Origin of the sequence: Massilia sp. UBA6681, from assembly GCF_002454935.1 — a bacterium.
Classification (GTDB): Bacteria; Pseudomonadota; Gammaproteobacteria; order Burkholderiales; family Burkholderiaceae_D; genus Telluria; species Telluria varians.
Genome location: NZ_DKJX01000072.1, coordinates 52955 through 102806 on the forward strand (window position 1 = coordinate 52955; position 49852 = coordinate 102806).

The window sequence follows — 49852 nt, forward strand, 5'->3', positions numbered from 1 at the left end:
TGGAAGATCCGCGCAAGCTCATCCCTCAGCAAATCAGGGAACTGCTTGACCGTATTGAGCCACCGGAGCCGCCAAGCGCCGCGGAGCTTGCGAGCGCACTAGATCGCGCAATCGCAGCCATCGAGCGTAGCGATTTACCAGCCGGCGTCGCGGACGTTCTGGCGCGCGCCCGCGCAACCGGAGTGCTCAAATGACCTTCCGCATCAAAGTCAACCAGCCTTCCGGCCCGCGCTATTACTACGCGATCGGCAGCGAAGCACTCGACACCCTGCTGACCGCGCTGTATTCGGCAGGCCCGATCACCCTTGTCCTGACGGTGATGCGATGAGCGAGCACGAAATCCGAGCCCTCAAGGTCAAGGTCGCAGCCGTGCTGTTCTACGTCGCGGCCACCGTGAGCGCAATCCTGACCGGGCTGCCGGGATGATCCGCCGCACCGCCACCGCAGTAGTCGCAGTCCTGACCCTCTTGATCCTCATGGCGAGTGTTGAGGATGTGAGTAGCAGGCCAACCATTCAACAGGAGCAGTAAATGAGCAACGCACTGACCTTGATCACCGGCGAAATCAACGCCATCAAGGACGACTTCATGACCTTGCTGTCGGACCGCTCGATCAAGTTCGAGCAGGAGGCCGGCTTCGCTGTCCAGATCCTCGGCGCCAATGACTTCGCCCTGAGCATTGCCACGCAAAACCGTGCTTCGGTGATCAACGCGGTCAAGAACATCGCGGCGATCGGCATCAGCCTGAACCCAGCGAAGAAGCAGGCCTACCTGGTGCCGCGCCGCGTCGGCCAGCAGCAGGCGATCTGCCTCGACATCAGCTACATGGGCCTGATGGATCTGGCGATGTCGACCGGCTCGATCAAGTGGGCTCAGGCTGAACTGGTGCGCGCCAACGATGCGTTCTCCCGCGGCCGCTTCGACGAACCGCCGATCCACACCTTCAACCCGTTTTCGAAGGACCGGGGCGACATCATCGGCGTGTACGTGGTGGTCAAGACTGCCGACGGCGACTACCTGACGCACACGATGGAGATCGGCGAGGTCTACGATATCCGCGATCGCTCGGAAGCTTGGAAGTCGTACCAGGCCAAGAAGATCAAGTCCTGCCCCTGGGTGACGGATGCCGGCGAGATGATCAAGAAGACGTGCGTGAAGCAGGCCTACAAGTACTGGCCTAAGACCGAGCGCCTGGAGACTGCGATCCACCACCTGAACACGGACGGCGGCGAGGGCCTGGTCGACATCAACGCGCGTCCGGAAGGTTTGATCGACGTCGCTCCTGTGATCGCTGCGGCGCTGCGCACCACGACGGACGAGGCGGCGCTTACGTTCTGGCGCGAGCACAACGGCGCATTCGCCAAGCAGCCGGCCGACCACAAGAAGCTCAAGGACGCGATCGCCGGCCACCGCGCGCGGATGGCGGCCGAGAAGCAAGTCGCGGACGAGGCGCGAACGATCGACATGCCCGGCGCCGACGCTCAGCCGAGCGATGACGACACCGATTACGCGCGCTCGATGGGGAGCCAGCCATGAGTGGCAACCGTATCGCGGCTGGCCAGGTCTTCGGGATGCTGACGGTCATTGAGCGGAGCGGTAGCTCGCCTGATGGGCACGCGAAGTGGCTGTGCCGCTGCGCTTGCGGCGCATCGACGGTCAAGGCGACAAACAACTTGCGGACCTCACGTTGCATCCAGTCATGCGGATGCGAGGGCAAGCGACTGCAGGCGCAAAGCCACGAGACGCATGGTATGCGCAACTCTCGGGAGTATCAGTCTTGGCGTGCGGCGAAAGAGCGGTGCCACAACCCAGCAAGCAAAGACTATCCCCGATACGGAGGAAAGGGCATCTCCATGTGCGATGAGTGGCGAAATTCGTTTGAGGCCTTCCACGCACACATGGGCAGCCGTCCTGCGGATACGACCCTCGACCGCTACCCCGATCAGTCTGGAAATTACGAGCCCGGTAACTGCCGATGGGCTACCACGATCGAGCAGAACCGGAATCGCAGGAGTTCAGTGACAGTTGAATGGCGAGGCGCGCCTACAGGCTTGGCAGTCGTCGCGAAAGAGCTTGGCATCACGTATGGCGCAGCGTTCATGCGTTACAAAAGGGGGAAGCTTCATGAAATTCATTGAGTGTGCGCAGGGGACGCCAGAATGGCACTCCAGTAGAAGCGGCAAGATCACCGCCAGCTGCTTCGCTGAGGCGATCAGCGTGTGCATGCGCAAGTCCGGCGCCCGGGATGTCGGCGACCCAACCGCGGCGGCCGAGCGCTACGCCGCCGACCTGGCGATCGAGCGCGTGAGCGGCATGCCGCACGGCGAGCCGCCGAAGGCATGGGTGCTCGAGCGCGGCCACCAGATGGAAGCCGCGGCGCGCATGCACTACGAGGCGCGCACCGGCTCGTTCGTGACCGAGGCTGGCATCTGCGTCACCGATGATGGCCTGTTCGGCTACTCGACCGACGGCTTGGTCGACGACGACGGCCTCATTGAGATCAAGTCGCCGATCGACAGCGCGAAGATCCTGCACATCCTGGCGACCGGCGACACGTCCGAGTACGACCACCAGATGCAGGGTGGCATGTGGATCACCGGCCGCAAGTGGTGCGACTTCATCATGTACGTGCCGGACCTGGCCGCCGTGGGGAAAGACCTCTACGTGCAGCGGGTGCTGCGCGACGACGGCTTCATTGACGAGATGGTCGAGCGCCTGGCGAAGTTCGACGCCCTGGTCGCTGCCAACGTGGCGATCCTGCAGGCTGGCGCGCCGCTGCGGGAGGCGGCATGAAGCGCACCTTCATTCTCGCCCACGATGCCGCACGCCAGAACGCGATCCGCTACATCGCCGAGGCGCCGGCCGGCTACTGCGTCACTGTCGCCGAGCCAACCCGCACCCTCGAGCAGAACGCCCTCATGTGGCCGCTGCTGCAGAAGCTGGCCGACCAGGTCGTGTGGTACGGCGTGAAGCTGTCCGCCGACGACTGGAAGGACTTGCTCACCGCATCCCTGCGCAAGCAGCGCTCGGCGCCGGGCCTTGACGGTGGTTTCGTCGTGTTCGGCGAACGCACGAGGACGTACAGCAAGGCCGAGTTTTCGGAGTTGATCGAGCTGATTTATGCCTTCGGCGCGCAGCAAGGCGTCGAGTTCGGCAAGGTCGCAGGAGTGCTGGTATGACCCGCGCCAAGCCAGAAGCAGCTGCGAAGCGCGAACGATGGGAGAGGGAGCGCGCCGCTGCAGTCGCCAAGATCCTCGACATGCTGTCCCGTGAGCATTGCACCGCGCCGGAGTTGGCCAAGGCAACAAAGACCGAGCCGAACACGCTCAACGGCTACCTGCGCTACATGCAGAAGACGCTGCGCAAGGTGCGCATTGCGACTCCGCCGGGCATCCGGCCGGCGCTGTGGGAGTTGGGCGCCGACCCTAGCCTGCCGAGCGAAGACGAAGTGCTGGACCGGCTGATCGCGCCGAAGCGCGGCATTCACAAGGCAGTACAGATTGGCATCCCTCGAGACCCGCTTGTGGCCGCCCTGTTCGGCCCCGCAAACCAAGAACACAAGGAGGCAGCATGACCCAAGATCGCCGCATCACCGACAAGCTCCCTGGCCACCCGCTGCAGTGGGACGACAACGCCGGCGCCGCTCGTGCCGCATCTCCTTCCGCTGCACCAGCAGCAGGACAGGCAGGGCTGGCGAAGCCTTCCGTGCTCGACTTGCCGGGCGCAATCATGAACATTCGCTGCCGCCGCGCTGATGACACGTTCCTGAACGAAGCTAGCCGCCTCCTGTACAAGGAAGGCCACCGCGACGCACGGCACGACGCCGCCGACCTCGTTCTTAAACGCGCCGACGAATTGGCCACTCTCGCTGCTCCAGTAGCAGCAGACACCGAGCAGGCGAGCAAAGACGCGGAAGACTTGATCGCCGCCGCCACGCAGCTTCGCGAGGTGCCGCACTGGGCCGCGCAAGCCTCTGTCTCGTTGCTCGCAGAAATCGCAGGGCGGATGCTCAAAGCCGCCCCTCTCGCCACCCCAGCAGATGCAGGGGTAGGACTGACGAATGACGAGATCATGGACATTGCCGAGCCTTTTCACGACATCAATGGCGTGAAGTTCGATGAGGTATCGTTTGCTCGCGCGCTTCTCGCCCGTCACGTTTCAGGACAGCCACTGATCGGCAAGCTGATGGATCAGATTTCCCAGCTCCCGCACCTCTTCCCTGACGGATGTCAGGAACCGGGCGCGTTATTGCGACAGTCGGATGTGCAGCGCGTGCTGGTCAATGCATCCAAGGCTGCCGCCTGCCTGCCTGCTCCTGCCGTACAAACGAAGGCGCCCGATTTCCGTAACGTGACGAAGGTGGAGCGCTACAGCGATCAAAGCGTGCGCTTGGTCTTCACTTCCTGTCGAGCCGCAAGCGAGTTCGAAGCCAGAGCAATCGTCAGCCAATCTCCCGCACCAGTGACGGCTGAACCAGCTCCGACCGTCAAGCCGTGGACGGAGCGCATGGGCGTGAGCATCAACGATATGGTTTGGCCGCACGAAGCATGGCCCCATGTGAAAGCCGAAGTGCTGGAATTGCGCGCCGCTGTCGCCAAAGTCGCCCACTCTGCACCAGCAGACCGCGATGCGATCCGCGATCATGCGTTGGAAGATGCGGCGGGCGTAGTGCTCAAGCTCACCGCCGTGCCGCGCGACGTGCTCGGGCCAGCAACTGCGCAGATGAAAGCGCTGGCCGCGAATGGCGAAAAGTTGGCCGACCGAATCCGCGCCCTCAAGAGCATGGAACGTGCCGCTGACGCGAAAGGAGGTGCGGCATGATCGAGCGCGCCAATCCTGCACAAGCCCGCAAGTCCCTTGAACTTGCAAACGTCTTCGTCAAGTCGGGCGTGCGATTCGTCCCAATGCCCTGCGCCGATGATGCCGAATACGACGCGCTGGTTGACCAGTGCATTGCCAAGCTCAACGACATCGAGCGTGCCGCTGACGCGGCGGAAACCCGCGATGCGAAAGGTGGTGCAGCATGAGCCAGCAGAGCATTGCCGACCTATTCGTAGAGACGCTGGGGAAGGTTCAGCGGATGAGCGACGGCATCGGGCTGGAGCATCCGGAGCGCCACGCCATCCGAGAGATGAAGCAGGCCGCCGAGCAAGTGCTGGCGGATGCGTGCCGAGTAGCGCAGCGCATTGTTTGGGCTGCGGGATCGACGCGCGAAGCCGTCGCCAAAGCTGCCGCGACGCCAGCATCACAGCCCAGCACCGACACCGCATCGGGCCGCGCGCAGCGCACGAACAACAACAAAGAGGACTGAGACATGGACAACAAAGAACTGGACAAGAGCCGCGCCGAGTTTGAGGCGTGGGCAACAGCGCAAAATTGGGTGATCGACCGGGACAGCTTCGGAGACTACGTGTACAGCACCGCACGCGACGGATGGGAAGCATACCGCGCTGCTCTTGCTCGCGCTGGTAGCGCTGCACCTACTGCGGCAGAAGGGCCGAGTAAGCAACATGAGCTGACGGTGTGGTACGGTCCGATGCCTGAGTCGAATGGCAAGAGCAATTTCACCGCGATTCTGATGCGAAAGCACGGCGACAAGTGGGACAACATGACGGACGGCATCACCATCGACCGTTCCGAATACCCTGACCGCGTGCGCTACGAAGCCGATCGCGTGCGCTACTTGCTTGGCGAACTAGCAGAGCGGCCTTTCATTCTCGACTATGACGCCGACAAGCACAGCGGTTACGCAGCCATGTCTGCCGCCCAAGCCCAGCCGAAAGACACCACGAAAGGACAGGAATGAGCGCCAAACTGAACCTGTTGCCGTGCCCGTTCTCCAAGGGCAGTGCAACACTTCTGAGCAACCGCATCGCTTGTGACTGCTGCTTGTGCGATATGGCTCGGCACAATGGCGCAAGTGATGCGGAACTCGCTGCTGCATGGAACCGCCGCGCATCCTCTCCCGCTGCTGTTCCAGAAGGCGCGCTGCCACCGCTGCCGAAGTTCATGCGCTCGCACATCGAACGCGCGATCAACGAGGCTGAGAACCCTAAGGGTATGAGTCTGCACGACGGGATGGCGCGGCTGAATGTGGGCTACCTGCGCCGCCTGCTTATTCTGGCTGACGCCACCCACGCCCGTGCTGCTGTAGAAGCGGATCGAGCGCAGCGCCCCGAGAATTTAGACCACTTGATCGCGCTAAAGCATATCAAGTCGATGGCAGCAGCGGGGCATTCGCACGATGCAATCTATGATCAAGCATGCTCTGCCATTGAAGCGGATCGAGCGCAACAAGGCGAGCCGGTGGCGAGTATTGAAGAAGACTTGCGCTTCCAGTGCCAACTTTACCACTACGTCGCGGCGCGCATGAAGCTGTGGCAGGGTACGGCCACCGAAGCCGAGGCAACCGATGCATTTCGCGAACTGATCGCCCACATCGACAGCAAAATCGGATCGCGCCGCGCTGCACCAGTACCCGATCCGACTGCGGGAGAGGTGGAGAAAGCCGGGGAGATTGCGCGCATCAAGGATCAGCGTGACCGTCTGTTGGCGTTCATTCAGAATGCAGGCGTTTCGTCGGGCGTGTGCTGCTGCGGAGACAGCATGGAGCGGCACGGCAACCCAATGGATAGCGGTCATAACCCGGTAGACATGTGGGATCACGGTGTAGCCTGCTGGACTGAAGAGATAGCGGAGTCGGATAACACTGCTGCGGGGAAATCATGAGCGCGAGGCTTTTACTTGGCGACAGCGCCTACATGCTCCAGACGCTGGACGCGGATAGCATCGACCTGACCGTGACCAGCCCGCCTTACGACAACCTGCGCACCTACAACGGCTTCACGTTCGATTTTGAAGCGATTGCGCGCGAACTGTACCGCGTGACGAAACCGGGCGGCGTGGTCGTTTGGGTCGTGGGCGACGAGACCATCGACGGATGCGAAACGGGGACCAGCTTCCGGCAGGCGCTCAAGTTCATGGAATGCGGGTTCAACCTCGCGGACACGATGATCTACCAGAAGACGGACCTTGCATTCCCGCGCCACGGCCACCGCAAATACCCTGCGGCGTTTGAATACATGTTCGTCTTGAGTAAGGGAAAGGTGAAAACCTTCAACCTGCTGCGCGACCGCAGGAACAAGCGCGCGGGCGACGTCATGAGCGGCACGGTGCGGAACGAGGACGGGACGACGAAGCCGAGCCTTGCAAATGGAAAGGTCGTGGCCGCATTCGGCGCGCGCTCCAACGTGTGGGGCTACTCCACCGGCAAGGGCAAGTCGTCAACCGACGAAATCGCCTTCAAGCACCCGGCGATATTCCCCGAGGCGCTGGCGCGCGACCATATCCTCAGCTGGTCGAACCCCGGCGACACCGTGCTCGACCCGTTCCTCGGCAGCGGCACGACCGGCAAGGTGGCGCGGCAACTGGCGCGGCGCTTCGTTGGCATCGAAATCAGTGCCGAGTATCTGGAAATCGCCAGCGCACGCATCAACGACGATTTGTTTTCAGACCTCGGGGCCGCTCCTGCTCACCCAGGAGAAGGAGAGAGGCCATGCAACTGAACGGCTGCCACAACAAGCCGCGCCCGGTCGCCGGCGCCGTCACGCACCAGGCGCAGGCCGGCTGGAGCGAGACATTCCGTGATGGCTTCGGCGCACCGCAGCGAGTGCCAGTCTATGTCGACGTCCGGCACGTGATGACGACGGAATGCCACTACACCAGGACAACGCCGGATCCGCGATGCGCGGGGTGCGTGCATGAAAGGAAGGAGGAGTAGATGCTGAGGTACGTGACCATCCCGAAGTTCGCAGAACTGTCGGGCTATAGCGAGGACGCCATCCGGACCAAAATCAGGGACGGGATCTGGCCAGAAGGCAAAATATGGAAGAAGGCGCCCGACAACCGGGTCCTAATTGATGTGGAGGGGTACAGAGAATGGGTCGAGACGGGCGGGGTGTTAAAGCTGCATCGGAAAGCAGCATCGAAATTAGCTTCATGTATCGCGGGGTCCGTTGCCGGGAAAGGGTCCCACTTAAGCCCACAGCCTCTAACCTGAAGCGGGCCGAGCAGCATCGCGCGGCGATCCTACACGCGATCTCGGCTGGCACGTTCGACTATGCGGCGACGTTCCCTGAGTCAAAGCGCGCACAGGAGCTCGCCGCGGCCGAGGCGGCGCCAGCTGACCTGGTGAGCGTGGGCGACTTCCTCGATAAGTGGCTCGATCGCCAGAAGCAACAGTTAAAGGCGAGCAGCTACGAGGGATACCGCAAGATCGTGGTCGGACAGCTGGATCCGTGGTTCGGCAAAATGAAGCTGTCCGAGCTTAAGCGCAAGCACGTTCGCGACAAACTGACTGAGTACGAGGCGGGCAACAAAACCCTGGCGAATATTCAGAGCGTGCTACGGGCAGCGCTTACGGAGGCGGTCGACGACGAGTTACTCGAGGCAAACCCGCTGGCCGGCTACACCTACCGGCGCGCCGAGGCGCCGAAGGAGGGCGACGACATCGACCCTTTTGACCGGGTGGAGCAGTCTGCCATTCTGGCCGCGTTGGAAGGGCAGGGGCGAAATCTGGTGCAGTTCGCCTTCTGGACCGGCTTGCGCACATCGGAACTAGTCGCCCTGGACTGGACAGACATCGACTTCACCCGCGGCGTGGTGCGCGTGTCGCGCGCGCTGACCCAGCGAGCCACGGCGCCGGAAGGGACGAAGACGAACGCCGGGAGGCGAGAGGTTAAGTTGTTGCAGGCTGCGCTCGAGGCACTCCAAGCGCAAAAAGCACACACTTACCTCGCCGGAGAGGAAGTATTCCAGAACCCGCAGACCCTGGCGCGCTGGGCTGGCGATCAGCCGATCCGGAAGACGATGTGGCAATATGCACTGAAGAGGGCGGGAGTTCGGTACCGCTACCCGTACCAGACTCGGCATACGTACGCGAGTATGATGCTTTCCTCTGGAGAACATCCGATGTGGGTCGCGCGCCAGATGGGGCACCGCGACTGGTCGATGATCATTCGCAGATACGGCCGCTGGATGCCTGATGCGGACAGCCAGGCCGGCAGCCGGGCGGAAGAGGTCTACGGAATAAAAAAGGGCGCCGCGAAGGTGTCCGAAGCGCCCTAATTAGGCTGTCAATAAGTTGGCATTACCGAGCTAAAATAGCCCCATCTAACCCAAAACAATGACAGCCCGAAGAATCTAAGTCCTTGATTCTACAGTGTATGGTGGTGGAGGCGGCGGGAATCGAACCCGCGTCCGCAAGCACTCTACAGACAGTTCTACATACTTAGCACTATCAATTAATTTAACCTGGACAACGGGGATGTGCACCCTTTGGACAAGCGAGTCACCTATTATTTAACAGTCGACCAAGTGACCCGGCCTACTGCGAGCCCCTGTAAATGAGTCCACGAGTCTTGCGACACACCCCAGGGGCGAGGTGTTGTGGACCTAGCAGCAATTAAGCTGCGAGTGCGTACGAGTTATCGTTTGCAGTTATTGATTTCTGGATGTATTTACGAGGTAACCAGTCCTCGGTATGCCCTGCGCTGCTTTGCAACCCACGTCGAAACCAGGTCGCCCCCAACGAAAGAAGCTTCATTGTACTCCAATTCGTCACTACGTGCAGTCTGGTAGCTTAGACCTCGCTTAACGTCAAGTAGGCCAAAAAATATCTGCATACCATGACGAAAGTGCAATAACATCGCTCGTTACGCCGTCTGCTGCTTCACGTTTCGACAAGGAAATGGAAATGGTCTGTATCGTCTGTGGCAACACCCAAATGGCTGGCCTCCTGTCATGGCATGCGACCTGCCCGGTATGCCACTACGAGAGTGCTGCCCTGTCCGTCGCCATCGACATGCCTACCGACGTCGAGATCAACGAAGCCGAGCGTGAAGCGGCGCTCAAGGCCATTCGACTGGAGAATTTCCGTGCGATTGTCCAGTACGCCAGGCGGCATGTCCGGCAAGCCAAGTGCAGCCTGCTCGACGTGGGCAGTGCCCACGGCTGGTTCCTGGAGGCGGCGCGCGAGCATTTCGACGTGCTCGGCGTCGAGCCCGATGCGGCGGTCGGTGCGCGCGCCGCCGCTCGCGGCCTGCCGGTGCGTGCCGGGTTCTTTCCGGACGTGTTGAAGGACAGCGAGCGCTTCGACGTCATCGTGTTCAACGACGTCATCGAGCATATTCCGGATATCCGCAGCGCCCTGGACGCCTGCCAGCAGCACCTGAACAAGGAAGGCATCCTGATCCTCAACCTGCCCAGCAGCCGCGGCTTCTTCTACCGCTTCTCGAAACTCGCCGTCCGCCTGGGATGGCGCATGCCATTCGAGCGGCTGTGGCAGAAAGACATGCCGTCGCCCCACGTGCATTACTTCAGTCCCGTCAACCTCGGCAGGCTGGTGGCGGGACAGGGCTTCGAGCTGGTCGATTGCGCCGAACTGCCGGCCCTGCGCGCCAGGGGGTTACGCGAACGCCTGAGCTATGCCGGCAAGGTGTCCCCAGTGTCGCTCTGGCTGCAGTACATTGCGGTCATGTGCGCGATTCCCCTGCTGCGCATCTTCCCGAGCGACATCATCGTCTGCATCTTCCGAAAAAAAGCCGCAGGCTGAATGCCTGCGGCTTTTTCTCAACGGAGAGGGCTGCTTAGCGGTTGCGGTTGGCGATCTCGTTACCGAGCATGCCGCCGCCGATGATGCCGGCCACGGTAGCCAGCTTCTTGCCGTTGCCGCCGCCGATCTGGTTGCCGATCAGGCCGCCGATCACGGCGCCGGTGCCGATGCCGACGTAGTTCGGCTGGGCTGGGGCGGGCGCCTGCTGCGGGTAGTAGCGCGGCTCGCTCGGCTTGGCGTGGACCACACGGGTCTTCTCGACCACCTTCACTACCGGCTTTTCACGAATCACTTCCTTGACCACCACACGCTCCGGCGCCGGGGCAGGCTGGGCGACCGGCTGTGCGTAAGCGATCGGTTGGGCTGCAGCGACCGGCATGGCCATCTGCGGCGCGGGGCCGGCTGCCAGCTGGGTTGCGAGCTGCGGGGTCACCGGGGTGGCCGACAGCGGCGCGGCGGCGACCTGACCCTGGACCGCGGCGGCCGGCACCATCACGACCTGGCCTTGTGCGGTGGTCACCGGGACCATGCCGGGCTGCTGCAGCGGCGCCTGGACGCCGTAGGGCGAAGCAGCTGCCAGCTGGTTTGCGGGCACGTCGGGTGCGCTGTTCGAATTCGGCAGCAGGCCGGTGATCGCGGCGGCGCCGGTCAGGCTGACAATCACGACCGACACGGCGGCAGCGGCCATCAGGGGATGAATGCGGTTGAGGCGGGTGGTTTCCATGTTCTGCTCCGTTAAACGTTGTGTTGTCGTATGGGAGTAGATTACCGGTGAGCCCGGCACAGAACTAGACAGAAGCCTGTATCAATCGTAAAGACTTGTAAGCGAGCCGGAGGGCTCGCTCTGGGAGATCAGGCCGCCGACGTGGCCGCGCGTGCGGTTTCCACCACGGTGCGCAGGGTCTGCAGCAGGTCGGTCGGGGTGTCGAGCAGGTAGTCGGCGCCCCAGGTAGAAGGTTCGATGGCGCCGCAATAGCCCCAGTTGCAAGCCACCGTGACCATGCCAGCGGCGTGGCCGGCCTCGACGTCGCGCTTGTCGTCGCCGACGTACCAGCAGTGCTCCGGATCCACGCCGAGGCGGCGGGCGCCTTCGAGCAGCGGGGCAGGGTGGGGCTTCGGGAAGCCGGTGGTGTCGCCCGACACCACGCAGCCGGCGTGCGACAGGCCGATCTGCGGAAGCAGGGGATCGGTGAAGCGTGCCGGCTTGTTGGTGACGATGCCCCAGGCCATGCCGGCCTGCTCGATCCCGACCAGCAGTTCGGTCACGCCGCCGAACAGCGAGCTGTGCACGGCCATGGTTTCCTGGTAGCGGTCGAACCATTGCATGCGCAGTTCCTCGTAACCCTCGTCGCCCGGCGCCAGGCCGAAGGCGGCGCCGATCATGCCGCGCGCGCCGGCGGACGCGGTGGGACGCAGCACCGAGTACGGGGTCGGCGGCAGGCCGCGTTCGGTGCGCAGCCAGTTGACGGCGGCCGCGAGGTCGGGCGCGGTGTCGGCGAGCGTGCCATCGAGGTCGAACAGAATGGCACGCGGTGCCGGCAGGACGGTCGGGAGAGTCATGTAAAAATCAGGGCGAGGTTCAGAGCGGCTTGCTGCACGCCACCATGTAATTCACATCGGTGTCGTTGTTGAGCGAGTAGATCTTGGTGAGCGGATTGTAGGTCAGGCCTTTCAGGCCGTCGACCTGCAGGCCCGCCAGCCGTGCGTACTGCGACAGTTCGGCCGGCGTGATGAACTTGGCGTAGTCGTGGGTGCCGCGCGGCAGCATGCGCAGAATGTATTCCGCGCCGATGACGGCGAACAGGTAGGACTTCGGGTTGCGGTTGAGCGTCGAGAAGAACACGTGGCCGCCCGGTTTCACCAGGGTAGCCGCGGCTTGCACGATCGAGGCCGGGTCCGGCACGTGCTCGAGCATTTCCATGCAGGTGACCACGTCGAACTGGCCGGCTTCCTCGGCCGCCATTTCCTCTGCGGAGATGTGCTTGTAGCGCACTTCCACGCCCGATTCCAGGCTGTGCAGATCGGCGACCTTCAGGGCCTTCTTCGACAGGTCGATGCCGGTCACCTTGGCGCCCTTGCGCGCCATGGCTTCGGACAGCACGCCGCCGCCGCAGCCGATGTCGATCACCTTCTTGCCCAGCAGCGGGGCGCGGGCATTGATCCACTCGAGGCGCAGCGGATTGATTTCGTGCAGCGGACGGAATTCGGACGTCGGGTCCCACCAGCGGTGGGCCAGTTCGCTGAATTTCTGGATTTCTAAGGGGTCTGCGTTCGTGTTCATACTCGGGATAATACTGGAAATGGTGAAGCTCACGGGGTGCCGCACGGAAAATATGTACGGGCGGTTTTCACGCCGCTGCCACGTGTTTGCCAAAAACGAAAAAAAACCCCGCCAGGGCGGGGTCTTCCTGAAGCAATCGCCAGGGATTACTTGTTGACGGTACGGGTGCCGACGACTTCGATTTCCACGCGGCGGTTCTTGGCGCGTCCAGCCGAGGTCTTGTTGTCGGCTTCAGGCTGGCTCTCGCCCTTGCCTTCGGTGTAGATGCGGTTCTCTTCCACGCCCTTGCCCTTCAGGTAGGCCTTGACGGCTTCGGCGCGGCGGATCGACAGCTTCTGGTTGTAGGCATCGGTGCCGATCGAGTCGGTGTGGCCGACGGCGATGATGACTTCCAGGTTCATGTCGCCCAGCTTCGAGACCAGCTCGTCGAGCGATGCCTTGCCGGCCGGCTTCAGAACGGCCTTGTCGAAGTCGAAGAAGGCGTCAGCCGAGTAGGACACTTTTTCCGAGGTCGGGACCGGAACCGGCGCCGGCGTCGGTGCCGGGGCAGGTGCCTCGACCACTGGCGGCGGCGGTGGCGGCGGCGGAGCGACGCACTTGCCGTTTTCCAGCTTCTCCGGCGGCACGCACAACGGCGCGTCGCAGCCCGGGACCGCGTCTGCCGGGGTCCAGTAACCGGTGCGCCAGCACAGGCCGAAAGGATTGCGGGCGATCACGCCGCGGCTGTCCTGCACATAGGCGCTATACGGGGTGCGCGCCTGGATGTCCGTGGTCAGCGGCGCATACGGCGCATCGCTTTGGGCGTAAACATTGCCCGCGATCGCAGCCGAAGCAGCGAGCATGAGGGTTGCCAGTTTATTCATGTTCTTTTTCCTTTCGGGGATAAATGCCTTGCGAAACTCAGCGGGGCGTTATGGTCAAGATACTAACACGTCCGGGGAAGGGGCCAGTTTCGCATTATGAAACAATCAATTAATTTCCTGTCCATTTTGCCACATGCACCAAAAACGCACGACTGCACCTAAATCAAACCCGATGCATATTTTTATCAACGTTGTTTGGGCGCAACATTTGGTCAAGCGTGCCGGGCCGGCCTCGACAATCGTTGAATTGTCATGGCGGGAAAACGGAATTGTGCTGACGCCAACCCTCGCATGGTAGAATCATCCGTTGCAGTCAATAACCATTAGCCTGAAAGCAGTCGACCCGCCCAATGGATCAATTCGCAAAAGAAACAGTTCCCATTTCCCTAGAAGAAGAAATGCGCAAGAGCTACCTCGATTACGCGATGAGCGTGATCGTGGGCCGTGCTCTGCCGGACGTGCGCGACGGCCTCAAGCCGGTGCACCGCCGCGTGCTGTACTCCATGCACGAGAGTAATTACGCGCACAACCGTCCGTACGTGAAATGCGCGCGCGTGGTCGGCGACACCATGGGTAAGTACCACCCGCACGGCGACGCGTCGATCTATGACACGCTGGTGCGCATGGCGCAGGACTTCTCGCTGCGCTACACCCTGGTCGACGGCCAGGGCAACTTCGGCTCGATCGACGGCGACTCCGCCGCGGCAATGCGTTACACCGAGTGCCGCCTCGACAAGATCGCCAGCGAACTGCTGGCCGACATCGACAAGGACACCGTCGACTACCAGCCGAACTACGACGGCAAGGAAAAAGAGCCGACCGTCCTGCCGACCAAGATCCCGAACCTGCTCATCAACGGTTCCTCGGGCATCGCGGTGGGCATGGCTACCAACATCCCGCCGCACAACCTGTCGGAAGTCATCAACGGCGCCCAGCACCTGCTGAAGAACCCGGACTGCAGCATCGACGAGCTGATCGAGCTGATCCCGGCGCCGGACTTCCCGACCGCCGGCATCATCTACGGCGTCTCGGGCGTGCGCGACGGTTATCGCACCGGCCGCGGCCGCGTGGTGATGCGCGCCAAGACCCACTTCGAGGAATACGGCAAGGACGGCGGCCGCGTCGCGATCATCATCGACGAGCTGCCCTACCAGGTAAATAAGAAATCGCTGCTCGAGCGCATCGCCGAGAACGTGCGCGACAAGAAGCTGGAAGGCATCAGCGACATCCGCGACGAGTCCGACAAGTCGGGCATGCGCGTGGTCATCGAGCTGAAGCGCGGCGAAGTGCCGGAAGTGGTGCTGAACAACCTGTACAAGCAGACCCAGCTGCAGGATACCTTCGGCATGAACATGGTGGCGCTGGTCAACGGCCAGCCGAAGCTGCTGAACCTCAAGCAGATGCTCGAGTGCTTCCTGTCGCACCGCCGCGAAGTGGTCACCCGCCGCACCGTGTTCGAACTGCGCAAGGCGCGCGAGCGCGGCCACATGCTGGAAGGCCTGGCCGTGGCGCTGGCGAACATCGACGACTTCATCGCCATCATCAAGGCCGCGCCGACGCCGCCGATCGCGAAGGTCGAGCTGATGGGCAAGGCCTGGGATTCGTCCCTGGTGCGCGAAATGCTGACCCGCACCGATCTCGGCGCGTCCGGCGGCATCGAGGCCTTCCGTCCGGAGCACCTGCCGAAGCACTACGGCATGCAGCAGGACGGCCTGTACAAGCTGTCCGACGAGCAGGCCCAGGAAATCCTGCAGATGCGCCTGCAGCGCCTGACCGGCCTGGAGCAGGACAAGATCGTCAACGAGTACAAGGAAGTGATGGCCCACATCGCCGACCTGCTCGACATCCTGGCCAAGCCGGAGCGCGTCACCACCATCATCAGCGACGAGATGGTGCAGATCAAGAGCGACTACGCCGACAACGGCAAGGACACACGCCGCTCGGTCATCGAACACAATGCCAGCGACCTGGAAACCGAAGACCTGATCACCCCGCAGGACATGGTGGTCACGCTCTCGCACACCGGCTACATGAAGTCGCAGCCGATCGGCGAATACCGCGCCCAGAAACGTGGCGGCCGCGGCAAGCAGGCGATGGCGACCAAGGACGAGGACTGGATCGACCAGCTGTTCATCGCCAACACCCACGACTACATGCTGTGCTTCTCGAACCGCGGCCGGATGTACTGGCTGAAGGTGTGGGAAGTGCCGCAGGGCTCGCGCAACTCGCGCGGCAAGCCGATCGTCAACATGTTCCCGCTGCAGGACGGCGAGAAGATCACCGTGATCCTGCCGCTGTCGGGCGAGAACCGGACCTTCCCGGAAGACCACTACGTGTTCATGGCGACCTCGCTGGGCACCGTCAAGAAGACCCCGCTGAAGGACTTCAGCAACCCGCGCAAGGCCGGCATCATCGCGGTCGACCTCGACGACGGCGACGTGCTGGTGGGCGCGGCGCTCACCGACGGCCAGCACGACGTGATGCTGTTCTCGGACGGCGGCAAGGCGGTGCGCTTCGACGAGAACGACGTGCGTCCGATGGGCCGTACCGCGCGCGGCGTGCGCGGCATGAACCTGGAAGAGGGCCAGAACGTGATCGCCCTGCTGGTGGCCGAGAACGAGCAGCAGTCGGTGCTCACGGCTACCGAGAACGGCTATGGCAAGCGTACCCCGATCACCGAGTACACCCGCCATGGCCGCGGCACCAAGGGCATGATCGCGATCCAGCAGTCCGAGCGTAACGGCAAGGTGGTGGCGGCGACCCTGGTCGACGCCAACGACGAGATCATGCTGATCACGACCGGCGGCGTCCTGATCCGCACCCGCGTGGCCGAGATCCGCGAGATGGGCCGTGCCACCCAGGGTGTGACCCTGATCGCGGTCGAAGACGGCACCAAGCTGTCCGGCCTGCAGCGCGTCGTCGAAACCGACCTCGAAGAGGTCGAGCTCGAACAGGCGCCGCAATAAGCCGAAGGGCCGCGTCGACGCGGCCCTTTTTTTCGCGCCGGGCTGGCCGGCGCAGCAACCCGAGACACCTACAACAATGAAAAAATTCGTCCTTGCCCTGTCCGCTGCCGCCACGTTCGCGGCCTTTCCTTCGTTCGCGCTGGCTGCGCCAGGCGTCGATCCGCAGGCGACCAGCGCCGTCAAGGCGATGTTCAATGCCATGGAGATGCGCAAGAACATGAACGCCATGTACGCGCAGATGCAGCAGGCCATGCCGGCCATGATGCGCCAGCAGCTGGGCGGCATGATCCAGGCCGACCCCAAGCTCGACGCGCAGCAGAAGCAGGAGGCCATGGCCAAGGTCGAACAGTCGCTTCCGCACATGACCCAGTCGCTGGCGAAGATCTTCAACGATCCGGCCCTGGTCGACGCGATGATCGACGAAATGGTGCCGCTGTACGCCAACAACTACACGGTCGCCGAGATCAAGCAACTGACCGCGTTCTACCAGAGCCCGGTGGGGCGCAAGATGATGACGCTCACGCCGAAGCTGGCGACCGAGGGCATGGCAGCCGCGCAGCGCGTGATGATGCCGCGCGTCGCCCAGCTGATGCAGGACATGGCCCAGGACGTACAGAAACCGTAAGCGCATAGAAAGGACCGCCGGATGGAGCAACACACGCAGGTATTCAATTTTTCGGCCGGCCCGGCCGTCCTCCCGAAGGAAGTGCTGCAGCAGGCCGCGAGCGAGATGCTCGACTGGCACGGCAGCGGCATGTCGGTGATGGAGATGAGCCACCGCGGTCCGGAATTCATCTCCATCTACCAGCAGGCGGAAAGCGACCTGCGCGAGCTGCTGGCGGTGCCGGCCAACTATCGTGTCCTGTTTATGCAGGGCGGAGGGCTGGCCATGAACGCCATCATCCCGCTCAACATGGTCGGCTGCTGCCCGCAGCCGGCGACGATCGATTTCATCCATACCGGCTCCTGGTCGGGCAAGTCGATCAAGGAAGCCAAGCGCTACGCCCACGTCAACATCGCTGCCTCGAGCGAGGCAAGCGGCTTCACCGGCGTGCCGCCGCAGGATACCTGGAACCTCACCTCGCACGCGGCCTACCTGCACATCTGCACCAACGAGACCATCGACGGCGTCGAATTCAACTTCGTGCCCGAATCGTTGCCGAAGGTGCCGATCGTGGCCGACATGTCCTCGCACATCCTGTCGCGGCAAATCGACGTGTCGAAGTACGGCGTGATCTTCGCCGGCGCCCAGAAGAACATCGGCCCGGCCGGCCTGACCCTGGTGATCGTGCGCGACGACCTGCTGGACGACGCCCTGCCGATCTGCCCCTCGGCCTTCCACTGGCGCACCGTGGCCGAGCACGACTCCATGTTCAACACGCCGCCGACCTACGCGATCTACATCGCGGGCCTGGTGTTCGCCCACCTGAAGCAGCAGGGTGGCGTCGCGGCGATGGAACAGCGTAATATTGAGAAAGCGCGCCTGCTGTACGAGGCGCTGGACGCCGACGACTTCTACCAGAACCGCGTCGCGCCCGAATACCGCTCGCGCATGAACGTACCCTTCTACCTGCGCGACGAATCCCTGAACGACAAATTCCTGGCCGGCGCGAAGGCGCGCGGGCTGCTGCAACTGAAGGGCCACAAGTCCGTCGGCGGCATGCGGGCATCGATCTACAACGCGATGCCGCTCGAGGGTGTGCAGGCCCTCGTCGATTATTTGAACGAATTCGCGGGGCGGTAACACGCGACCGCCGCATGGCAATCCACGGACGCATGCGCCCGTGGATTGCCATGCGGATTGAAATAACGAGCTTACGATGAATGACAAACTCCTCCCCCTGCGCGAGCAGATCGACGCGATCGACGCGCAAATCCTGGAACTCCTGAGCCGGCGCGGCAAGATCGCCCAGCAAGTCGGCCACGTGAAGGCCGAAACCAACGCCCCGGTATTCCGTCCCGAACGCGAAGCCCAGGTGCTGCGCGGCGTGGCCGAGCGCAATCCCGGCCCGCTGAAGGACCGCGACGTCCAGACCATCTTCCGCGAGATCATGTCGTCCTGCCGCGCGCTGGAAAAGCGCGTGACGGTGGCCTACCTCGGCCCTTCGGGCACCTTCAGCGAGCAGGCCGTGTACCAGCAGTTCGGCAGCGCCATCGAGACGCTGCCCTGCGTGTCGATCGACGAGGTGTTCCGCGCCACCGAGGCCGGCACCGCCGACTTCGGCGTGGTGCCGGTCGAGAACTCGTCCGAGGGCGCGATCAACCGTACCCTCGACCTGATGCTGGCCACCACCACCGTCATCAGCGGCGAGATCTCGATCCCGGTCCACCACAGCCTGATGACCAGGACCGGCTCCATGGACGGCGTCACCGTCGTGTGCGCCCATTCGCAGGCGCTGGCCCAGTGCCAGGTGTGGCTCAACCTGCACCATCCCGGCATCGAGCGCCGCGCCGTGGCCTCCAACGCGGAAGCAGCGATCCTGGCCAGCCAGGACCCGAGCGTGGCGGCGATCGCCAGCGAGATGGCAGGCGAGCAGTACCAGCTCGGCGTGGTGCAGGCCCACATCCAGGACGATCCGCACAACCGCACCCGTTTCGCCGTCATCGGCAGCCTGGAAACCGGCCCGTCCGGCCGCGACCATACGGCCATCGTGCTGGCCGTGCCGAACAAGGCGGGCGCCGTCTACAACTTGCTGGCCCCGCTCGCCAAGCACGGCGTGTCGATGACGCGTTTTGAATCGCGCCCGGCGCGCATCGGCACTTGGGAGTACTACTTCTATGTCGACATCGAGGGCCACGTGCGCGACGCCGCCGTCGCCCGCGCCCTCGACGAGCTGAAGGACAACGCAGCCTTTTTCAAGGTGCTCGGCTCCTATCCGCAGAGTCTTTAATTTCCATTTTTATTCGAGAATCCCATGTCGCAATTCGGTCCAGATTACGTCCGCGCCATCGCCCCTTACCAGGCCGGCAAACCCATCGCTGAAGTCGCCCGCGAGTTCGGCCTCGACGAAGCCAAGATCGTCAAGCTCGCCTCCAACGAGAACCCTTTCGGCATCCCGGAATCGAGCCGCGCCGCGATGGCGCAGGCTGCCGCCGACCTCGGCCGCTACCCGGACGCCAACGGCTTCGAACTGAAGGCTGCCTTGTCCGCACGCTACGACGTCCCGGCCGACTGGATCACCCTGGGCAACGGCAGCAACGACATCCTGGAGATCGCCGCGCACGCCTTCGTGCAGAAGGGCGAGTCCGTGGTGTATGCGCAGTACTCGTTTGCCGTGTACGCGCTGGCCACGCAGGGCGTGGGCGGCCGCGCCATCGTGGTCGCGGCCAAGGACTACGGTCACGACCTGGATGCGATGGCGGCCGCCATCGAGCCTGATACCCGCCTGGTCTTTGTGGCCAACCCGAACAACCCGACCGGCACCTTCATCCCGGCAGCCGAGATCGAAGCCTTCCTGCAGAAAGTGCCGAGTAATGTGGTCGTGGTGCTGGACGAGGCCTACAACGAATACCTGGCGCCCGAGCACCAGTTCGAATCGAGCCAGTGGGTGCGCAAGTACCCGAACCTGATCGTCTCGCGCACCTTCTCCAAGGCCTACGGCCTGGCCGGCCTGCGCGTCGGTTTCGCCATCGCCCAGCCTGCGGTGACCGACCTGATGAACCGCATCCGCCAGCCCTTCAACGTCAATTCGCTGGCGCAGGCCGCCGCGATCGCCGCGCTGAACGACAAGGAATTCCTGGAGAAGGGGGCGCGCAACAATGCGGAAGGTTACAAGCAGTTGACCGCCGCTTTCGATGAACTCGGCCTGCAATATGTGCCCTCGTTCGGCAACTTCGTGCTGGTGAAGGTGGGCATTGATGACCAGGCCGGCGCCCGCGTCAACCTGGCGCTGCTCAAGCAGGGCGTGATCGTGCGCCCGGTCGGCAACTACGGCCTGCCCCAGTGGCTGCGCATCTCGATCGGCCTGCCGGAAGAGAATGCCGCCTTCGTCGCAGCGCTAAAGAAAGTTCTCGGCTGATGATCGACCGGCTCGTCGTCGTCGGCGTCGGCCTGATCGGCGGTTCCTTCGCGCTGGCGCTCAAGCAGGCCGGCGTGGTACGCAGCGTGGCCGGACTGGGCCGTGAGCCGGCAGCGATGGCGCGCGCGCTCGAACTGGGCATCGTCGACGAGGTCTGCGAGACCCCGCAGCAGGCGATGCGCGGCGCCGACCTGGTGCTGCTGGCCGCGCCGGTCGGGCAGACCGGGGCGATCCTCGCCTCGCTGCTGCCGTATCTGGAGCCGCACACCGTCGTCACCGATGCCGGCAGCACCAAGTGCGACGTGGTCGCCAGCGCACGTGCGGCGCTGGGCGAGCGCATCAGGCAGTTCGTGCCCGGCCACCCGATCGCGGGCAGCGAGTCCAACGGTCCGGATGCGGCGCGCGCGGAGCTCTACCGCGGCAAGAAGACCGTGCTTACGCCGCTGCCGGAAAACGCACCAGGCGATGTCGAGCGCGTGGCCGGCGCCTGGCGCCACTGCGGCTCGCTCATCCATACCCTGAGCCCGCAGGATCACGACCGCGTGTTCGCCGCCGTCAGCCATTTGCCGCACCTGCTGGCCTATGCGCTGGTGGACGACATCGCCGCCAAGCCGCACGCCAGCCTGCTGTTCCAATACGCCGCCAGTGGCTTTCGCGACTTCACGCGGATCGCCGGCTCCTCGCCCGAGATGTGGCGCGACATCAGCCTGGCCAACCGCGAGGCCTTGCTCACCGAGCTCGATGCATATCTGGCACAATTGACTTCATTGCGGGCGACGCTCGCCGCCGCCGACGGACGCGGCCTCGAAACCGTCTTCGCCAACGCGCAGCGCGCGCGGCGCGAATGGATCGAGGCGATCGAGGCCGGCTCGCCGCCGCCCCCGCAGAACCAGGACATAGAATGACGCAGTCTAAACACTACCCGCAGCACATCGACCTCGAACCCGTGATCCACGTGGCTGGAAGCGTGCGCCTGCCGGGTTCCAAGAGCATCTCGAACCGCACCCTGCTGCTGGCGGCGCTGTCCGAGGGCACCACCACCATCCACGACCTGCTGGCCTCGGACGACACCATGGTGATGCTGGGCGCGCTGCGCTCGCTGGGCATCCAGTGGGACGAAGTCGACGAGCGCACCGTGGTCGTGCACGGCCAGGCCGGCGTGCTGCCGGTCCACGAGGCCGACCTCTTCATGGGCAATGCCGGCACCGCGATCCGTCCGCTGACGGCCGCGCTGGCCGTGATCGGCGGCGACTACACCCTGCACGGCGTCTCGCGCATGCACGAGCGCCCGATCGGCGACCTGGTCGATGCGCTGAACGAGGTCGGCGCCCAGATCGAGTACACGGGCGAGCAGGGCTTCCCGCCGCTGCGCATCAAGCGCGGCCGCATCGCGGCCAACCGCATGGCGGTGCGCGGCAACGTGTCGAGCCAGTTCCTGACCGCGCTCCTGATGGCCGCGCCCCTGATGGCGACCAACCATGCGGTGTCGATCGACGTGATCGGCGAGCTGATCTCCAAGCCCTACATCGAGATCACCCTGAACCTGATGCGCCGCTTCGGCGTGACGGTCGAGCAGAACGGCTGGGCCTCGTTCACCGTGCACCCCGGTCAGCGCTACCAGTCGCCCGGCAGCATCCACGTCGAGGGCGATGCTTCCTCGGCCTCCTACTTCCTGGCGGCCGGCGCCATCGCCGGCGGCCCGGTGCGGGTCGAAGGCGTGGGCGAGAACAGCATCCAGGGCGACGTGCGCTTCGCCGACGCGCTCGAGCGCATGGGCGCCATCATCACGCGCGGCGAAAACTGGATCGAAGCCCGTTCGAACGGCGTGTTGAAAGCGATCGACGCCGACTTCAACCACATCCCGGATGCCGCCATGACCATCGCCGTGGCCGCGCTGTACGCCGACGGCCCGAGCACGCTGCGCAACATCGCCAGCTGGCGCGTGAAGGAGACCGACCGCCTGGCCGCGATGGCGACCGAGTTGCGCAAGGTGGGAGCAAGGGTGGAGGAGGGGCCGGACTACATCCGCATCACCCCGCCGGAGCAGCTCAAGCCGGCCACCATCGACACCTACGACGACCACCGGATGGCGATGTGCTTCTCGCTGGCCTCGCTCGACGGCAAGGCGCGGCGCGGCAACGCGATGCGCATCAACGACCCGAAATGCGTGGCCAAGACCTTCCCGGAATACTTCGAGGCCTTTGCCGGCATTGCGAAGAACGAGCTGTTTTGAACACGGCGTCGCGGGGGAAACAGTAGAATGCCGACTGGACCGTTTTACCCCCGCGACCATCACATGCCAAATAATCCCATTCCCGTCATCGCCATCGACGGCCCGACCGCTTCCGGCAAGGGCACCGTTGCCGCCAAGGTCGCCGAGCGCCTGGGCTTCCACCTGCTCGACTCGGGCGCCCTGTACCGCCTGACGGCGCTGCAGGCGATCCGCCGCGGCCTCGAGCTGCGCGACGAGCACGGCATCGCCAAGCTGGCCGAACACCTGCCGGCGCGCTTCGTCGGCGGTGATATCTTCCTGAACAACGAGAACGTCACCGGCGCGATCCGGGCGGAAGAGGTTGGCAACATGGCATCGAAGATCGCCGCGCTGCCGACCGTGCGCCAGGCCCTGTATGGCCTGCAATTGGGCTTTCGCGAGACGCCCGGCCTGGTGGCCGACGGGCGTGACATGGGCACGGTGATCTTTCCCGGCGCGAAATTAAAAGTGTTCTTGACCGCAAGCGTCGAGGCACGTGCGCAACGCCGGTATAAGCAATTGATTGACAAAGGATTTTCTGCTAATATGGACGATCTGCTGAAGGATTTGAAGGAACGAGACGAGCGCGACACCAAGCGCGCCATCGCTCCCCTGGTCCCGGCAGAGGATGCCTACCAGCTCGATACCTCGAACATGTCGGCTGCGGAAGCGGTCGAACAGGTGTTGGCGTGGTATGCGCATAAGTAGTCTTGAAATGGTGGTCTGAGGGGAGTTGTTAGCTCCAAGACCGTCATTCCGGCGAAGGCCGGAATCCAAGTTCGATGAGTCGCCGTTGGCTCGAGTCATCGCCGCAGCGACTGCGTTAGGAAACTTGGGTCCCGGCCTTCGCCGGGACGACGTATCAAGGCGGGTGGCCAGAATGGGGCCCGCGACGGTACGGCGTCCTTGTAGGGTGCCTGCGGCGGCAATTCCGCCATCGCAGGTGTGTGTCAACCTAACCCCAGTTCAGTCCGCACCATCGCCGGCCTGCTGGGCTAACTCGAGTAATAACCTTTATGTCTACTGCAACCAATCAAGATACCGGCATGGAAAGCTTCGCCGCCCTTTTCGAAGAATCGCTGTCGCGTCAAGACATGCGTTCGGGCGAAGTCATCTCGGCTGAAGTCGTGCGCCTGGATCACAATTTCGTGATCGTCAACGCCGGCCTGAAGTCGGAAGCCTTCATTCCGGTCGAAGAATTCAAGAATGACCAGGGCGAACTGGAAGTCCAGATCGGCGACTTCGTTTCCGTGGCCATCGAATCGCTGGAGAACGGTTTCGGCGATACCATCCTGTCGCGCGACAAGGCCAAGCGCCTGGCATCGTGGCTGGCTCTGGAAAAAGCAATGGAGTCGGGCGAGATCGTCACCGGCACCGTCAACGGTAAAGTCAAGGGCGGCCTGACCGTCCTGACCAACGGCATCCGCGCATTCCTGCCGGGTTCGCTGGTCGACACCCGTCCGGTCAAGGACACCACCCCGTTCGAAGGCAAGACCCTGGAATTCAAGGTCATCAAGCTGGACCGCAAGCGTAACAACGTGGTCCTGTCGCGTCGCGCCGTCATCGAAGCATCGATGGGCGAAGAGCGCGCCAAGCTGATGGAAACCCTGAAAGAAGGCACCGTGGTCACCGGCGTCGTCAAGAACATCACCGACTACGGTGCGTTCGTCGACCTGGGCGGCATCGACGGCCTGCTGCACATCACCGACCTGGCATGGCGTCGCGTGCGTCACCCGTCGGAAGTGCTGTCGGTTGGCCAGGAAATCACCGCCAAGGTCCTCAAGTACGACCAGGAAAAGAACCGCGTCTCGCTGGGCGTCAAGCAGCTGGGCGACGATCCGTGGACCGGTCTGTCGCGTCGCTACCCGCAGGGCACCCGTCTGTTCGGCAAGGTCACCAACCTGACCGACTACGGCGCGTTCGTGGAAGTCGAGCAGGGCATCGAAGGCCTGGTGCACGTCTCGGAAATGGACTGGACCAACAAGAACGTGGCTCCGAACAAGGTTGTCCAGCTGGGCGACGAAGTCGAAGTCATGGTCCTGGAAATCGACGAAGAGCGTCGTCGTATCTCGCTGGGCATGAAGCAGTGCAAGGCGAATCCGTGGGACGACTTCGGCATGACCCACAAGAAGGGCGACAAGGTCAAGGGTTCGATCAAGTCGATCACCGACTTCGGCGTGTTCATCGGCCTGCCGGGCAACATCGACGGCCTGGTGCACCTGTCGGACCTGTCCTGGACCGAAGCCGGCGAAGAAGCCGTGCGCAAGTTCAAGAAGGGCGACGAGCTGGAAGCAGTCGTGCTGGCAATCGACGTCGAGCGCGAGCGTGTCTCGCTGGGCGTCAAGCAGCTGGAAGGCGACCCGTTCAACAACTTCGCTTCGCTGAACGACAAGGGCACCCTGGTCACCGGCACCGTGAAATCGGTTGAGCCGAAAGGCGCCGTGATCGCGCTGAACGACGAAGTCGAAGGCTACCTGCGCGCTTCGGAAATCTCGCGTGACCGCGTGGAAGACGCCGGCACCCACCTGAAAGTGGGCGACAAGGTCGAAGCCCTGGTCATCAACATCGATCGCAAGGCTCGCAGCATCCAGCTGTCGATCAAGGCGAAAGACAACGTCGAGACCCAGGAAGCAATGAGCAAGCTGGCAGCCGACAACAGCGCCGCTTCGGGCACCACCAGCCTGGGCGCACTGCTGAAGGCCAAGTTCGACAACAAAGGTTAATTCCTTTCCGAGGCGACCAGATGACCAAGTCCGAGCTGATCAACCGCCTGGCTGAGCGCTATTCTCAGCTGGTGGCGAAAGATGCGGAGTTTGCCGTCAAGACCATCCTCGATGCGATGACCAACGCCCTGGCGACCGGGCAACGCATCGAAATCCGTGGTTTCGGCAGCTTTGCGCTGAACAGCCGACCCCCGCGCATCGGCCGCAACCCGAAGTCCGGCGACAAGGTGATGGTGCCCGAAAAACGGGTGCCCCACTTCAAGCCGGGCAAGCAGTTGCGCGAGCGGGTGGACGCGATGGTCGGGCAACCGATCATCGAGGATTGAGTCTCCCTGAAGTCGTCTGCTGGCTGGCAGACAAAAACGGCGTCCTTCGGGATGCCGTTTTTTTTCGTGCCTTGCCGGCCGCTTGCCGGGGCAGCGCCAGCTCGGCTTTTGAAATATCATGTCGGATATGCGACACTTCGCCTTTGTGCATTCACCCAGCGGGCACTGCTGATGAAATTTGTCTCCACCATTGTTGGCGTCATCCTGTTCGTCCTGTTCTTCGGCTTCGCCCTGAAGAACACGCAGGAAGTCGACCTGCATTTCTTCCTCAACTATGAACTGCGCGGCCCCCTCGTGCTGATGCTGCTGGCCTTCTTCGTTGCCGGCGCCGCCCTCGGCATCCTGGCGCTGACCCCGACCGTGTTCCGCCAGCGCCGCCAGACCTCGCAGCACAAGAACACCATCCAGGCCCTGCAGAGCGCCGCCGGCACCGGCACCGCCCAGCCGACCCCGGATGCCGTGAACCCGGCGCAGAAGCTGGCCCAATAAGCCGGCTCAAACCGCCAACACAGAACAAGAACACATGGAATTCGAACTCTGGATGCTGCTCGGCATCCCATTCTTCTTCGGCCTCGGCTGGATCGCCGCCCGCGTCGACATCAGTTCGCTGGTTTTCGAATCGCGCACCCTGCCGCGCGGCTACTTCAAGGGCCTGAACCACCTGCTCAACGACCAGCCGGACAAGGCCATCGATTCCTTCATCGAGATCGTCAAGCTCGATCCCGAATCGGCGGACATGCACTTTGCCCTCGGCAACCTGTTCCGCCGCCGCGGCGAGACCGAACGCGCCATCCGCGTCCACCAGAACCTGCTGGCGCGTCCCGACCTCCCGGGCGAGCAGAAGGCCCACGCCCAGTACGAACTCGGCATGGACTACCTGAAGGCCGGCCTGCTCGACCGTGCCGAGGAAACCTTCAACCTGCTGGTGGGCACCGCCTTCGAGGTGCAGGCGCGGCGCGCGCTGCTCGAGATCTACCAGCGCGAAAAGGAATGGCGCCGCGCGATCGACGTCGCCAACGGCCTGCAGGAGTCCGGCGCCGGCGCGCGCCAGAAGGAAATCGCGCAGTTCTACTGCGAGCTGGCCCAGGATGCCCTGGTGCACCTGCAGCCGAGCGACGCCATGCAGCTGCTCGACAAGGCCTTGCTGGCCGACCGCTCCAGCGTGCGCGCCACCATCCTGATCGGCGACGCCCAGCTGGCCCAGGGCGATACCGAGGCGGCCCTGCTTACCTGGCGCCGCGTCGAGCAGCAGAGCGTGCCGCACGTGGCCCTGGTGGCCCAACGCCTGATGGATGGCTACCGCAAAGTAGGTAGACCACAGGAAGGCGTCAATCTGCTGCGTTCCTACCTCGCCGAAGCATCGTCGATCGACCTGATCGAGGTGGTGTTCAAGGCCGTGATCGAACTCGACGGCGTGGAAGCGGCCAAACAGCTGGTGGTCGAGGAGCTGCGCCGCAACCCGACCCTGCTGGGCCTGGATAAACTGCTCGAGGCACACCTGATGGACGCCCGCACCGAAGTGTGGGAAGAGCTGTCGATGGTCAAGAACCTGGTGCAGCGCTACACCCAGAAGCTGGCGCGCTACCAGTGCAGCCACTGCGGCTTCAAGGCGCGCCAGTTCTATTGGCAGTGCCCGGGCTGCAGCCGCTGGGAAACCTATCCGCCGCGCCGCACCGAAGAACTCAATGTGATGAACTGACGCAGCCTTATCTATGACGCATCCGATCCCGAGCCGCCTGCTGGCGGCAGACAGCTTCCGCCGCGAGGCGGCCCCCGAACTCTCCAGCGTGCGCCTGCTCGTGGTGGGCGACGTCATGCTCGACCGCTACTGGTTCGGCGACGTCTCGCGCATCTCGCCGGAAGCGCCGGTGCCGGTGGTGCGCATCGAGCGCCGCGAGGAGCGCCTGGGCGGCGCCGCCAACGTGGCGCGCAATGCCGCCGCGCTGGGCGCGCATACGGGCCTGCTGGGCATTACCGGCAAGGACGAGGCAGGAGAAGAAGTCGAGAAGCTGCTGCGTGAAGCATCGATCCATAGTTACATGAAGCGCGACGACGCCATCTCGACCATCATCAAGCTGCGCGTCATCGGCCGCCAACAGCAGATGGTGCGCATCGACTTCGAGGACGCGCCGACCGAGACCGTGCTGCGTGACAAGCTCGACCAGTTCCGCGCGCTGCTGCCCGACTACGACGTGGTGATCCTGTCCGACTACAACAAGGGCGCGCTGGTGAACGTGGCCGACATGGTGCGCGAGGCGCGCACGGCCGGCAAGATCGTGCTGGTCGACCCGAAGGGCGACGATTTCACCCCTTACCGCGGCGCGACCATCCTGACCCCGAACCGATCGGAACTGCAGCGCGTGGTGGGCGCCTGGAAGACCGAAGAACAATTGACCGAGAAGGCGCAGCGCCTGCGCGCCGAACTGGGCCTGACGGCATTGCTGGTGACCCGTTCCGAAGAAGGCATGAGTCTGTACAGCGAGAACGAGGTGCTGCACGTGCACGCCGACGCACGCGAGGTGTTCGACGTCTCGGGCGCGGGCGACACCGTCATCGCGACGCTCGCCGCGATGCTGGGTGCGGGTGCGCAGCTGGACGAAGCCCTGGCCACCGCCAACCGCGCCGGCGGCATCGTGGTCGGCAAGCTGGGTACGGCGACCGTCACCCGCGAGGAACTCTTCCCGGGTTGAGTTCGCTCAAGGCCGGGCCGTCAACGGCGGCCCCGCAACTCCGTTAGTGCGTGGATGGATGGCGCCGCCGTCCATCGTACGAGAACCTACGGAGAACATTCAATGATCAAGAAACTGGTATTCGCTGTTGCCGCGCTGGTCGCTTCGACCGGTATCGCCTTCGCCCAGGTCGACGTCAACAAGGCCGATGCGGCCGCGCTGGACGGCATCAAGGGCGTGGGTCCGAGCATGTCGAAGATGATCCTCGACGAGCGCGCCAAGGGCGAGTTCAAGGACTGGGCGGACTTCCAACAGCGCGTCAAGGGCGTGGGCGACAAGAAGGCCATGAAGCTGTCCGAGGCCGGGCTGACCGTGAACGGCAAGCAGATGGAAGCCGGCGCCGCCAAGCCGGCCAAGGCCGAGAAGACCTCGGCCAAGGCAGCCGGCAAGGACAAGCCGGCCGAGCAGAAGGCAGCAATGTAAGAAAGAAACCCGCGGCGACGCGGGTTTTTTTATCGCAGCCGGGGACGCCCGCTTACTGGCGGATGCGAATGTCGATGTTCACCTGCGGGTCGCGGCGCTCATGGCGGCGGTAGTCCGGGTAATAATTCGAGCTGGCCGGATAGTAGTGTTGCCGCACGACCGGACGGCCATAGTAGCGCTCATCGTAGCGGCGGTCGACATAGTGGCGCTCCGGGCGTTTGCACTTGCGTTTTTCCTTGTACTCACCCTTCTTCCACTTTTGCTCGACCTTGCAGTGTCCGTCCCAATACACCTGCTTGTATTCGCGGCCATGACGGCCTTTGCCGTTTTCATGTTTCCACGAGTCTGCCAGGGCGGCGGACGATACCGATGCAAGTGCAAGCAACAACAGTGACATGGCCGGTTTCTTCATGATGGAACTCCTTATCTGTATGTTTCCATACTAGACGAGCCCGGCCGGTATTCCATTACGACTGTGTTATCGGATGTTACAAGGCCGATGGCCAGGCTCAGGAGGGCGGACAGCGCAGGATCTTTTCCATCGGCTTTCCTCTAGCCAGCTCGTCGACCAGTTTGTCGAGGAAGCGGATCTTGCGCATCAGCGGGCCCTCGACCGTTTCGACGCGCACGCCGCAGACCAATCCTGTGATCAGGGAACTGTGCGGATTGAGGGTAGGTGCTTCAGCAAAGAAAGCTTCGACACGCTTCTGCTGTTCGATCTGACGCTGCAGGGCGGCCGCATCGTAGCCGGTCAGCCAGCAAATCAGCTGGTCCACTTCTTTCCTGGTCCGGTTCTTCCTTGCCGCCTTCTGGACGTACATCGGATACAGCTTGGCGAAGGGTGTCGCGAAAATACGATGTTCAGGCATGGTGCTGTGTCCCACACGGGATTGACCCGCATCTTTACAACAAAATAAATGACGAATTTGAGCATGAAAAGCACGCTCATGCTATAGTTGTTGCACTTAGGAAATTACTGTTGTTTTATTGTTAGTTTTTCGATCGCGACACTGAGATTCACCATGAAAAAGAAGTCCCTCACCATTGGTACCCGCCTGGCTGTCGGCTACGGCGCCGTGTTCTTCCTGATGATCGTCCTGACCGCGCTGGCCATCAGCCGCGTCGGCAACATCGACAGCATCCTCAACCACATCAACGACGTCAATAACGTGAAGCAGCGCTACGCGATCAACTTCCGCGGCAGCGTGCATGACCGCGCGATCGCCCTGCGCGACGTGGTGCTGGCAGCCGACCCGGCCGCCGCCGCCGCGCCCGTCAAGCTCATCCAGGTGCTGGACGAGAACTATACGCGTTCGGCCGAACCGATGGACAGGCTGTTCCGGGAGCTGAACGATATCCTGCCGGCCGAGAAGGCGGCCTTGGCATCGATCAAGGAGCAGGAGCGCCGCACCAGGCCGCTGATCGAGCGCGTGATCGCGCTGCACGCGGCCGGCCAGGCGCAGGAAGCCGCCGCGCTGCTGTCGCAGGGGGCGGCGCCCGCCTTCGTGGATTGGCTGGCCAGCATCAATGCCTTCATCGACATGCAGGAGAAGCAGAACAAGCTGGAAGCGGCTGGCGCCCGCAAGATGGCATCGGGCTTCTTTGGCTGGATGACCCTGCTGTGCCTGGGCGCGATCGCCGTCGGCGCGACGGGCGCCTGGATCATCACGCGCGGCCTGCTGCGCCAGCTCGGCGGCCAGCCGGACTACGCGGCATCGATCGTCAGGGCCATCGCCGCCGGTGACCTGGGCGTGAAGATCGAGACCGCCCCGGGCGACAGCAGAAGCCTGCTGTTCGCCATGAAGGGCATGCGCGACAGCCTGGTCGCCATCGTCGGTCAGGTGCGGCACGGCACCCTGAACATGGCCAGCGTCTCGACCGAGATCGCGGACGGCAACCGCGACCTGTCGCACCGCACCGAACGCCAGGCCGACACACTGGAAGCGACCACCGCTTCGGTCGAGCAGCTCACCGCCACCGTGCGCCAGAACGCCGACAACGCACGCCAGGCCAATGCGCTGGCGGAATCGGCCTCCGAAGTCGCCCTGCGCGGCGGCATGGTGGTGTCCCAGGTGGTCGAGACCATGGCCTCGATCAACGATTCGTCGAAGCGGATCGTCGACATCATCGGCGTCATCGACGGCATCGCCTTCCAGACCAATATCCTGGCGCTGAACGCCGCCGTGGAAGCGGCGCGTGCCGGGGAGCAGGGTCGCGGCTTTGCCGTGGTGGCGACCGAAGTGCGCAACCTGGCGCAGCGCTCGGCGAGCGCCGCCAGGGAGATCAAGGCTCTCATCGGCAGCTCGGTCGAGCGGGTCGACGCGGGTGCGCGCCTGGTGGACGAAGCGGGCAGCACGATGAACGACATCGTGGCCTCGGTGCGCCGCGTGACCGACATCATGGCCGAGATCAGCCGCGCCAGCGCCGAGCAGAGCGCCGGCATCGGCCAGGTCAACGAAGCCATCGGCCAGATGGACGAGGCTACCCGCCAGAACGCGGCGCTGGTGCAGCAGGCGACGGCGGCCGCGGCGGCGCTGGAAGAAGAGGCGGAGCGGCTGGCGCAGGTGGTGAGCGTGTTCCGCCTGGAGGCGGCCAACGACGGCGCGCTCGCGGTGCCTGCGCGGCTGGCTATGGCCGGGCGTTGATCGGAATGTGGACGGGATCTGACTAGCGCGCGTGTCAGATGTATTGACTGACACCAATCAATCCGCATGAGAAGATGTGCACGTGATTTGCACTTCATAAACCAGAAAGCTACTCATGCCTCACGCCCGCATCTCTTCCTCCCTGCTGGCCGCACTGCTCGCCCTTGGCGCCGGTGCAGCAAGCGCCGCACCGGCCAGCCCGGCAGCGCCTGACTTCAAGCGCCAGCAGCCCCAGATCAACAAGATCCTCGCCGAGATCTCGCCCAAGCGCATGGAAGGCTATGTCGCCAAGCTGGTGAGCTTCGGCACCCGCCATACGATGTCGGAAACGGAATCCGACACCCGCGGCATCGGCGCCGCCCGCCGCTGGATCAAGGCGGAACTCGAGCGCTGCGGCGCCGGCACGCCGCTGCAGGTGTCGTTCGACAGCCACATCGCGCCGGTGTCGGCACGGATCTCGCGCCCGACCGAGATCGTCAACGTGGTCGCCACGCTGCCGGGCACCGAGGAAGCTTCGAAGGACCGCATCTACGTGGTCAGCGGCCACTACGATTCGCGCGTCAGCGACGTGATGAACTACACCGCCGACGCCCCGGGCGCCAACGACGACGCCTCCGGCACCGCGGCCACCATGGAACTGGCCTGCGTGATGGCCAAGCACAAGTTCGACGCCACCATCGTCTTCATGGCGGTGGCCGCCGAGGAGCAGGGCCTGCTGGGCGCGCGCCACTGGGCCACCCAGGCGCGCCAGAAGAACCTGAACATCGCCGGCATGTACACCAACGACATCATCGGCAGCTCGCGCGCCGACAATGGCAAGGTGGACAACAAGCAGGTGCGCCTGTTCTCGCAGAGCATCCCGGCCACCAAGGAAATGAGCGAGACCGTGCGCCAGCTGGTCGCCAACGGCGGCGACAGCGATTCGCTCTCGCGCCAGCTGGGCCGCCACACCAAGGAGATGGGCGAGCGCTACGTGAAGGGCTTCAAGGTGTCGTTGATCCACCGCGCCGACCGCTACCTGCGCGGCGGCGACCACATGCCTTTCCTGGAGCAGGGCTACGCGGCGCTGCGCTTCACCGAACCGGCCGAGGACTTCGCGCACCAGCACCAGGACCTGCGTACCGAAAACGGCAAGGTCTACGGCGACCTGATCGAGTTTAATGATTACGATTACATCGCCAAGGTGACCAAGGTGAACGCCGCGGCGCTGGCCTCGCTGGCGCTGGCACCAGGCGCGCCGCAGAACGTCAAGCTGCGCACCGACAAGCTGACCAACGATTCGACCCTGGTGTGGCAGGCGAATGCCGAACCGGACCTGGCGGGCTACCGCATCGTCTGGCGCGACACCACCGCCAGCGAGTGGCAGGGTTCGAAGTGGGTCGGCAACGTGCTTGAAGCGACCATCGACCTGTCGAAGGACAACGTGTTCTTCGGCGTGCAGGCAGTCGACAAGGACGGCAACGTGAGCGTCGCCACCTATCCGCTGCCGCAGCGCTGATTTTCCGTAGGGTGGGCGGCGCATATGTTCGCGTCAGATCATGATGTGCAGTGGAGCCGCACCATCCTACGTTCGCGGCTGCTCCAAACGCCACCTTGCCGTCCGGATTAAAATAGCGGTTTAGGAAATCGCGAGAGAGCAAGGAATGGCTTACAAGACCATCGAAGACACGATCGGCAACACCCCGCTGGTGCAGCTGGTGCGCCTGCCCGGCGCGGACGCGGCTGCCCGCAACAACATCATCCTCGGCAAGCTCGAAGGCAACAACCCGGCCGGCTCCGTGAAGGACCGCGCCGCCATGTCGATGCTGCGCGGCGCAGAGGAGCGCGGCCAGATCAAGCCGGGCGATACCCTGATCGAAGCGACCAGCGGCAACACCGGCATCGCGCTGGCCATGGCCGCCGCCATCCGCGGCTACAAGATGGTGCTCCTGATGCCGGACAACCTGTCGATCGAGCGCCGCCAGAGCATGGCGGCCTATGGCGCCAGGATCATCCTCACGCCGAAGTCGGGCGGCATGGAATACGCGCGCGACATGGCCGAGCAGATGCAGAAGAACGGCGAGGGCATCATCCTCGACCAGTTCGGCAACCAGGACAATCCGCGCGCCCATTACGACACCACCGGCCCGGAAATCTGGCGCGACACCGAAGGCCGCGTCACCCATTTCGTCAGCGCCATGGGCACTACCGGCACCATCATGGGCGTGTCGCGCTACCTGAAGGAACAGAACCAGGCGGTGCGCATCATCGGCGCCCAGCCGGAAGAAGGTTCGTCGATCCCGGGCATCCGCAAGTGGCCGGAAGCCTACCTGCCGAAGATCTACGACAAGGCGCGCATCGACCAGGTCGAGTCGGTGAGCCAGGCCGCGGCCGAGCAGATGGCGCGCCGGCTGGCGGCGGAAGAGGGCATCTTCTGCGGCATTTCGGCGGCGGGCGCCTGCGAAGTGGCGCTGCGCATCTCCCAGACGGTGGAAAACGCGACCATCGTGTTCGTCGTCTGCGACCGGGGCGACCGCTACCTGTCGACGGGCGTGTTCCCGGCCTGAACCCGGCTGCCCATCAATGCGAAAAAGCCATCCTGACGGATGGCTTTTTATTTTCAGCAACTTCTTGCACGTTCGGATGGCTCGCCCGCAGCGCTTCTGCGTTCGCTTCGTCCGGCAAGGCCTGCGCCGGCGTCGCGGCAGGCAGGGCCTGCCGCGACGCCGTAGCGCGCTTACGCCTCTTTCGGAGCGGCGCCTTCTTTCGGCTTGAACTGCTTGTCGCTGATGCGGAACTTGGCGCGGCGGTCGCCCATGAGGTAGCGCAGGTCGCGGATCGACAGGTCGCTCACTTCATGCATGCGGATCAGCAGCGAAGCGCCGACCGGCAGGCGGTGGTGGCGGATCTTCGAGATCACCGGCGGTGCAACTTCCAGCGCGCGCGACAGCGCCGCATCGTTCTTCAGGCGCAGGTTTTCGATCAGGGTGTCGAGCAGGCGGTTCGGGTTGTACTGCAGGAGCTCATCGGACTCCGAATCGCTATTCATATCAATGCCGACTTGGTTTGTCATGATTCAATATCCTATTTTGGGTTGGACGGAGCCCCATGCGGCGCTCGGCTCCAGGCTACGGTATTTCGTAATTTTCTATTCAATTGTACAACTAATTTCTAATCTGATACTCAGTAGCAATAACGATCAGATCGATTTATTCAGTATCGTTGTCTCACCGCAACAATAGCCGCAATGCAATTCTCTCACAAACTCACCGAAATAATAATTGTTTTTTGATTAATCCCCAGTGTATAGCCAACGGGTGTTTGATGCCGCACGGTATGAAAAGTACTGACAGAGTGCTAAGAAAAGCGGGAGTATGACAAGTGGAGGGGTGTTTCTGCAGAGAATCTGCGGAAAAGGAACGCATACCCCCGGGGAGTATAGGGGCAGGAGGGAAGTTCAGACGGGCAGAAAAGGCGGGAAGCCGGTTACAAATCGATACAAAGTTTCCCGCCCGGCAATGCTCAGCCGCCGCGCGAGGCGCGGACGGCACGGCCAAGTTCGATCACCGACATGGCATAGAAATAACTACGGTTGTACTTGGTAATGGCAAAGAAGTTATCGTCGGCCACCCAGTATTCGGTTGCCTCGGCGCCGTTCTGCAGGTCGACCAGGCCGTACAGGCGCTCGGCGGACAGAGTCGTCGCCGTGGTGACGCCGGCGGCGCGCAATTCTTCGGGACGCAGGGTGGCCTTCAGGCCGCGTTCGAGCAGCGGCTCCCAGGCATGGTTCGGCGACACGTCGGCCGGGGTTACCGGGCTGTTGCGGTGTTCCGGGTTCCAGCCATGCTGGATCAGGAAATTGGCCACACTGCCGATCGCATCGTCCGACGACTGGCGCAGGTCGATCTGGCCGTCCTTGTTGAAGTCCACGCCGTACTTCAGGATATTGCCCGGCATGAACTGCGGCATGCCGACCGCGCCGGCAAACGAGCCCAGCAGCGAGAAGGGTTCCACCTTGTGCTCGCGCGCGAAGACCAGGGTATTCGCCAGCTCACTGCGAAAGAACGCCATGCGCGCGGCGCGGTTCGGCGTTTCAGGGTAGGCAAAAGCGAGCGTCGCCAGGGTGTCGAGCACGCGGAACTTGCCGGTGTCGCGGCCATATATGGTCTCGACGCCGATGATGCCGACGATGATCTCGGCCGGCACGCCGTAGGCCGCTTCGGCGCGCGCCAGGGTCTCGGCATTCTCGTTCCAGAAGCGCACTCCGGCGGCAATGCGGATCGGCTCGATGAAACGGTCGCGGTAGGCCTGCCAGTTCTTCGGCTTGCCCGGCGGGGCGGGCTTGACCAGCTGTACCGCCGAATCGATGAAGCGCGCCTGGCCGAACAGCGATTCGAGGTAGGCGCGCTCGAAGCCGTGCTGGGTTGCCATCTCGTCCATGAACTCGCGCACCGCCTGCCATTCCAGGAAGTTGTGGTGCTCGCCGTCGTAGTCGATCATGGCGGCGGCCGGAGCGGCCTTCAGCACCTTGCTCGAACGGGCCGAGACGCGCTTGCCTGCCTTGTCTTTCTTGCTCTTGGCCTTGGCGGCTTTTGCTTTGGCAGCCTTGGCGGCCTTGGTCTGGACTTGCGGATCCTTCGCGCCGGCTTGCGCCTGCCCGGTCGGGGCAAAGGCGATTGCCAGCGCGGCAAACAGGGGAACGATCGATTTCATCTGACTTGCGACAGTAATCTCTTCAAGGTAGCGGCCAGCTGGCGGTCAGGCGCGGGCTGGGGCGGCGCATAGCGCCAGGCGCTATAGCGGCGCAAGAATTCGGCGGCGGCGTGCAGTGATGGCGGCGCCAGCTGCTGCGAGGCCGCGATCCGGGCCGCGTAGGCGGTGGGCCCTTCGTCCGCTGCACGTGCCAGGCCCAGGTGGGCGAGGCGCTTGCATAGGGAGGAGTATACCGCCTCGACCGGATTGTGTTCCCTGCGGAGGTACAAAATTCTTCCCAAGAGCAACACTCCAGCCCCCAGCATGATCAAGCCGGCAACACGCCAGCCGGCCAGGCTCTCGCCCACGCTTTGCAGTAGGCCGCGCTGGCGCTCCGGGGTGTAGTTCAGCACCCACTGGTTCCAGCCGTTGTTGACGGCGCCCAGCGCGTTGCGCAGGCGACCCAGCAGCGAATCGCCGTTGGCGCCGAACATCGACAGCCCGCGCAGCGCGTCGATACCGAAGGGCGGCGGCGGGGTGACCGCGGCCGCCAGGTTGCGCCGCACCCGTTCCGGCGCCACGGCGGCGGTCGGGTCCACCCGCACCCAGCCGCGCCCGCGCAGCCAGACCTCGGCCCAGGCGTGGGCATCGGACTGGCGCACCGTCACGTAGCCGTCGATCGGATTGAGTTCGCCGCCCTGGTAGCCGGTGACCACGCGCGCCGGGATGCCGGCCGCGCGCATCAGGAACACGAAGGCGCCGGAATAATGTTCGCAAAAGCCGGCGCGGGTCCCGTACAGGAACTCGTCGACCGAATGGCGGCCCAGCAGCGGCGGCTCAAGCGTGTAGCTGTAGGGCTGCTCGCGGAAGCGCTGCAGCACCTGCTCGATGCGGCGCGCCGGCTCCGCTTCCTTGCGCAATGCGATGCCCGCGGCCAGCGCCTTCGGGTTGTAGCCGTAGGGGAGCAGCAGCCACTGGTTGGGGTCGTCGAGCGTATCGCGTCCATCCAGCGCATAGTCCGGGTAGGAGATCATCGGATAGCGCACCCGCCCGGCCAGCGGACGGTCGGTGCTCAGTTCGAGCTGGTGCGAGACCTGGGTCTGGTAGCCCGGCACTTCCGGCATGTGGCCGGCCATCTCGAGCGAGAAAAGCCAGCGCGTGTCGGACGGCTCCAGCGTCACTTCGTAGCGCTGCGCCCCGCCGCGCACCCGCAGCGAGGTGCCGGAGCGGGTGGCGATCGAGCCGCCCCGGGTCCAGGCGGTGCCGTCGAATGCGTCCAGCACCAGGCCGCGCCAGTACAGCTGGGCCTTGGGCGGCACCGCGCCTTCGAAGCGCACCCGGAAGGCCGGTTCGTCCGACATCGCCAGGTTCGACATCTGCCCCGGCGCCATCCGTTCGGACAGGCCCGACTTGGCGCTGCCGTTGCCGCTGCCGCCGGGCATGCTCCACAGCGGGCCGCCCAGGCGCGGGAACACGAAGAACAGCAGCACCGCGATCGGCGCCGCGAACAGCAGCATCTTGGCCCCCATCGCCAGCCGCGTTCCCAGCTTCGGCACGCTGCCGGTGAACTGGAACGAGAGCTGGGTGGTGAGCAGGGCCAGCACCGCCGCCACCATCAAGACTGCGGTGCCGATGCCCTGGGCGTAGAAGAAGTTGGTCAGCACCAGGAAGAAGCACAGGAAGATCACGACGTACAGGTCGCGGCGCGCGTGCATCTCGAGCATCTTGAAGGCGACCAGCAGCACCAGCATGGCCACGCCGGCGTCGCGCCCGAGCAGGGTCTTGTAGCTGAACTGGATGCCGGCCATTGCGCCGACGGCGATGGGCAGGAGCACCATGGCCGAGGGCATGCGCTTGCCGCGCAGCGTGATCGCGCCGCGCCAGGCCAGCGTGGCGGCGCACAGCAGCGACACCCACAGCGGCAGGTGCGCCGCATGCGGCGCCAGCACCAGGAGGGCGCTGCCGAGCAGCAGCAGGGTATCGGCCTTGTCGCGTGGCAGGGCAGCCAGGGCCTTCATGGCGCCTCCTGGCTGCCGTACAGCGCCAGCGCACGCAGGCAGGCCGCCTGGTGGGCGGCGCCGTTGCCGGCGTCGTAGTGGATGGCGCCGAGCCGGAAGGCGTAGGGCAGGGCGCGCTGTTCGGCGTCCAGCACCCAGCGCGTCATGCGCGACAGGCGCAGTTCGAGGTCGAGCTGGGGCGGCAGCTGCGCGAAGTCGAGCAGCAGCTCGTCGCCCACGCCGCCTTCGAAGTGCTTGGTGACGAGCTGGCCGCCGAGCGCCGGATCGAGCCGGGCGATCTGGCGCCAGGCCAGCTGGCGCGGCGAGTCGCCGGCCTGGTAGCTGCGCACGCCGGCGAAGTCGTCGTTGCCGCCGGCGCGGCCGCTGCCGACCGCGTTGCCGCTCACCGGCAGCGGCGGCGCGCCTTCTTCCGGGCGCGGATAGACCAGGGCGCGGGCGGCGGGACGCCAGTAGCTCCAGGCGCGGAACAGGCCGAGCGGGAAGCGCGTGGACAGCACCACGCGCGCCGGCTGCAGCCAGCCGCGCGCGCCCGTCGGCACGCCCAGCATCACGCTGGCGCTGCCGTGGGCGGCGATGTCGGTGACGTGGCGCGCTTCGCCCTTTTTGGAGGCATCGGAAAAATCGATCCAGACGCCGTAGCGCGCCAGCCCCGTGCGGTTGGCGACGTGCAGTTCGAACCGGGCTTCCTGGCCGGCGAAGACGGCGGGCACGCGGCCCTGCTGCAGGGCCAGGTGGGCCAGGTTACGGTAGGTGAAGACCATGTCCACCAGGGCGCAGGACAAGGCCAGGAAGGTCAGCGCGAAGCCCAGGCCGAGGGTGTAGTTGATCGAGCCGATCAGGAGCACCAGCAGCAGGACGGCGAAGCCGATGCCGGCGCGGGTCGGCAGGATGAACACGCGGCGCTGGCTCAGCACCACCTCGCCGGCATCCAGCGTACCGCGGCGCGGCAGCCATTTGCCGGTGGTGCGCCGCATCCAGCCGCGCAGGCCTCCTGCTGCGACTTCCATCTACACCGGAACCGATTTCTGCAGCTGCAGCACGAGGTCGCGGCTGGCCAGCGCCTGGCCGTGCGCCGACCGCAAAGGGCGCAGGCGGTGTGCGCAGACCGGCACCAGCACGGCCTGGATGTCTTCGGGGATCACGTGGTCGCGTCCTTCGAGCGCGGCCCAGGCGCGGCCGGCCTGCAGCAGGGCGATGGCGGCGCGCGGCGACAGGCCCTCGGCGAACAGGCCGTTCTGGCGCGACGCCTGGGCCAGCGCCTGCACATAGGTGACCAGCGCCGGCGAGGCATGGATCTCCTTCAGGGCGCGCTGGGCCTGGGCCAGCTGCTCCGGCTGCATCGCCGGCTGCAAGGCGCGCAGCATGGCGCGCCGGTCTTCGCCCATGAGCAGGGCGCGCTCGGCGGCGGCGTCCGGATAGCCCAGCGAAAGGCACATCAGGAAGCGGTCGAGCTGGGATTCGGGCAGCGGGAAGGTGCCGACCTGGTTGGCCGGGTTCTGGGTGGCGATCACGAAGAAGGGCTCGGGCAGGGCGCGGGTGACGCCGTCGGCGCTGACCTGGCGCTCTTCCATGGCTTCGAGCAGGCCGGACTGGGTCTTGGGCGTGGCGCGATTGATCTCGTCGGCCAGCAGCACCTGGGTGAAGATCGGACCGGGGTGGAACACGAAGTCGTTCTTCTCGCGCTCGTACACGGAGATGCCGGCCACGTCGGCGGGCAGCAGGTCGCTGGTGAACTGGACGCGGTTGAATTTCAGGCCGAGCGAGATCGCCAGCGCATGCGCCAGCGTGGTCTTGCCGACGCCGGGCAGGTCTTCGAGCAGCAGGTGGCCGCCGGCCAGCAGGCAGGTCAGGGCCAGGCGTACCTGCTGGTCCTTGCCGACCACGACCTGGCCGACCTGGCGCGCCGCCGAGTGTAATTGATTGAACATGCTTGGGTTCCGGTGATCTGCTTGGAAGTGCGGAGCAGGACGCTTGCATGGTAGATTAGCGCCATTGGCAACCTTCATACTCCGTCGGCAACAAGCCTTTGGGTCGATTCTATGCGAAACCGGCCGCAAAGGTGCGCTATGGATGAGCATCCCCACGATGAGCACAGCAATCTACAGCCACCCCGACTGCCTGCGGCACGACATGGGCGACTGGCACCCCGAAGCGCCGGCGCGGCTGCAGGCGATCGACGACCAGCTGATCCTGGCGCGCCTGGACGGACTGATCGAGCAGCGCAGCGCGCCGCTGGCCGACCTCAAGGACGTCCTGCGCAACCACACGCCGGGCGCGGTGGCGCTGGTGCGCGACAACGTGCCGGCCGAGGGCGACCACTATCCGCTCGACGGCGACACCATCCTGTGCCACCACAGCTACCAGGCGGCGCTGCGCGCGGCCGGCGCCGCGGTGGCCGCGACCGATGCCGTGATCGCGGGCGAAGTGGACAATGCCTTCTGCTCGGTGCGCCCGCCGGGGCACCATGCGACGCCGAGCGAGCCGATGGGGTTTTGCTTCTTCAATAACGTCGCCATCGCGGCGCGCCATGCGATGGAGGTGCACGGGCTGGAGCGCGTGGCCATCGTCGACTTCGACGTCCACCACGGCAACGGCACCGTCGAGGCCTTCCGCAAGGACCCGCGGGTGCTGATGGTGAGCCTGTTCCAGCACCCGTTCTATCCCTACTGCGACCCGGAACCGATCACGGCCACCAGCGTCAACATCCCGGTACCGGCGCTCAGCGACGGCGACACGGTGCGCAAGCTGGTGCAGGACTACTGGCTGCCGGCGCTGCACGCGCACCAGCCACAGATGATCTTCGTGTCGGCCGGCTTCGACGGTCACCGCGAGGACGACATGGGCGGCATCGGCCTGGTCGAGGCCGACTATGCCTGGATCACGCGCCAGGTGATGGCCATTGCGAAGCAGTACGCGCAGGGGCGCATCGTCAGCTGCCTCGAGGGCGGCTATGCGCTGTCGGCACTGGGACGCAGCGTAGTAGCCCATCTTAAAGTGCTCGCCGAGCTCGATTGACTGCGGACTCGGCGCGGAACGTCCTTCGCGGTCCGCACATCTAATCCTCCATGACTTCGCCACCCAAGCGCGAAGCAAACGACAAGGAGAAGAAGATGAGACCGATCCGTACCTCGTGCGCGCTGTTCCTGTTCTGCACATCAGGGCTGGCAGCCGCCGCTAACTACACGCTCTGGATCAACGGCCGCGCCGGCGGCGCCGTGGGCGCCATCGGCAACTACAACGACTTCAGCTACTGGGGCCCGGCGACCACCCCGGCCGGCGTCAACAAGAAGGCCGTCAACTGGGACGGCCGCAGCAGCATCGCTTCGCAGAGCGGCACGGTACGCAACGCGCTCGACTGCTTCTGCACCGGCAGCAACTGGTGCTACATCGTCACCTACAGCGCCGGCGACCTGATGATGGGCTACACGCTGGCCAACTACGGCGGCACGCCGCGCTACAAGAAGAACGCCAGCCCGAACGCGAGCGGGGTATGCGGCAACAGCGACGGCGGCACCCAAGCCGGCTGGAACATCCGCTGGGTACGCGCCGCGGCCGGTGCGGCCGGCGGATCCGAGCTGTCCGACGCCGGTTCCTGGACCACCTCGGAGCCGCTGGTGCAGGACCTCAAGACCGCCACCGCGCGCGCCATGTACAACCACAACGACACGCGCAACATCTGGTTCTACATGTACGCGGGCGCCAGGGGCACGCTCTATTCGGGCCTGCTGCCGGGCCAGGACGACGAGGTCATCGCCTACCACAGCAGCGGCGGCGTGGCCGGCAGTTCCGGCCGCTCCCTGTGCAATCCGGGCGACTGGTTCTGCAACGACCTCACGCTCGGCACCGCCAACAACCAGGGCGGCAGCGCCAAGTGGAGCCATCACTCGGTGCTGTTCCGCGACGACGGCGAGGACTACAACCACTACATGGACGGCAACTGGGGCGGCGTGGTGAGCGTCGTGCGCAACGCCGTGGTGAACACGGCGCAGTAGCGCTTGTGCTGTTCGACTAACCGGGCGCAATGCGCTAGCATTGGCTTATTCGTGAAACAATTCATATAGCGGTGTCGACGCGCATTTGATCTGAACCGGCTCGCCGCCGGCGCCCTTGTGGCGGTAAAGGCGCTACCCGTGGCGAGTTCGGCGGTGACGTTGAACACTGTCGCCAGATTTCACTTGGCGGGAGGCGGGAAAGTAATGCCTGTCAGTGACGAATACGGTCAGCAGGACGGTTCGGGGCAGGAAGAGGACGCTGCGGATGTGCGCTCGTTCTTGAAAGCAGAAGACAGTGAGACAAATCAGCATGAATGTGCGCCATGTCTGCTGTCGGGGTTGGAATGGGTCTCCGCTACGAGCCAATGCCCATCGAATCAACGGTCGGACCGACGGCGGAGCGGCCGCCAACTACAACGTTTGAAGTGGAGTCCAGTTCGGTGGTCTTCCGTGACGACAGCGAAGCCTACAACCACTACGCCAACGGCAACTGGGGCGGCATCGTGGGCGTCGTGCGCAGCGCCGTGGTGAACAGTGCCCTCTAGACCGACAAAACGGCTGATCGGGCTGGGCGTGGCGGCTGCCGTCGCGCTCGCCCTCTGGTTCGGGCGCGGCGAGGAGGAAGCGGCGTCGCAGGCCGCCGCCAGCCCGCCGCCGCCCTCCGGTCGCCAGTTCTTCAGCCCGGTGCCGGAAAGCGGCCTGGTGGTCCCCAGCGAGCGCGCCGAGCGGCGCCGCCAGCTGGTCGAGCACGTCCAGCTGACCGACCACACCTATTGCAGCTACCTGGAGGGCAGCCAGTACCCGACGGACTCGCGCCCGGCCGCGCAGAACCCGGACCAGCTGCACCCGAACCAGCCCGTCACCGAGATGCACCCGATGCGCCACGAGGGCGGCGGCAACAGCGCCGGCGTGTTCCTGCAGACCTCGCAGTCGCGCGTCTACCTGGCGGCCGGCGAAGCAGCCGCCTTTTCGCTGCGTGCCGTGGATGCGCAGGGCGCCACCGTGCCGATCGTGATCACGCGTGCGCTGGCCCAGGGCATGACTTACGGCGGCAGCCGTCCGACGCCCCAGGTGGCGCTGTCCTTCGTCGACGACGGCAGCGGCGCCGACCCGGTGGCCGGAGACAATGCCTACGCGGGCGTCCTGGCCCCCGGCCAGACCGGCCTGGCGGGCTTCCACGGCACCATTCGCACCGAGGTGCGCTACACCGCGGGCGGGCGCAATGGCTTTGCCCTGTTCGACGTGATCTACACGCCGGTGCTGCCGGCCACCTGGACCGGCCAGGTGCGCGAAGCGGTCGAGAACGGTTCGCTCAGCTTCTGCCTCGGCCTGGACGTGCGCCAGCCGGGCCGCTACATCGTCTCGGGCCGCGTCGACGATGCGCGCGGCAATCCCTTCGCCCTGGCAAGCTTCAACGAGGTGCTCGGCGTGGGCGCGCGCGAAGTCAAGCTGACCGTGTTCGGCAAGCTGATGACGGACGAGCGGCCGGCGCTGCCCCTGCGCTTGCGCGACGTCGACGGCTACCTGCTGCGCGAGAACGTCGACCCCGACCGCCTCTTGCTGCCGCGCCTGGAAGGGCAGGTGTTCGCCAGCCGCACCCAGACCATGAAGGGCGTGTCGGACGCCGAGTGGCAAAGCGAGGAGCGCTCGCGCTACCTGCTTGAGTATGCGAAGGACCGCAACGCGGCGCGGGAACAGCTGGCCGCCTTCGATCCGACAGCGCCGCTGCCGCCAAGTAGCTGTGTCCCGGCGCGCTGAGGATGTGCGACACTGGCGGGCCTGTACCCATCTGCCCGAGAGCCACGACCATGCTGTACGACCCCGCGCGCCACGAACCGCTGCAGCCGCATCCCTGGAACGAGGAGAAGGCGCGGGCCGCGATCGGCCACATCGTGGCGCGGGCCGAGACGGCGTATCGGGAGGGGCGCTACTGGCCGGTCCATCCGCTGGACCGCGAAGGAGAGGAGCCCGATCCGATCGAGACGCCCCTGTACCACGGCGCCGCCGGAGTGATCTGGGCGCTGCACTACCTGCAGGACTGCGGCGCGGCGCGGCTCGGGCGCGACTACCTGGACGGCTGGCAGGCGCTGCTGGCCGCCAACCGCGGGTGGCTGGCGGCGAACGCCCCCGGCGAACAGGCGTCCTGGCTGATGGGCGATACGCCGATCCTGATGATGGCCCTGGGGCGCGATCCAGGACTGCCGGACGAGCTGGCGCGGCTGCTGGACGCCAACCGCCGGCATCCGGCGCGCGAACTGATGTGGGGCGCCCCCGGGACTCTGCTTGCCGCGCTGTTCCTGCATGCGCATACCAGCGAAGAACGCTGGGCCGAGCTGTTCCGGCAGACCGCGGACGGCTTGTGGACCCAGCTCCTGTGGTCGGACGAGCGCCAGTGCGCCTACTGGACCCAGGAGCTGTATGGGCGTACCAGCAGCTACCTGGATGCGGTGCATGGCTTCGTCGCGACCGCCGGCCCGCTGCTCAAGGGGCGCCACCTGCTTGGCGCCGCCTGGCAGGGGTGGCGCGACTGCATTGCCGCTACCATTCGCCGCACCGCGGTATGCGAAGCAGGGCAAGTCAACTGGCACCCGCAGCTGAGCGGCACGGAGCGGGAAAACGCCAAGAAGCTGCTGCAGTTCTGCCACGGTGCGCCCGGCTTCGTGATCAGCCTGGCCGGCTTTCCTGGTGACGAACTCGACGATCTCCTGCTTGCCGCCGGCGAGACCACCTGGGCCGCCGGTCCTTTGAACAAGGGCGCGAACCTGTGCCATGGCACTGCGGGGAACGGCTACGCCTTTCTCGTCCTCTACCAGCGCACGGGGGATTCGGTCTGGCTCGAACGGGCGCGCGCCTTTGCCATGCACGCCCTGCTGCAGTACGAGCGCGATGCGCGCGAGTACGGGCAGTTGCGGTATTCGCTGTGGACGGGCGACCTCGGCCTGGCGATCTACCTGTGGGACTGCATCGAGGCCAGGGCGCGTTTCCCGACGCTGGACGTGTTCTTCCGCCCGGCGTCGGCTTAACCCATCAGCAGGGGGAAGCGGTCGACGAAGCAGGCGGCGCCGACCATGCCGCACAGGATGCCGAAAGCGAACCAGCGTCCCAGCGATTTTTTCGGTGGAAGCTCGATCGCGGCCCAGCGCGGTGGCGAAGACTTTGGCACATGACGCATGATGGTCTCCAGAATGCGGCCCAGTGGGCGGAAACTGGAGTGTGCGCCGGACCCCGGCAATTGCATTGCTAGGGATCAATGGATTGTTCAGTCAGGTGTGCTGTTTTTTCACAGACCGGCCGCCAGCGTAAAATAGCGTCCTGACTGAAGATTTGGAAAGTAGAGCATGTCGATACAATGGTTCCCGGGGCACATGAATGCGGCCAAGAAGGAAGCCGCCGAGCAGATGGAGAACACCGACCTGGTGATCGAAGTCCTCGACGCCCGCCTGCCCGAGGCGAGCTGCAACCCGCTGGTGGAGGAACTGCGCAAGTTCCGTCAGCGTCCTTGCCTCAAGATCTTGAACAAGATCGACCTGGCCGACCCGGCGGCCACGGCGGCCTGGAAGGCCTATTACGATGCCCAGGAGGGCGTGACCGCCTATCCGATGACGACCAAGCGTCCGGCCGACGTCGCCCGCATCCCGGAGATCTGCCAGTCGCTGGCGCCGCACCGCGGCGTACCGACCAAGCCGCTGCGCATCATGATCATGGGGATCCCGAACGTCGGCAAGTCGACCCTGATGAACGCGCTGCTCAAGAAGCGGGTGGCCAAGGTGGGCGACGAGCCGGCCGTCACCAAGACCCAGCAGAAGCTCTACCTCGGCAAGCACATCGTGCTGGTCGATACCCCGGGCATGCTGTGGCCGAAGATCGCGCTGGCGAGCGACGGCCTGATGCTGGCCGCAAGCCATGCGGTCGGCTCGAACGCGCTGATCGAGGAGGAGGTCGCGGAGTTCCTGGCCAACCTGCTGCTCGAGCGCTACCCGCAGCTGCTCACGGCCCGGTACGGCTTCAAGACCGAGGGGCTGGACGGCATCGCGGTGATCGAGGGCGTGGCCCAGCGCCGCGGTTTCCGCATGCGCGGCGGCGAGTTCGACTACGAAAAGGCGGCGCACGTGCTGCTGCACGACTACCGCACCGGGGCGCTGGGACGCATCAGCCTCGAGACGCCGGAAACCCGCGCCGCGGCGCTGGCGCGCCATGCCGAGGAGATGGCGGAGAAGGCCCGCATCGCCGAGGAAAAAGCGGCGCTGAAGGCGGAAGAGGCGATGCGCGGCAAGCGCGGGACCTGATCGCTTCTCAGCGTGCGCCGGCGCCCCTGGCCAGTTCCATCAGCCCGAACAGGCGCGCGCAGCGCATCCAGGCCAGCGCCAGCACCGCCAGCTGGGCCAGCAGCAGCCCGCCGAGGAAGCTGCCCGCGCCCAGCGCCGGGACATTCAGGCGCGCCACCGCCAGCGCGCCGGCCAGGAGCAGCCCAAGCGCCGTGATCGCGGCATACACGCCGACGACGGCAAACGGACGTCGCACGATCAGGCCCAGCCCGTCGCACCAGGCCAGCACCGCCGAGCTGCGGCGGCGGTCCAGCGCCAGCACCGCGCGGCCGGCGTCGATCGTCGCATGGGCCAGCAGCACCAGCAGGGCGGCGATCAGCGAGGCCGTCAGGGCTGCATTGCTTGCGCTGGACTCGAGCACGGCGCCGGGCTGCTCGGCGACCGAGGCTCCCATGCCACCCAGGAAAACCGCCGCGCCGAGCGGCACGATGGCCCACAGCAGCATGCGCAGCAGGCGCCCGTACTCGCGCACGCCGCCGGCGGCCAGTGCCGCGAAGGCGAGCGGCGCCGGGGCGCGCGCGGCGCTGATGGCCGCGCCCGTCAGGAAGGGCGACAGCAGCAGCGTCATCGCGAGGGCCACGATGCCGCCCGCACTCACGGCCGAGGCGTGCTGGCTGTGCAGGCCGATCAGGTCCGCAATCGCCACCCCGTCGAGGCGCTGGGCCAGGGCCGTGGCGTGCACCGAGCGGTCGAAGGCGGCGCCCAGCATGGTCCAGAAGGGCAGGGCGGCAACCAGCGTCGGCAGCAGCAGGGCCAGCAGCCAGAGCAGCAGGAGGCGCCATTGCAGGGCAGGGCGCAGGGCGGCGCCGAGTGCACGCAAGCCGGCATGGCCGCGTGACGCGGAAGTGTGCGGCGCCTGCGCGGGCGCCAGGGAAGCGGTCGTGGTCGTCATACGGTGGCGATGAAGGACAGGATGAGTTGGAAGAAGGCCGCCGCGTCGCTCGTCCAGCGGGTCGATGCGCTGCGCTTGGGGGCGATCGTGCGGCTGTCGTCGAGCTTGTTCACGTCGAGGTAGTGGCTGCGGCGCGGGTCGAGCTCGGCCGACACGGCGCGCGCCGGCCTGACCCAGGTGAATGTGCGCCATTTCTCGTCCGGTGAGGTGGCGTTCCAGGCCACGGTCTCGCTGCTGCCGTCGGCGAAGCGCACCACCAGGGTCTGCGGCACGCTGGCGCCGTCGCGGCGCACGGTCACCCGGGTACGCCAGGGGAAGGGGCCGCCCTGCCTGGCGTTCGGATTGGCCTTGCTCCAGTCGGCGCGCAGCCTGGCGATGCGCTCGTCCACCACCGCCTGGCTGTCTTCGACGCGCTTGCCGTCCACCACGCGGGTGCCGGCCAGCGGCAGTTCCTCTTCGCTCGACAGCCTGGCTACCTTGTCGTCGATCCGCGCGGCCGCATAGACCTGCTGCGCAAAGACCTCTTCGACTGCGGCGCGCTCGCCGCTGCCGTCCGCCAGCGCCTCGCGCAGGTCGGCGATGCTCGGGTGGCGGAACTTCCAGCGCCGGTAGTATTCCTTGAAGCCGCGCTCCATGGCCTCGCTGCCGATGCGCTGCTCCAGGTCGCGCATCACTGTGGCGCTGCGGGTGTAGACCGGATCGATGCCCTGCAGGCGCTGCCAGGCGTTCTGGCCGGGCGCATCCAGCGGCCGCTCACGCGGGGCGAACAGGCGCATGGCGTCGAAGCCCTCGAATCCCGGATCGAAGCCGATCCGCTTCAGGAAGCCGGGGGCGGGATGGACCTGCTGTCCGCGGTCGCGCATCGCGCGGTTTTCCCAGTAGGCGGTCAGGCCTTCGTCGAGCATCGGCTCCTCGAACTCGTTGCTGGCCAGGATGCCCTGGAAGAAGTTGTGGCCGAGTTCGTGGATCGTCACGGCGTCCAGTTCATATTCCTGCAGCGACTTGGGCGGCACCGCGGCATGGCCGGACGCGGTGATGAAGGTCGGGTACTCCATGCCGCCGGCTTCCTGCGCGTTGTAGGGCGGGATCACGACGGTCAGCGTGCGGTAGGGGTAGGGGCCGAGCTTGCGCGAGAAATAGGCCAGCGAATCCTTGGCCGCCTTCATGACCGGCCTGGCGCTGGCCTCGTATTCCTGCGGGTACAACACCTGCACGGTCACGATCGGGCTGCCGGGGCCGGTCCAGGTCTCCACCAGCGGCGGGGCGCTGCGCTTGTCCGCGGTCCAGGCGAAGTCGTGCACGTCGTGTTGCACGTAGCGGTGCGTCAGCAAGCCGTTCTTCTCGACGGGCGCACCCTGCAGCGCGCCGGTCGCGCCCACCGTATAGCCCTTCGGCACGGTCAGGCTCACGTCGTAGCTGCCGAAATCGGCGTAGAACTCGGACTCCATGTGGAATTCGTGCGCATTCCAGCGTGGCGCGGTGGCGCCGCGCTCGCCCGGCAGTTCGAGCACCGCGATCTTCGGGAACCACTGGGCCACCAGGTGGAAGCTGCCGTAGTAGCCGGTGCGCGCGATCACGCGCGGCAGCTGGGTGGTAAAGGCCATGTCGAGCGTGGTCGAGGCGCCGGGGGCGACTGCATCGGGCAGGTCGAGGCGCGCCACCGTGTGGTCGGTGGCCGGGCCGCCGTCCGGCTGGACGAAGCGCCATGGCACGGCCGCGCCGCCTTGAGTCACGCTGCGCAGCGCGATGTGGCCCCATTCGCCGTCGCCGATTTCGGCGCCGCTGCGAAAGCGTTCGCCGCGCTGGCGCTGCTCGGTGAAAAAGCTGCTGCCTTCGCCTTCGAAGGCGTTCATGTAGAGGTGAATGTAGACGCTGCGCACCGGTACCGCGCTGCGGTTGCGCCAGGTGAGCTGCTGCTGGCCGGCGATCGCGTGCTTGTCCGGGTCGAGCGTGGCGCTGATGCGGTAGCTGGCCACGCGCTCGGACAGGGTCGCGTGGTCGCCGCTGCGGATGCCGCCCCAGGCATCCGTGCTGCTCGGCGCCGTGACGGCGGCGGCGTTCGGCGCGGCCAGCGCGATGCCGTCGAGCGAAGGCGTGGCCGCGGGCGGGGGCGCGGC

51 protein-coding genes and 1 other RNA gene (1 of these 52 only partly in view) are annotated in these 49852 nt (G+C 65.0%); 37 read left to right on the top strand and 15 right to left on the bottom strand.

The annotated features are described in order from the left end of the window. The 14 genes from B2R83_RS12120 to B2R83_RS12185 all read left to right on the top strand — a co-directional run. Nucleotides 1-194 carry the final stretch of a hypothetical protein gene (locus B2R83_RS12120; protein WP_292041521.1) on the top strand. The gene continues 256 nt to the left of window position 1, outside the view, so 194 of the gene's 450 nt are visible here — the last part of the coding sequence; its start codon lies off the left edge, out of view; it ends in the stop codon at nucleotides 192-194. Next, the gene (locus tag B2R83_RS12125) at nucleotides 191-328 is read left to right on the top strand and encodes a hypothetical protein (protein ID WP_292041523.1); all 138 of its coding nucleotides are present in this window, start codon (nucleotides 191-193) and stop codon (nucleotides 326-328) included. Before B2R83_RS12120 ends, B2R83_RS12125 begins: the two co-directional genes overlap by 4 nt. Before the next feature lie 202 nt (nucleotides 329-530). Next, complete coding sequence (locus B2R83_RS12130) at nucleotides 531-1535, top strand: recombinase RecT (protein WP_292041525.1); 1005 nt, start codon at nucleotides 531-533, stop codon at nucleotides 1533-1535. 588 nt (nucleotides 1536-2123) lie between these two features. After that, nucleotides 2124-2792 carry a lambda exonuclease family protein gene (locus B2R83_RS12135; RefSeq protein ID WP_292041528.1) on the top strand — a complete coding sequence of 223 codons (669 nt, stop codon included), beginning with the start codon at nucleotides 2124-2126 and terminating at the stop codon, nucleotides 2790-2792. Continuing rightward, nucleotides 2789-3178, top strand: coding sequence for a recombination protein NinB (locus B2R83_RS12140; RefSeq protein WP_292041531.1), 390 nt, complete (start codon nucleotides 2789-2791; stop codon nucleotides 3176-3178). Before B2R83_RS12135 ends, B2R83_RS12140 begins: the two co-directional genes overlap by 4 nt. Beyond that, entirely contained in the window at nucleotides 3175-3573 is a 399-nt protein-coding gene (locus tag B2R83_RS12145; protein ID WP_292041533.1) for a hypothetical protein, read from the top strand. The genes B2R83_RS12140 and B2R83_RS12145 overlap by 4 nt, the downstream gene beginning before the upstream one ends. Continuing rightward, complete coding sequence (locus tag B2R83_RS12150; protein WP_292041536.1) at nucleotides 3570-4820, top strand: hypothetical protein; 1251 nt, start codon at nucleotides 3570-3572, stop codon at nucleotides 4818-4820. Before B2R83_RS12145 ends, B2R83_RS12150 begins: the two co-directional genes overlap by 4 nt. Next, on the top strand, nucleotides 4817-5026 hold the full coding sequence (locus B2R83_RS12155; RefSeq protein ID WP_292041538.1) for a DUF1382 family protein: 210 nt from the start codon (nucleotides 4817-4819) through the stop codon (nucleotides 5024-5026). Before B2R83_RS12150 ends, B2R83_RS12155 begins: the two co-directional genes overlap by 4 nt. Beyond that, nucleotides 5023-5310, top strand: a complete 288-nt coding sequence (locus tag B2R83_RS12160; protein WP_292041540.1) for a hypothetical protein — start codon at nucleotides 5023-5025, stop codon at nucleotides 5308-5310. Before B2R83_RS12155 ends, B2R83_RS12160 begins: the two co-directional genes overlap by 4 nt. Before the next feature lie 3 nt (nucleotides 5311-5313). Beyond that, nucleotides 5314-5805 carry a hypothetical protein gene (locus B2R83_RS12165; RefSeq protein ID WP_292041543.1) on the top strand — a complete coding sequence of 164 codons (492 nt, stop codon included), beginning with the start codon at nucleotides 5314-5316 and terminating at the stop codon, nucleotides 5803-5805. Beyond that, nucleotides 5802-6728 carry a hypothetical protein gene (locus B2R83_RS12170; protein ID WP_292041545.1) on the top strand — a complete coding sequence of 309 codons (927 nt, stop codon included), beginning with the start codon at nucleotides 5802-5804 and terminating at the stop codon, nucleotides 6726-6728. Before B2R83_RS12165 ends, B2R83_RS12170 begins: the two co-directional genes overlap by 4 nt. Then, the gene (locus B2R83_RS12175) at nucleotides 6725-7564 is read left to right on the top strand and encodes a DNA-methyltransferase (RefSeq protein WP_292041548.1); all 840 of its coding nucleotides are present in this window, start codon (nucleotides 6725-6727) and stop codon (nucleotides 7562-7564) included. Before B2R83_RS12170 ends, B2R83_RS12175 begins: the two co-directional genes overlap by 4 nt. Next, nucleotides 7555-7779 carry a hypothetical protein gene (locus B2R83_RS12180; protein ID WP_292041549.1) on the top strand — a complete coding sequence of 75 codons (225 nt, stop codon included), beginning with the start codon at nucleotides 7555-7557 and terminating at the stop codon, nucleotides 7777-7779. The genes B2R83_RS12175 and B2R83_RS12180 overlap by 10 nt, the downstream gene beginning before the upstream one ends. A gap of 218 nt (nucleotides 7780-7997) precedes the next feature. Continuing rightward, the gene (locus B2R83_RS12185; protein ID WP_414674406.1) at nucleotides 7998-9125 is read left to right on the top strand and encodes a tyrosine-type recombinase/integrase; all 1128 of its coding nucleotides are present in this window, start codon (nucleotides 7998-8000) and stop codon (nucleotides 9123-9125) included. Between the two features lie 102 nt (nucleotides 9126-9227). Here the strand turns inward: B2R83_RS12185 and ssrA are convergent. Beyond that, nucleotides 9228-9586: a transfer-messenger RNA gene (gene ssrA / locus B2R83_RS12190) on the bottom strand. A 197-nt stretch (nucleotides 9587-9783) separates the two neighbouring features. Here ssrA and B2R83_RS12195 point away from each other — a divergent pair. Further along, the gene (locus B2R83_RS12195; protein WP_292041553.1) at nucleotides 9784-10611 is read left to right on the top strand and encodes a class I SAM-dependent methyltransferase; all 828 of its coding nucleotides are present in this window, start codon (nucleotides 9784-9786) and stop codon (nucleotides 10609-10611) included. A gap of 34 nt (nucleotides 10612-10645) precedes the next feature. Here B2R83_RS12195 and B2R83_RS12200 read toward each other — a convergent pair whose 3' ends face one another. The 4 genes from B2R83_RS12200 to ompA form a co-directional block, all read right to left on the bottom strand. Then, entirely contained in the window at nucleotides 10646-11335 is a 690-nt protein-coding gene (locus B2R83_RS12200) for a glycine zipper 2TM domain-containing protein (RefSeq protein ID WP_292041556.1), read from the bottom strand. A gap of 128 nt (nucleotides 11336-11463) precedes the next feature. Further along, a complete protein-coding gene (locus B2R83_RS12205) occupies nucleotides 11464-12171 on the bottom strand; it encodes an HAD family hydrolase (RefSeq protein WP_292041558.1) in 708 nt (235 codons plus the stop codon). Nucleotides 12172-12190: 19 nt separating this feature from the next. Continuing rightward, nucleotides 12191-12892 (bottom strand): bifunctional 2-polyprenyl-6-hydroxyphenol methylase/3-demethylubiquinol 3-O-methyltransferase UbiG, encoded by a 702-nt coding sequence (ubiG, locus tag B2R83_RS12210; RefSeq protein WP_209588182.1) that lies wholly within the window; start codon nucleotides 12890-12892, stop codon nucleotides 12191-12193. Between the two features lie 146 nt (nucleotides 12893-13038). Beyond that, on the bottom strand, nucleotides 13039-13755 hold the full coding sequence (ompA, locus tag B2R83_RS12215; protein WP_036216086.1) for an outer membrane protein OmpA: 717 nt from the start codon (nucleotides 13753-13755) through the stop codon (nucleotides 13039-13041). A gap of 350 nt (nucleotides 13756-14105) precedes the next feature. On the opposite strand from ompA, the gene gyrA reads away from it, so the two are divergent. From gyrA to B2R83_RS12285, 14 genes are all read left to right on the top strand, one after another. Further along, a complete protein-coding gene (gene gyrA / locus B2R83_RS12220; protein WP_209588184.1) occupies nucleotides 14106-16721 on the top strand; it encodes a DNA gyrase subunit A in 2616 nt (871 codons plus the stop codon). A gap of 76 nt (nucleotides 16722-16797) precedes the next feature. Continuing rightward, nucleotides 16798-17346: a DUF2059 domain-containing protein gene (locus tag B2R83_RS12225; protein WP_292041563.1), complete on the top strand. Its 549-nt coding sequence runs from the start codon at nucleotides 16798-16800 to the stop codon at nucleotides 17344-17346. Nucleotides 17347-17367: 21 nt separating this feature from the next. Continuing rightward, complete coding sequence (gene serC, locus B2R83_RS12230) at nucleotides 17368-18465, top strand: 3-phosphoserine/phosphohydroxythreonine transaminase (RefSeq protein ID WP_292041566.1); 1098 nt, start codon at nucleotides 17368-17370, stop codon at nucleotides 18463-18465. Between the two features lie 76 nt (nucleotides 18466-18541). Further along, nucleotides 18542-19612: a prephenate dehydratase gene (gene pheA / locus B2R83_RS12235; RefSeq protein ID WP_292041567.1), complete on the top strand. Its 1071-nt coding sequence runs from the start codon at nucleotides 18542-18544 to the stop codon at nucleotides 19610-19612. A 24-nt stretch (nucleotides 19613-19636) separates the two neighbouring features. Then, a complete protein-coding gene (hisC, locus tag B2R83_RS12240) occupies nucleotides 19637-20740 on the top strand; it encodes a histidinol-phosphate transaminase (protein WP_292041569.1) in 1104 nt (367 codons plus the stop codon). Further along, a complete protein-coding gene (locus B2R83_RS12245; RefSeq protein WP_292041572.1) occupies nucleotides 20740-21645 on the top strand; it encodes a prephenate dehydrogenase in 906 nt (301 codons plus the stop codon). The genes hisC and B2R83_RS12245 overlap by 1 nt, the downstream gene beginning before the upstream one ends. After that, on the top strand, nucleotides 21642-22973 hold the full coding sequence (gene aroA / locus B2R83_RS12250) for a 3-phosphoshikimate 1-carboxyvinyltransferase (RefSeq protein WP_292041575.1): 1332 nt from the start codon (nucleotides 21642-21644) through the stop codon (nucleotides 22971-22973). Before B2R83_RS12245 ends, aroA begins: the two co-directional genes overlap by 4 nt. 63 nt (nucleotides 22974-23036) lie before the next feature. Then, entirely contained in the window at nucleotides 23037-23699 is a 663-nt protein-coding gene (gene cmk, locus B2R83_RS12255) for a (d)CMP kinase (protein WP_292041577.1), read from the top strand. Nucleotides 23700-24007: 308 nt separating this feature from the next. Further along, nucleotides 24008-25714, top strand: coding sequence for a 30S ribosomal protein S1 (rpsA, locus tag B2R83_RS12260; RefSeq protein ID WP_081926127.1), 1707 nt, complete (start codon nucleotides 24008-24010; stop codon nucleotides 25712-25714). A gap of 20 nt (nucleotides 25715-25734) precedes the next feature. Continuing rightward, complete coding sequence (locus B2R83_RS12265) at nucleotides 25735-26040, top strand: integration host factor subunit beta (RefSeq protein ID WP_027864826.1); 306 nt, start codon at nucleotides 25735-25737, stop codon at nucleotides 26038-26040. A gap of 171 nt (nucleotides 26041-26211) precedes the next feature. Next, on the top strand, nucleotides 26212-26529 hold the full coding sequence (locus tag B2R83_RS12270) for a LapA family protein (protein ID WP_292041585.1): 318 nt from the start codon (nucleotides 26212-26214) through the stop codon (nucleotides 26527-26529). 34 nt (nucleotides 26530-26563) lie between these two features. Continuing rightward, on the top strand, nucleotides 26564-27739 hold the full coding sequence (gene lapB, locus B2R83_RS12275) for a lipopolysaccharide assembly protein LapB (protein WP_292041587.1): 1176 nt from the start codon (nucleotides 26564-26566) through the stop codon (nucleotides 27737-27739). A gap of 13 nt (nucleotides 27740-27752) precedes the next feature. Next, nucleotides 27753-28730: a D-glycero-beta-D-manno-heptose-7-phosphate kinase gene (gene rfaE1 / locus B2R83_RS12280; RefSeq protein WP_292041589.1), complete on the top strand. Its 978-nt coding sequence runs from the start codon at nucleotides 27753-27755 to the stop codon at nucleotides 28728-28730. Nucleotides 28731-28832: 102 nt separating this feature from the next. Then, nucleotides 28833-29192, top strand: coding sequence for a ComEA family DNA-binding protein (locus tag B2R83_RS12285; protein ID WP_292041591.1), 360 nt, complete (start codon nucleotides 28833-28835; stop codon nucleotides 29190-29192). 52 nt (nucleotides 29193-29244) lie between these two features. On the opposite strand, the gene B2R83_RS12290 is transcribed toward B2R83_RS12285, so the two are convergent. Both B2R83_RS12290 and B2R83_RS12295 read right to left on the bottom strand, forming a co-directional pair. Continuing rightward, nucleotides 29245-29604: a hypothetical protein gene (locus B2R83_RS12290; RefSeq protein WP_292041592.1), complete on the bottom strand. Its 360-nt coding sequence runs from the start codon at nucleotides 29602-29604 to the stop codon at nucleotides 29245-29247. Nucleotides 29605-29701: 97 nt separating this feature from the next. Then, nucleotides 29702-30061: a DUF2200 domain-containing protein gene (locus B2R83_RS12295; protein WP_292041594.1), complete on the bottom strand. Its 360-nt coding sequence runs from the start codon at nucleotides 30059-30061 to the stop codon at nucleotides 29702-29704. A 153-nt stretch (nucleotides 30062-30214) separates the two neighbouring features. Between B2R83_RS12295 and B2R83_RS12300 the strand changes: the two genes are divergently transcribed. The 3 genes from B2R83_RS12300 (at nucleotide 30215) to cysM (ending at nucleotide 34383) form a co-directional block, all read left to right on the top strand. Further along, on the top strand, nucleotides 30215-31837 hold the full coding sequence (locus B2R83_RS12300) for a methyl-accepting chemotaxis protein (protein WP_292041596.1): 1623 nt from the start codon (nucleotides 30215-30217) through the stop codon (nucleotides 31835-31837). Nucleotides 31838-31952: 115 nt separating this feature from the next. Continuing rightward, nucleotides 31953-33335 carry a M28 family metallopeptidase gene (locus tag B2R83_RS12305; RefSeq protein ID WP_292041599.1) on the top strand — a complete coding sequence of 461 codons (1383 nt, stop codon included), beginning with the start codon at nucleotides 31953-31955 and terminating at the stop codon, nucleotides 33333-33335. Nucleotides 33336-33480: 145 nt separating this feature from the next. After that, nucleotides 33481-34383, top strand: coding sequence for a cysteine synthase CysM (gene cysM / locus B2R83_RS12310; RefSeq protein ID WP_036216122.1), 903 nt, complete (start codon nucleotides 33481-33483; stop codon nucleotides 34381-34383). 170 nt (nucleotides 34384-34553) lie between these two features. Here cysM and B2R83_RS12315 read toward each other — a convergent pair whose 3' ends face one another. From B2R83_RS12315 to B2R83_RS12335, 5 genes are all read right to left on the bottom strand, one after another. Beyond that, nucleotides 34554-34889 carry a hypothetical protein gene (locus B2R83_RS12315; protein WP_036216124.1) on the bottom strand — a complete coding sequence of 112 codons (336 nt, stop codon included), beginning with the start codon at nucleotides 34887-34889 and terminating at the stop codon, nucleotides 34554-34556. A 449-nt stretch (nucleotides 34890-35338) separates the two neighbouring features. Beyond that, nucleotides 35339-36529: a lytic murein transglycosylase B gene (gene mltB / locus B2R83_RS12320; RefSeq protein WP_292041602.1), complete on the bottom strand. Its 1191-nt coding sequence runs from the start codon at nucleotides 36527-36529 to the stop codon at nucleotides 35339-35341. Continuing rightward, nucleotides 36526-38526 carry a transglutaminase TgpA family protein gene (locus B2R83_RS12325; protein WP_292041604.1) on the bottom strand — a complete coding sequence of 667 codons (2001 nt, stop codon included), beginning with the start codon at nucleotides 38524-38526 and terminating at the stop codon, nucleotides 36526-36528. Before B2R83_RS12325 ends, mltB begins: the two co-directional genes overlap by 4 nt. Next, a complete protein-coding gene (locus B2R83_RS12330) occupies nucleotides 38523-39533 on the bottom strand; it encodes a DUF58 domain-containing protein (protein WP_292041606.1) in 1011 nt (336 codons plus the stop codon). Before B2R83_RS12330 ends, B2R83_RS12325 begins: the two co-directional genes overlap by 4 nt. Further along, entirely contained in the window at nucleotides 39534-40454 is a 921-nt protein-coding gene (locus tag B2R83_RS12335; protein ID WP_027864815.1) for an AAA family ATPase, read from the bottom strand. Nucleotides 40455-40611: 157 nt separating this feature from the next. Between B2R83_RS12335 and B2R83_RS12340 the strand changes: the two genes are divergently transcribed. The 4 genes from B2R83_RS12340 (at nucleotide 40612) to B2R83_RS12355 (ending at nucleotide 45541) form a co-directional block, all read left to right on the top strand. After that, nucleotides 40612-41541, top strand: coding sequence for a histone deacetylase family protein (locus tag B2R83_RS12340; RefSeq protein WP_292041610.1), 930 nt, complete (start codon nucleotides 40612-40614; stop codon nucleotides 41539-41541). 95 nt (nucleotides 41542-41636) lie between these two features. Then, nucleotides 41637-42518: a hypothetical protein gene (locus B2R83_RS12345; RefSeq protein WP_292041611.1), complete on the top strand. Its 882-nt coding sequence runs from the start codon at nucleotides 41637-41639 to the stop codon at nucleotides 42516-42518. A 573-nt stretch (nucleotides 42519-43091) separates the two neighbouring features. Further along, entirely contained in the window at nucleotides 43092-44276 is a 1185-nt protein-coding gene (locus B2R83_RS12350) for a hypothetical protein (RefSeq protein ID WP_292041614.1), read from the top strand. 50 nt (nucleotides 44277-44326) lie between these two features. After that, complete coding sequence (locus tag B2R83_RS12355; RefSeq protein WP_292041617.1) at nucleotides 44327-45541, top strand: lanthionine synthetase C family protein; 1215 nt, start codon at nucleotides 44327-44329, stop codon at nucleotides 45539-45541. Here B2R83_RS12355 and B2R83_RS12360 read toward each other — a convergent pair. Next, nucleotides 45538-45690, bottom strand: a complete 153-nt coding sequence (locus B2R83_RS12360; protein WP_285380149.1) for a hypothetical protein — start codon at nucleotides 45688-45690, stop codon at nucleotides 45538-45540. The genes B2R83_RS12355 and B2R83_RS12360 overlap by 4 nt on opposite strands. 166 nt (nucleotides 45691-45856) lie before the next feature. Between B2R83_RS12360 and ylqF the strand changes: the two genes are divergently transcribed. Next, nucleotides 45857-46804, top strand: a complete 948-nt coding sequence (gene ylqF, locus B2R83_RS12365; RefSeq protein WP_081926129.1) for a ribosome biogenesis GTPase YlqF — start codon at nucleotides 45857-45859, stop codon at nucleotides 46802-46804. A 7-nt stretch (nucleotides 46805-46811) separates the two neighbouring features. Here ylqF and B2R83_RS12370 read toward each other — a convergent pair whose 3' ends face one another. Continuing rightward, complete coding sequence (locus B2R83_RS12370) at nucleotides 46812-47735, bottom strand: hypothetical protein (protein WP_292041622.1); 924 nt, start codon at nucleotides 47733-47735, stop codon at nucleotides 46812-46814. Then, nucleotides 47732-49852: M1 family metallopeptidase (locus B2R83_RS12375; RefSeq protein WP_292041624.1), on the bottom strand; the 2121-nt coding region annotated here is incomplete at its 5' end. The genes B2R83_RS12375 and B2R83_RS12370, both read right to left, overlap by 4 nt.

What these genes read in the sequence shown, in the direction of transcription:
- B2R83_RS12140 (WP_292041531.1), top strand. Translation starts at nt 2,789, where the DNA reads ATGAAGCGCACCTTCATTCTCGCCCACGATGCCGCACGCCAGAACGCG.
- B2R83_RS12160 (WP_292041540.1), top strand. Translation starts at nt 5,023, where the DNA reads ATGAGCCAGCAGAGCATTGCCGACCTATTCGTAGAGACGCTGGGGAAG.
- B2R83_RS12295 (WP_292041594.1), bottom strand. Translation starts at nt 30,061, where the DNA reads ATGCCTGAACATCGTATTTTCGCGACACCCTTCGCCAAGCTGTATCCG.
- B2R83_RS12345 (WP_292041611.1), top strand. Translation starts at nt 41,637, where the DNA reads ATGAGACCGATCCGTACCTCGTGCGCGCTGTTCCTGTTCTGCACATCA.
- B2R83_RS12360 (WP_285380149.1), bottom strand. Translation starts at nt 45,690, where the DNA reads ATGCGTCATGTGCCAAAGTCTTCGCCACCGCGCTGGGCCGCGATCGAG.
- cysM (WP_036216122.1), top strand. Translation starts at nt 33,481, where the DNA reads ATGGCTTACAAGACCATCGAAGACACGATCGGCAACACCCCGCTGGTG.
- B2R83_RS12265 (WP_027864826.1), top strand. Translation starts at nt 25,735, where the DNA reads ATGACCAAGTCCGAGCTGATCAACCGCCTGGCTGAGCGCTATTCTCAG.
- ompA (WP_036216086.1), bottom strand. Translation starts at nt 13,755, where the DNA reads ATGAATAAACTGGCAACCCTCATGCTCGCTGCTTCGGCTGCGATCGCG.
- B2R83_RS12325 (WP_292041604.1), bottom strand. Translation starts at nt 38,526, where the DNA reads ATGAAGGCCCTGGCTGCCCTGCCACGCGACAAGGCCGATACCCTGCTG.
- B2R83_RS12285 (WP_292041591.1), top strand. Translation starts at nt 28,833, where the DNA reads ATGATCAAGAAACTGGTATTCGCTGTTGCCGCGCTGGTCGCTTCGACC.
- ylqF (WP_081926129.1), top strand. Translation starts at nt 45,857, where the DNA reads ATGTCGATACAATGGTTCCCGGGGCACATGAATGCGGCCAAGAAGGAA.
- B2R83_RS12370 (WP_292041622.1), bottom strand. Translation starts at nt 47,735, where the DNA reads ATGACGACCACGACCGCTTCCCTGGCGCCCGCGCAGGCGCCGCACACT.
- pheA (WP_292041567.1), top strand. Translation starts at nt 18,542, where the DNA reads ATGAATGACAAACTCCTCCCCCTGCGCGAGCAGATCGACGCGATCGAC.
- B2R83_RS12165 (WP_292041543.1), top strand. Translation starts at nt 5,314, where the DNA reads ATGGACAACAAAGAACTGGACAAGAGCCGCGCCGAGTTTGAGGCGTGG.
- B2R83_RS12195 (WP_292041553.1), top strand. Translation starts at nt 9,784, where the DNA reads ATGGCTGGCCTCCTGTCATGGCATGCGACCTGCCCGGTATGCCACTAC.
- B2R83_RS12200 (WP_292041556.1), bottom strand. Translation starts at nt 11,335, where the DNA reads ATGGAAACCACCCGCCTCAACCGCATTCATCCCCTGATGGCCGCTGCC.
- B2R83_RS12330 (WP_292041606.1), bottom strand. Translation starts at nt 39,533, where the DNA reads ATGGAAGTCGCAGCAGGAGGCCTGCGCGGCTGGATGCGGCGCACCACC.
- mltB (WP_292041602.1), bottom strand. Translation starts at nt 36,529, where the DNA reads ATGAAATCGATCGTTCCCCTGTTTGCCGCGCTGGCAATCGCCTTTGCC.
- B2R83_RS12170 (WP_292041545.1), top strand. Translation starts at nt 5,802, where the DNA reads ATGAGCGCCAAACTGAACCTGTTGCCGTGCCCGTTCTCCAAGGGCAGT.
- B2R83_RS12315 (WP_036216124.1), bottom strand. Translation starts at nt 34,889, where the DNA reads ATGACAAACCAAGTCGGCATTGATATGAATAGCGATTCGGAGTCCGAT.
- cmk (WP_292041577.1), top strand. Translation starts at nt 23,037, where the DNA reads ATGCCAAATAATCCCATTCCCGTCATCGCCATCGACGGCCCGACCGCT.
- rpsA (WP_081926127.1), top strand. Translation starts at nt 24,008, where the DNA reads ATGTCTACTGCAACCAATCAAGATACCGGCATGGAAAGCTTCGCCGCC.
- B2R83_RS12245 (WP_292041572.1), top strand. Translation starts at nt 20,740, where the DNA reads ATGATCGACCGGCTCGTCGTCGTCGGCGTCGGCCTGATCGGCGGTTCC.
- B2R83_RS12125 (WP_292041523.1), top strand. Translation starts at nt 191, where the DNA reads ATGACCTTCCGCATCAAAGTCAACCAGCCTTCCGGCCCGCGCTATTAC.
- B2R83_RS12180 (WP_292041549.1), top strand. Translation starts at nt 7,555, where the DNA reads ATGCAACTGAACGGCTGCCACAACAAGCCGCGCCCGGTCGCCGGCGCC.
- B2R83_RS12205 (WP_292041558.1), bottom strand. Translation starts at nt 12,171, where the DNA reads ATGACTCTCCCGACCGTCCTGCCGGCACCGCGTGCCATTCTGTTCGAC.
- B2R83_RS12305 (WP_292041599.1), top strand. Translation starts at nt 31,953, where the DNA reads ATGCCTCACGCCCGCATCTCTTCCTCCCTGCTGGCCGCACTGCTCGCC.
- B2R83_RS12130 (WP_292041525.1), top strand. Translation starts at nt 531, where the DNA reads ATGAGCAACGCACTGACCTTGATCACCGGCGAAATCAACGCCATCAAG.
- B2R83_RS12175 (WP_292041548.1), top strand. Translation starts at nt 6,725, where the DNA reads ATGAGCGCGAGGCTTTTACTTGGCGACAGCGCCTACATGCTCCAGACG.
- lapB (WP_292041587.1), top strand. Translation starts at nt 26,564, where the DNA reads ATGGAATTCGAACTCTGGATGCTGCTCGGCATCCCATTCTTCTTCGGC.
- B2R83_RS12145 (WP_292041533.1), top strand. Translation starts at nt 3,175, where the DNA reads ATGACCCGCGCCAAGCCAGAAGCAGCTGCGAAGCGCGAACGATGGGAG.
- B2R83_RS12225 (WP_292041563.1), top strand. Translation starts at nt 16,798, where the DNA reads ATGAAAAAATTCGTCCTTGCCCTGTCCGCTGCCGCCACGTTCGCGGCC.
- B2R83_RS12355 (WP_292041617.1), top strand. Translation starts at nt 44,327, where the DNA reads ATGCTGTACGACCCCGCGCGCCACGAACCGCTGCAGCCGCATCCCTGG.
- rfaE1 (WP_292041589.1), top strand. Translation starts at nt 27,753, where the DNA reads ATGACGCATCCGATCCCGAGCCGCCTGCTGGCGGCAGACAGCTTCCGC.
- B2R83_RS12150 (WP_292041536.1), top strand. Translation starts at nt 3,570, where the DNA reads ATGACCCAAGATCGCCGCATCACCGACAAGCTCCCTGGCCACCCGCTG.
- B2R83_RS12300 (WP_292041596.1), top strand. Translation starts at nt 30,215, where the DNA reads ATGAAAAAGAAGTCCCTCACCATTGGTACCCGCCTGGCTGTCGGCTAC.
- B2R83_RS12270 (WP_292041585.1), top strand. Translation starts at nt 26,212, where the DNA reads ATGAAATTTGTCTCCACCATTGTTGGCGTCATCCTGTTCGTCCTGTTC.
- hisC (WP_292041569.1), top strand. Translation starts at nt 19,637, where the DNA reads ATGTCGCAATTCGGTCCAGATTACGTCCGCGCCATCGCCCCTTACCAG.
- aroA (WP_292041575.1), top strand. Translation starts at nt 21,642, where the DNA reads ATGACGCAGTCTAAACACTACCCGCAGCACATCGACCTCGAACCCGTG.
- gyrA (WP_209588184.1), top strand. Translation starts at nt 14,106, where the DNA reads ATGGATCAATTCGCAAAAGAAACAGTTCCCATTTCCCTAGAAGAAGAA.
- serC (WP_292041566.1), top strand. Translation starts at nt 17,368, where the DNA reads ATGGAGCAACACACGCAGGTATTCAATTTTTCGGCCGGCCCGGCCGTC.
- ubiG (WP_209588182.1), bottom strand. Translation starts at nt 12,892, where the DNA reads ATGAACACGAACGCAGACCCCTTAGAAATCCAGAAATTCAGCGAACTG.
- B2R83_RS12335 (WP_027864815.1), bottom strand. Translation starts at nt 40,454, where the DNA reads ATGTTCAATCAATTACACTCGGCGGCGCGCCAGGTCGGCCAGGTCGTG.
- B2R83_RS12290 (WP_292041592.1), bottom strand. Translation starts at nt 29,604, where the DNA reads ATGAAGAAACCGGCCATGTCACTGTTGTTGCTTGCACTTGCATCGGTA.
- B2R83_RS12155 (WP_292041538.1), top strand. Translation starts at nt 4,817, where the DNA reads ATGATCGAGCGCGCCAATCCTGCACAAGCCCGCAAGTCCCTTGAACTT.
- B2R83_RS12185 (WP_414674406.1), top strand. Translation starts at nt 7,998, where the DNA reads ATGTATCGCGGGGTCCGTTGCCGGGAAAGGGTCCCACTTAAGCCCACA.
- B2R83_RS12340 (WP_292041610.1), top strand. Translation starts at nt 40,612, where the DNA reads ATGAGCACAGCAATCTACAGCCACCCCGACTGCCTGCGGCACGACATG.
- B2R83_RS12135 (WP_292041528.1), top strand. Translation starts at nt 2,124, where the DNA reads ATGAAATTCATTGAGTGTGCGCAGGGGACGCCAGAATGGCACTCCAGT.